Annotated in this window: 53 protein-coding genes and 3 pseudogenes (2 of these 56 cut by a window edge); 28 read left to right on the forward strand and 28 right to left on the reverse strand. The window is 63.9% G+C overall.

Annotated features, from left to right (window positions below):
- On the forward strand, positions 1–1,306 hold the 3' portion of the coding sequence (locus V5279_RS42895) for a VWA domain-containing protein (RefSeq protein WP_338693054.1). Its footprint begins 71 nt before the window's first position; 1,306 of the gene's 1,377 nt are visible here — the last part of the coding sequence; its start codon lies beyond the left edge, outside the window; its stop codon occupies positions 1,304–1,306.
- 174 nt (positions 1,307–1,480) lie between these two features.
- Here V5279_RS42895 and V5279_RS42900 read toward each other — a convergent pair whose 3' ends face one another.
- Positions 1,481–2,008 carry a hypothetical protein gene (locus tag V5279_RS42900; protein ID WP_175619403.1) on the reverse strand — a complete coding sequence of 176 codons (528 nt, stop codon included), beginning with the start codon at positions 2,006–2,008 and terminating at the stop codon, positions 1,481–1,483.
- On the opposite strand from V5279_RS42900, the gene V5279_RS42905 reads away from it, so the two are divergent.
- The 3 genes from V5279_RS42905 to recQ all read left to right on the forward strand — a co-directional run bounded on the left by V5279_RS42905 (position 2,000) and on the right by recQ (position 5,624).
- Positions 2,000–2,284 carry a hypothetical protein gene (locus V5279_RS42905; protein WP_338693057.1) on the forward strand — a complete coding sequence of 95 codons (285 nt, stop codon included), beginning with the start codon at positions 2,000–2,002 and terminating at the stop codon, positions 2,282–2,284. The genes V5279_RS42900 and V5279_RS42905 overlap by 9 nt on opposite strands.
- 64 nt (positions 2,285–2,348) lie before the next feature.
- Positions 2,349–3,569, forward strand: coding sequence for a DUF2235 domain-containing protein (locus V5279_RS42910; protein WP_338693059.1), 1,221 nt, complete (start codon positions 2,349–2,351; stop codon positions 3,567–3,569).
- A gap of 186 nt (positions 3,570–3,755) precedes the next feature.
- Complete coding sequence (gene recQ / locus V5279_RS42915; protein WP_166299763.1) at positions 3,756–5,624, forward strand: DNA helicase RecQ; 1,869 nt, start codon at positions 3,756–3,758, stop codon at positions 5,622–5,624.
- Between the two features lie 7 nt (positions 5,625–5,631).
- Here the strand turns inward: recQ and V5279_RS42920 are convergent, their stop codons facing one another.
- The gene (locus tag V5279_RS42920) at positions 5,632–7,386 is read right to left on the reverse strand and encodes an SWIM zinc finger family protein (RefSeq protein WP_338693063.1); all 1,755 of its coding nucleotides are present in this window, start codon (positions 7,384–7,386) and stop codon (positions 5,632–5,634) included.
- Positions 7,387–7,508: 122 nt separating this feature from the next.
- Here V5279_RS42920 and V5279_RS42925 point away from each other — a divergent pair, with 122 nt between their 5' ends.
- The 3 genes from V5279_RS42925 (at position 7,509) to V5279_RS42935 (ending at position 11,680) form a co-directional block, all read left to right on the forward strand.
- A complete protein-coding gene (locus V5279_RS42925) occupies positions 7,509–8,732 on the forward strand; it encodes an MFS transporter (RefSeq protein ID WP_338693065.1) in 1,224 nt (407 codons plus the stop codon).
- Positions 8,733–8,904: 172 nt separating this feature from the next.
- Positions 8,905–10,653 (forward strand): NAD(P)/FAD-dependent oxidoreductase, encoded by a 1,749-nt coding sequence (locus V5279_RS42930; protein WP_338693067.1) that lies wholly within the window; start codon positions 8,905–8,907, stop codon positions 10,651–10,653.
- 82 nt (positions 10,654–10,735) lie between these two features.
- On the forward strand, positions 10,736–11,680 hold the full coding sequence (locus tag V5279_RS42935) for a metallophosphoesterase (RefSeq protein ID WP_338693069.1): 945 nt from the start codon (positions 10,736–10,738) through the stop codon (positions 11,678–11,680).
- Between the two features lie 23 nt (positions 11,681–11,703).
- Here V5279_RS42935 and V5279_RS42940 read toward each other — a convergent pair whose 3' ends face one another.
- The 3 genes from V5279_RS42940 to V5279_RS42950 form a co-directional block, all read right to left on the reverse strand.
- On the reverse strand, positions 11,704–12,969 hold the full coding sequence (locus tag V5279_RS42940; protein ID WP_338693071.1) for a S1C family serine protease: 1,266 nt from the start codon (positions 12,967–12,969) through the stop codon (positions 11,704–11,706).
- 205 nt (positions 12,970–13,174) lie between these two features.
- Complete coding sequence (locus V5279_RS42945; protein ID WP_338701709.1) at positions 13,175–13,420, reverse strand: hypothetical protein; 246 nt, start codon at positions 13,418–13,420, stop codon at positions 13,175–13,177.
- A gap of 329 nt (positions 13,421–13,749) precedes the next feature.
- On the reverse strand, positions 13,750–14,763 hold the full coding sequence (locus V5279_RS42950) for a 1-aminocyclopropane-1-carboxylate deaminase (protein WP_338693073.1): 1,014 nt from the start codon (positions 14,761–14,763) through the stop codon (positions 13,750–13,752).
- 161 nt (positions 14,764–14,924) lie between these two features.
- Between V5279_RS42950 and V5279_RS42955 the strand changes: the two genes are divergently transcribed.
- Complete coding sequence (locus V5279_RS42955) at positions 14,925–15,389, forward strand: Lrp/AsnC family transcriptional regulator (RefSeq protein ID WP_166213409.1); 465 nt, start codon at positions 14,925–14,927, stop codon at positions 15,387–15,389.
- A 150-nt stretch (positions 15,390–15,539) separates the two neighbouring features.
- On the opposite strand, the gene V5279_RS42960 is transcribed toward V5279_RS42955, so the two are convergent.
- On the reverse strand, positions 15,540–15,782 hold the full coding sequence (locus tag V5279_RS42960; protein WP_166213408.1) for a hypothetical protein: 243 nt from the start codon (positions 15,780–15,782) through the stop codon (positions 15,540–15,542).
- Between the two features lie 404 nt (positions 15,783–16,186).
- On the opposite strand from V5279_RS42960, the gene V5279_RS42965 reads away from it, so the two are divergent.
- The 3 genes and pseudogenes from V5279_RS42965 to V5279_RS42975 all read left to right on the forward strand — a co-directional run bounded on the left by V5279_RS42965 (position 16,187) and on the right by V5279_RS42975 (position 17,866).
- Positions 16,187–16,393, forward strand: a complete 207-nt coding sequence (locus V5279_RS42965; RefSeq protein ID WP_029080494.1) for a hypothetical protein — start codon at positions 16,187–16,189, stop codon at positions 16,391–16,393.
- Between the two features lie 39 nt (positions 16,394–16,432).
- Positions 16,433–16,540, forward strand: a pseudogene (locus V5279_RS42970) (AsnC family transcriptional regulator); the annotation flags it as partial.
- 165 nt (positions 16,541–16,705) lie between these two features.
- Positions 16,706–17,866, forward strand: coding sequence for a LysM peptidoglycan-binding domain-containing protein (locus V5279_RS42975; protein WP_166299800.1), 1,161 nt, complete (start codon positions 16,706–16,708; stop codon positions 17,864–17,866).
- 20 nt (positions 17,867–17,886) lie between these two features.
- Here the strand turns inward: V5279_RS42975 and V5279_RS42980 are convergent, their stop codons facing one another.
- Entirely contained in the window at positions 17,887–18,270 is a 384-nt protein-coding gene (locus V5279_RS42980; protein ID WP_166299802.1) for a c-type cytochrome, read from the reverse strand.
- 143 nt (positions 18,271–18,413) lie between these two features.
- On the opposite strand from V5279_RS42980, the gene V5279_RS42985 reads away from it, so the two are divergent.
- Positions 18,414–19,217: an NAD-dependent protein deacetylase gene (locus tag V5279_RS42985; protein ID WP_248114507.1), complete on the forward strand. Its 804-nt coding sequence runs from the start codon at positions 18,414–18,416 to the stop codon at positions 19,215–19,217.
- A gap of 23 nt (positions 19,218–19,240) precedes the next feature.
- Here V5279_RS42985 and V5279_RS42990 read toward each other — a convergent pair whose 3' ends face one another.
- The 8 genes and pseudogenes from V5279_RS42990 to dctA form a co-directional block, all read right to left on the reverse strand.
- Entirely contained in the window at positions 19,241–19,537 is a 297-nt protein-coding gene (locus V5279_RS42990) for a hypothetical protein (protein WP_166213405.1), read from the reverse strand.
- A complete protein-coding gene (gene minE, locus V5279_RS42995; RefSeq protein ID WP_029080499.1) occupies positions 19,534–19,812 on the reverse strand; it encodes a cell division topological specificity factor MinE in 279 nt (92 codons plus the stop codon). The genes V5279_RS42990 and minE overlap by 4 nt, the downstream gene beginning before the upstream one ends.
- The gene (gene minD, locus V5279_RS43000; protein WP_029080500.1) at positions 19,812–20,627 is read right to left on the reverse strand and encodes a septum site-determining protein MinD; all 816 of its coding nucleotides are present in this window, start codon (positions 20,625–20,627) and stop codon (positions 19,812–19,814) included. The genes minE and minD overlap by 1 nt, the downstream gene beginning before the upstream one ends.
- A gap of 22 nt (positions 20,628–20,649) precedes the next feature.
- On the reverse strand, positions 20,650–21,366 hold the full coding sequence (gene minC / locus V5279_RS43005) for a septum site-determining protein MinC (protein ID WP_166299806.1): 717 nt from the start codon (positions 21,364–21,366) through the stop codon (positions 20,650–20,652).
- Between the two features lie 213 nt (positions 21,367–21,579).
- The gene (locus V5279_RS43010; protein ID WP_338693086.1) at positions 21,580–22,305 is read right to left on the reverse strand and encodes a hypothetical protein; all 726 of its coding nucleotides are present in this window, start codon (positions 22,303–22,305) and stop codon (positions 21,580–21,582) included.
- 148 nt (positions 22,306–22,453) lie between these two features.
- Positions 22,454–23,440, reverse strand: coding sequence for a tripartite tricarboxylate transporter substrate-binding protein (locus V5279_RS43015; RefSeq protein WP_338693088.1), 987 nt, complete (start codon positions 23,438–23,440; stop codon positions 22,454–22,456).
- A gap of 63 nt (positions 23,441–23,503) precedes the next feature.
- On the reverse strand, positions 23,504–24,433 hold the full coding sequence (locus V5279_RS43020) for a LysR substrate-binding domain-containing protein (protein ID WP_338693090.1): 930 nt from the start codon (positions 24,431–24,433) through the stop codon (positions 23,504–23,506).
- 24 nt (positions 24,434–24,457) lie between these two features.
- A pseudogene (gene dctA / locus V5279_RS43025) lies at positions 24,458–25,773 on the reverse strand (C4-dicarboxylate transporter DctA).
- Between the two features lie 304 nt (positions 25,774–26,077).
- On the opposite strand from dctA, the gene V5279_RS43030 reads away from it, so the two are divergent.
- From V5279_RS43030 to V5279_RS43060, 7 genes and pseudogenes are all read left to right on the forward strand, one after another.
- Complete coding sequence (locus V5279_RS43030) at positions 26,078–27,220, forward strand: FAD-dependent monooxygenase (RefSeq protein ID WP_338693092.1); 1,143 nt, start codon at positions 26,078–26,080, stop codon at positions 27,218–27,220.
- A gap of 23 nt (positions 27,221–27,243) precedes the next feature.
- A pseudogene (locus tag V5279_RS43035) lies at positions 27,244–27,638 on the forward strand (carboxymuconolactone decarboxylase family protein).
- Between the two features lie 109 nt (positions 27,639–27,747).
- On the forward strand, positions 27,748–28,479 hold the full coding sequence (locus V5279_RS43040; protein ID WP_414645980.1) for an alpha/beta fold hydrolase: 732 nt from the start codon (positions 27,748–27,750) through the stop codon (positions 28,477–28,479).
- A 282-nt stretch (positions 28,480–28,761) separates the two neighbouring features.
- Positions 28,762–30,570, forward strand: a complete 1,809-nt coding sequence (locus V5279_RS43045; protein ID WP_338693096.1) for an adenylate/guanylate cyclase domain-containing protein — start codon at positions 28,762–28,764, stop codon at positions 30,568–30,570.
- A 50-nt stretch (positions 30,571–30,620) separates the two neighbouring features.
- On the forward strand, positions 30,621–31,532 hold the full coding sequence (locus V5279_RS43050) for a phosphatase PAP2 family protein (protein ID WP_338693098.1): 912 nt from the start codon (positions 30,621–30,623) through the stop codon (positions 31,530–31,532).
- A complete protein-coding gene (locus V5279_RS43055; protein ID WP_338693100.1) occupies positions 31,529–32,143 on the forward strand; it encodes a papain-like cysteine protease family protein in 615 nt (204 codons plus the stop codon). The genes V5279_RS43050 and V5279_RS43055 overlap by 4 nt, the downstream gene beginning before the upstream one ends.
- Entirely contained in the window at positions 32,124–32,786 is a 663-nt protein-coding gene (locus V5279_RS43060) for a hypothetical protein (RefSeq protein ID WP_338693102.1), read from the forward strand. Before V5279_RS43055 ends, V5279_RS43060 begins: the two co-directional genes overlap by 20 nt.
- Before the next feature lie 231 nt (positions 32,787–33,017).
- On the opposite strand, the gene V5279_RS43065 is transcribed toward V5279_RS43060, so the two are convergent.
- The 3 genes from V5279_RS43065 to V5279_RS43075 form a co-directional block, all read right to left on the reverse strand.
- Positions 33,018–33,458, reverse strand: a complete 441-nt coding sequence (locus tag V5279_RS43065) for an SRPBCC family protein (RefSeq protein WP_029080510.1) — start codon at positions 33,456–33,458, stop codon at positions 33,018–33,020.
- A 37-nt stretch (positions 33,459–33,495) separates the two neighbouring features.
- Positions 33,496–35,049 carry a 4-hydroxyphenylacetate 3-hydroxylase family protein gene (locus tag V5279_RS43070; protein WP_338693105.1) on the reverse strand — a complete coding sequence of 518 codons (1,554 nt, stop codon included), beginning with the start codon at positions 35,047–35,049 and terminating at the stop codon, positions 33,496–33,498.
- 65 nt (positions 35,050–35,114) lie between these two features.
- Positions 35,115–36,344 (reverse strand): ABC transporter substrate-binding protein, encoded by a 1,230-nt coding sequence (locus V5279_RS43075; RefSeq protein ID WP_338693107.1) that lies wholly within the window; start codon positions 36,342–36,344, stop codon positions 35,115–35,117.
- A gap of 182 nt (positions 36,345–36,526) precedes the next feature.
- Here V5279_RS43075 and V5279_RS43080 point away from each other — a divergent pair, with 182 nt between their 5' ends.
- Positions 36,527–37,567, forward strand: coding sequence for a helix-turn-helix domain-containing protein (locus V5279_RS43080; RefSeq protein WP_338693109.1), 1,041 nt, complete (start codon positions 36,527–36,529; stop codon positions 37,565–37,567).
- 15 nt (positions 37,568–37,582) lie between these two features.
- Here V5279_RS43080 and V5279_RS43085 read toward each other — a convergent pair whose 3' ends face one another.
- The 8 genes from V5279_RS43085 to V5279_RS43120 form a co-directional block, all read right to left on the reverse strand.
- Positions 37,583–39,124 carry a class I adenylate-forming enzyme family protein gene (locus V5279_RS43085; RefSeq protein WP_338693111.1) on the reverse strand — a complete coding sequence of 514 codons (1,542 nt, stop codon included), beginning with the start codon at positions 39,122–39,124 and terminating at the stop codon, positions 37,583–37,585.
- A 10-nt stretch (positions 39,125–39,134) separates the two neighbouring features.
- The gene (locus tag V5279_RS43090; protein ID WP_166299838.1) at positions 39,135–39,884 is read right to left on the reverse strand and encodes an SDR family NAD(P)-dependent oxidoreductase; all 750 of its coding nucleotides are present in this window, start codon (positions 39,882–39,884) and stop codon (positions 39,135–39,137) included.
- On the reverse strand, positions 39,877–42,279 hold the full coding sequence (locus tag V5279_RS43095; protein ID WP_338693113.1) for a xanthine dehydrogenase family protein molybdopterin-binding subunit: 2,403 nt from the start codon (positions 42,277–42,279) through the stop codon (positions 39,877–39,879). Before V5279_RS43095 ends, V5279_RS43090 begins: the two co-directional genes overlap by 8 nt.
- Positions 42,272–43,033: an N-acyl homoserine lactonase family protein gene (locus V5279_RS43100; protein ID WP_338693115.1), complete on the reverse strand. Its 762-nt coding sequence runs from the start codon at positions 43,031–43,033 to the stop codon at positions 42,272–42,274. The genes V5279_RS43095 and V5279_RS43100 overlap by 8 nt, the downstream gene beginning before the upstream one ends.
- Positions 43,030–43,512 (reverse strand): (2Fe-2S)-binding protein, encoded by a 483-nt coding sequence (locus V5279_RS43105; protein WP_338693117.1) that lies wholly within the window; start codon positions 43,510–43,512, stop codon positions 43,030–43,032. Before V5279_RS43105 ends, V5279_RS43100 begins: the two co-directional genes overlap by 4 nt.
- Positions 43,513–43,516: 4 nt before the next feature.
- Positions 43,517–44,377: an FAD binding domain-containing protein gene (locus tag V5279_RS43110; protein WP_338693119.1), complete on the reverse strand. Its 861-nt coding sequence runs from the start codon at positions 44,375–44,377 to the stop codon at positions 43,517–43,519.
- Positions 44,378–44,410: 33 nt separating this feature from the next.
- Positions 44,411–45,187, reverse strand: a complete 777-nt coding sequence (locus V5279_RS43115; RefSeq protein WP_338693121.1) for an enoyl-CoA hydratase-related protein — start codon at positions 45,185–45,187, stop codon at positions 44,411–44,413.
- Between the two features lie 197 nt (positions 45,188–45,384).
- Positions 45,385–46,014 carry a TetR/AcrR family transcriptional regulator gene (locus tag V5279_RS43120; protein WP_051346175.1) on the reverse strand — a complete coding sequence of 210 codons (630 nt, stop codon included), beginning with the start codon at positions 46,012–46,014 and terminating at the stop codon, positions 45,385–45,387.
- Positions 46,015–46,495: 481 nt separating this feature from the next.
- Between V5279_RS43120 and V5279_RS43125 the strand changes: the two genes are divergently transcribed.
- The 7 genes from V5279_RS43125 to V5279_RS43155 all read left to right on the forward strand — a co-directional run bounded on the left by V5279_RS43125 (position 46,496) and on the right by V5279_RS43155 (position 52,827).
- Positions 46,496–46,690, forward strand: coding sequence for a hypothetical protein (locus V5279_RS43125; protein WP_338693125.1), 195 nt, complete (start codon positions 46,496–46,498; stop codon positions 46,688–46,690).
- Positions 46,691–46,735: 45 nt separating this feature from the next.
- A complete protein-coding gene (locus V5279_RS43130; protein ID WP_338693127.1) occupies positions 46,736–48,382 on the forward strand; it encodes a fatty acid--CoA ligase in 1,647 nt (548 codons plus the stop codon).
- Between the two features lie 56 nt (positions 48,383–48,438).
- Entirely contained in the window at positions 48,439–48,861 is a 423-nt protein-coding gene (locus tag V5279_RS43135) for a TIGR01841 family phasin (protein ID WP_338693129.1), read from the forward strand.
- Positions 48,862–49,016: 155 nt separating this feature from the next.
- On the forward strand, positions 49,017–49,778 hold the full coding sequence (locus V5279_RS43140) for an acetoacetate decarboxylase (protein ID WP_338693133.1): 762 nt from the start codon (positions 49,017–49,019) through the stop codon (positions 49,776–49,778).
- A 5-nt stretch (positions 49,779–49,783) separates the two neighbouring features.
- The gene (locus tag V5279_RS43145; RefSeq protein ID WP_338693135.1) at positions 49,784–50,746 is read left to right on the forward strand and encodes a 3-hydroxyacyl-CoA dehydrogenase NAD-binding domain-containing protein; all 963 of its coding nucleotides are present in this window, start codon (positions 49,784–49,786) and stop codon (positions 50,744–50,746) included.
- A gap of 58 nt (positions 50,747–50,804) precedes the next feature.
- Complete coding sequence (locus V5279_RS43150) at positions 50,805–52,007, forward strand: CoA transferase (protein ID WP_338693138.1); 1,203 nt, start codon at positions 50,805–50,807, stop codon at positions 52,005–52,007.
- Between the two features lie 43 nt (positions 52,008–52,050).
- The gene (locus tag V5279_RS43155) at positions 52,051–52,827 is read left to right on the forward strand and encodes an SDR family oxidoreductase (protein WP_338693140.1); all 777 of its coding nucleotides are present in this window, start codon (positions 52,051–52,053) and stop codon (positions 52,825–52,827) included.
- Between the two features lie 57 nt (positions 52,828–52,884).
- Here the strand turns inward: V5279_RS43155 and V5279_RS43160 are convergent, their stop codons facing one another.
- Positions 52,885–54,222 carry an MFS transporter gene (locus tag V5279_RS43160; protein ID WP_338693142.1) on the reverse strand — a complete coding sequence of 446 codons (1,338 nt, stop codon included), beginning with the start codon at positions 54,220–54,222 and terminating at the stop codon, positions 52,885–52,887.
- A gap of 420 nt (positions 54,223–54,642) precedes the next feature.
- On the opposite strand from V5279_RS43160, the gene V5279_RS43165 reads away from it, so the two are divergent.
- On the forward strand, positions 54,643–55,734 hold the full coding sequence (locus tag V5279_RS43165) for a GNAT family protein (protein ID WP_338693144.1): 1,092 nt from the start codon (positions 54,643–54,645) through the stop codon (positions 55,732–55,734).
- 111 nt (positions 55,735–55,845) lie between these two features.
- On the opposite strand, the gene V5279_RS43170 is transcribed toward V5279_RS43165, so the two are convergent.
- Positions 55,846–56,889, reverse strand: partial view of a cytochrome c gene (locus tag V5279_RS43170; RefSeq protein WP_338693146.1) — the 3' portion only. 597 nt of this gene lie beyond the right edge of the window; only the last 1,044 of its 1,641 coding nucleotides appear in the window; the start codon falls outside the window, past its right edge — the gene reads right to left on this strand; the stop codon is at positions 55,846–55,848.

The following is a 56,889-nucleotide window of genomic DNA, read 5'->3' on the forward strand; positions in this document are numbered from 1 at the left end:
CATCGATGCGATGCGCGCGGTTGCCCAGGTCGGCTTTGCCGACCGCGACATCCTGCGCGACACGTTCCTGCTGACGCTTGCCAAGACGCAGGACGAGAAGCGCGCGCTCGGCGACTGCTTTGACCTGTTCTTCAGCCAGCCCGAGCCGCAGCAGGAGAGCACTGAGCAGAGCAAGACGGACGACAACAGCGAGCAGGGCAGCAATCCGTCCGCCGATGAGCATGGCGACACGGCCGGCGGTGCCGCCAACGAGAATGTCGGGCCGCTGGCGCAGATGCTGCTGTCGCAGGACCGCTCCGCGATATCGACGGCGATCGCCAATGCCTCCGGCGCGGCCTCGCTGCCCGACATCCGCTACTTCACCCAGCGCGGTATCTTCCAGACCCGCATCCTGGATGCGATGGGCATCCAGCGCCTGCGCGACGATATCGACGACCTGACCACGCGCAATCCGGGGCTCGCTGAGCGGCTGCAGGAGGCGCTCAACGGCCTGCGCGGCACCGTGCGCGACACCGTCTCGCAAGCCCTGCTGCTCTACGGCCGTGAAGAGGCGGAGAACCTGCGCAACGAGATCCTGCGCAACGCGCCGCTGGCACGGATCGAGCCGCGTCAGGTCGAGCAGATGCGCGCGCTGATCCGCCGGATCGCGCGCCGGCTGCGCGAGCGTTACTCCAAGCCGCGCAAACGTCAGCGCCGCGGCCATCTCGACGTCCGCCGCACGCTGCGGCGGAACGCGGCCTGGGGCGGCGTGCCGTTCCTCACCGCATGGAAGCGCAAGCATCGCGACCGGCCGAAGATCGTGGCGCTGTGCGACGTCTCGGGCTCGGTCGCGCGGGTCTCGGACTTCTTCCTGCTCCTGATCCACAGCCTGCACGAGGTCGTCGACGACGTCCGTTCATTTGCCTTCTCGGGCCATCTGATGGAGCTCAGCGACATCCTGGAATCGAAATCGCCGGAAGAGGCGATGAAGGAGATCATGGCCAAGGTCGGCTTTGGCTCGTCCGACTACGGCAATTCCTTTGCCGATTTCGAGGACAATTGGATGAGCGCGATCACGCCGCAGACCACGGTAATCGTGCTCGGCGACGCCCGCAGCAACAATCTCGATCCGCGCGCCGACATCCTGCGCCGCATCGGTGAGCGCTCCAAGCGGCTGGTGTGGCTCAACCCCGAGGGCCGCATGGTCTGGGGCTTTGGCGATTCCGAGATGCCGCGCTACGCGACGTTCTGCACCGTGGTGCGCCAATGCGCGACTGCGCAGCAGCTCGAGCGCGCCGTCTCCGACATCGTGGCGACGTATCAATAGGCCGCTGGCGGCCTAAAGCATGACCCGGAAAAGTGCGAAGCGGTTTTCCGGGAAGATCATGCTTGTCGCGCTTTAGAGCGTTTTCGAGCGAAGTGGACACCGGTTCGCGTGAAGAAAACGCGTCAAAACAAAAGGCTAGAGCTTCGGTTCTGATTCAATCAGAACCGAAATGCTCTAGAGACGAAGCGCGTCGCCGTGGAACAGCCACCCGGCGAATGCAATCAGCGTCAGCGCGACCGACGCCGAGATACTGACAAGCTTGATCGTCGTGATCGCCTTCAGGATCGAGGCCGATCGCGCTGCTCCATGCGGATCGCCGCGCAGCAACAGCCAGCCCAGCAGGAAATCCTCGATCAGGTCGCTCAGCAGATAGACCGCCGGGACCACGAGGCCGAGCCACGCCGCCGGCGGGTAGGACAGGTTGAGCCAGTACGATGACGCCGCCCCCATCGCGCCGGCCAGCGCCAGCATGACGGCGAGATCGAGCGGGAACAGGATCGGGAAGACATACTTCATCCGGAGATCGGACTGGACCAGCTCGCCGAGCTGGTCGCCGCTGTAGCTCAACGTCTTCTCGGGAAAGCGGCTGCGGAATCTGTTGGCAAAGACGCGATCGGAATAGCTGCCGACCCACCAGAACAGTCCGAACGCAATCACCACCAGACCCGCGAGAATGACCGTCACGAGAGCTTGATGGCTCATGCCGATCCGCTTCTGTCCATGGTGAGGACGCTGCGCAAAGCCGCAGGCAAGACGATCGCGCGCACCGGTGAAATCCCCGAAAGGGAGAAAATATCGACGCAATACTGTAATGATCAGCAGGCAGATTCCCACCTTTTCCAAAGTGTTGCAATTGAATTCTGCGGATCGTCCTCAAGCGCCAGTATGCAGCTGATGCCAATGGCGGCCAGAGGATTCGGGTTGCGCGGCGGCCGCGTTCACGCCGGGTACACAGAACCGTATTCTATTGGAGATTGAATCTTGCCCGCGTTCTGCCGTACATTGAGGCCGCGGATTTTCACGGCGACCGCGGGGGCAACGGATGCCGAAGGATATTGTGATTTGTTGCGACGGCACCGGCAACGAGATCGGCGCCAATATTTCCAATGCGCTGAAGCTGTTTCGCGTCACCGACAAGAACGAGCGCGAGCGGGTCTATTACCATCCCGGCCTCGGCACGATCGGCCTGCAAAACACCTGGGGCCGCTTCAAGCAGCAGGTGCGCGGCCTGTTCGGGCTGGCCTTCGGCGCCGGTCTCGACAAGGACACGCTCGGCGCCTACCAGTTCCTGTGCCGGACGTGGGAGCCAGGCGACCGGGTCTGGATGTTCGGCTTCAGCCGCGGCGCCTACACCGTGCGCGTGCTGGCTGCCTTCGTCCATGTGATGGGCCTCCTGCCGGTCGACCAGCTCGACATTGCCGACTACGCGTTCAACACCTACAAGAAAGCCAGCTCCGACGCCCAGAAGCCGGACGGAACGTTCGACGAAGCCCCGCTGAAGGAGGCCTGGCACTTCAGCCAGATCGCCGGCGGCCGCAACATCGATATCGAGTTCGTCGGGGTCTGGGACACCGTGGCCTCGATCATCGTGCCGCGGCAGGACAACTTCCTGTTCGATCTGCAGACGCTGCTGTTCACCCGCACCAATTCGAGCGTCAAGCGCTTCCGCCAGGCGATCTCGATCGACGAGCGCAGGCGCATGTTCCGCCTCAACCGCTGGATCGAGCCGCAGAAATTCCGCTCCGATCCGTTCGACCCGTCGACCGCGATTGAGCAGGACATCCGACAGGTCTGGTTCGCCGGCGTGCATTCCGACGTCGGCGGCGGCTATCCGGAGGACCAGAGCGGGCCGTCGAAATTTCCGCTGATCTGGATGCTCGAACAGGTCAAGGCCGCCGGGCTGACTATGGACCAGGCGCTGATCGATCATCTCGCCTGGGGGATGCCGCTGCCGCCGCGCACGCATGTCTACGTGCCGCCAAGCGCGACGGCCCCATTGCACAATTCACTGACGGGCGCCTGGGAAATCCTGGAATGGATTCCGAAGAGCGACAAATGGAAGGAATGGCCCGCGCGCAAATCCTTCCTCGGCTTCTATCTGCCGATGGGCGAGCCGCGGCTGATTCCGGACAACTCCACCATCCATGCTTCGGTGCTGGAGCGGATGGAGAAGGATCCGACCTACCGGCCGATCAACCTGCCGACCACCTACAAGGTCGAGCCGATGACGCCGCCACCGGCCCCACCTGCTCCGACGGTGTGACGTCGCTGCACGTCGATCGACTGCGCCCGATCCGCTTGCGGCTGTGGCTCGGCCGCTTGCAGGTGACACAGACGTACAGGCGACAGGCAGCCAACGCCTGAATTGAGTTTATCGCGGGAGGGTGTATTAACACGTTCTGTTCCGGAATCGTTCGACCACGGAACTCGAATCACCCTATCTCGGATCATGACTGCCCAGCCCGCCCTCGACCACGCATCCACGCCGCCTCGCGACGCGCGCGCCGTGCTCAGTTCCGTGTTCGGCCTGCCGGGCTTCCGCGGCGCGCAGGAAGAGATCATCGGCCACGTCACCGATGGCGGCAATTGCCTGGTGCTGATGCCGACCGGCGGCGGCAAGTCGCTGTGCTACCAGCTGCCGTCGCTGCTGCGCGACGGCTGCGGCATCGTGGTGTCGCCCCTGATCGCGCTGATGCGCGACCAGGTCGCCGGCCTCACCGAAGCCGGGGTCAACGCCGCGGTGCTGAATTCGACGCTGTCCTATCAGGAAGCCTCTGAGGTCGAGCGACGGCTGCTCGCCGGCGATCTCGATTTGCTCTATGTCGCGCCGGAACGGCTGCTGACGCCGCGCTGCCTCAATCTGCTCGGCCAGGCGCAGATCGCGCTGTTTGCGATCGACGAGGCGCATTGCGTGTCGCAATGGGGCCATGACTTCCGGCCGGAATATATCGGGCTGTCGGCGCTGGCCGAGCGCTTCCCCAAGGTGCCGCGCATCGCACTCACCGCGACCGCGGATGCGTCGACGCGGAAGGAGATCGCCGAGCGGCTGCAGCTCACCGACGCGCCGCAATTCGTCGCGAGCTTCGACCGGCCCAACATCCGCTACGAGATCGTCGACAAGCAGAACGCGACCACGCAGCTGAAGAGCTTCATCAAGGAGCGGCATGCCGGCGACGCCGGCGTGGTCTATTGCCTGTCCCGCGCCAAGGTCGAGGACGTCGCGGCGTCGCTCAGCGAGGCCGGCATTACGGCGCTGCCCTATCATGCCGGGCTCGACGCGTCGGTGCGCGCCCGGCATCAGGACCGCTTCCTCAACGAGGACGGCATCGTGATCGTCGCGACCATCGCCTTCGGCATGGGTATCGACAAGCCGGACGTGCGCTTCGTCGCGCATCTCGATTTGCCCAAGAGCATCGAGGCCTATTACCAGGAGACCGGCCGCGCCGGCCGTGACGGCAAGCCCTCGGCCGCGTGGATGGCGTACGGCCTCTCCGACATCGTGCAGCAGCGCCGCATGATCGACGAATCGACCGGCTCCGACGCCTTCAAGCGCGTCTCGATCGGCAAGCTCGATGCGCTGGTTGCGCTGGCTGAAACCGTGCATTGCCGGCGGCAGCGCCTGCTCGGCTATTTTGGCGAGACCCGCGCGGAGGAAAGCTGCAGCAATTGCGACAACTGCCTGACGCCGCCGCGGGTCCGCGACGGCAAGGTGCTCGCACAGAAACTGCTCTCTTGCGCCTATCGCACCGGGCAGCGTTTTGGCGCCATGCACCTGATCGACGTGCTGGTCGGGCGGCTTACCGAGCGCGTCAAGCAGTTCGGCCACGACCAGTTGTCGGTATTCGGCATCGGCCGCGAGCTCAACGAGAAGCAATGGCGCGCGGTGCTGCGCCAGTTGGTGGCGATGGGCCATCTGCGCGCCGACAGCGACGCCTTTGGCGCGCTGAAGCTGACGGACAGCGCGCGCGGCGTGCTGAAGGGCGAGACCGCGGTGATGTTGCGCGAGCAGCCGGAAGGCGCACGCAACCGCGCGATCCGCGGCAAGTCGCGCCGCGGTGAGCTGGCGCCGGCTACCGACGGCAAGGGCGCGGCGGCCAACCCCGCGCTCCATGCAGCGCTGCGCGCCTGGCGCTCCGAGGTGGCTCGGCAGCGTGGCGTGCCGGCCTATGTCGTGCTGCACGATTCCACCATCGACGGCATCGCCGCGATGCGGCCGGACACGCTGAATGAGCTGCGCAACATTGCCGGGATTGGCGACAAGAAGCTCGAGCATTATGGCGACGAGCTGATCAGGCTGGTGAAGGCGAACGACGGCTGAACCTTCCTCACGAGGTCTTCTTCGACGTCAGCAGCTTGATAAAATTCCGCTTCGCCTTGTGGCGCGTCATGAGATCGGCGAGGTAGGCCGAATGCTGGGCGGCTCCGTCAAGCCGCCGCATCCGCTTGATCATGGCGTGTGCGTCGCCGTAGTTGCCCTGGCCACCTAGCCGAACCTTGCGCTCTACCAATTGAGCATAGGCCTTCAACGCCTCGGCAGGGAGATCCGCTTCGCTCGCCTTGGCAAGTTCTTCCATCAGAATTTCGCGGCATCCGTGCTTGCCGGCCGCCGCCCATGCGTCCGCCAGCAGTCCCTCCGCCATGAGCACTCGAACTAGAACGTCGGCTGCTCCGAATACGCTCCATTCCGATTGCGGGCCCGAGTTCCCAGCCCGGACGCTCAGCGCAGCGATGGCCTTGTCGCGGACGAGGATCTGGGCCTTGTCATCGCCGGCGGCAGATTTCAATCGCAAGTACAGTTCGACGCTGGGTTCCCGACTGAACAGCTTCCAGAGCCGTTCGTTGGCGTCTTCATTTCGTCCGCTGCGCTGAAGCAGATCACAAGCAAAGAGAACCAGATGTTTGTCGGGCTCATCCTCGAATTTCCACAGCCCCTCTTCGGCCCATTTCAGCGCCTCCTGTTCCCGCCCCTTGTCGAGACAGAGCTGAGCAACACCGAGATAGTGATACGCGGTCGACAGATCATTCGCCCGAATGGCGATGATCCCGTCGACATCATCGTCTCGTTCAGCAAAACGCTCCATCATGGTTCGAAGCGCATATTCTCCGCCGGGCTGGACCTCTGCTCGCCTCCCTCGCCTGGATTTCACCTTTTGCCACGCTTCGGTTGCCAGCCTGCGATATTCGGCGAGCCCCACCGCACCGAGGACGTCAGCATAGGTCTCGCTCGCGCCAAAGAAGAACTCCCAGTCGGAATTGACTTCGCGGGCAAACAACACGCGCGCCAATCCGATGGGATCAGGCTTTGCCTGCTCGCAGGCAGCATGATGAATTTCGCAAGCCCGTGCGTAGCAGGCTCCTCCGCCGCCATCGGAATCATCGACCTTGGCCAAGGCCTCGTCCATTCGCGCGAAGAAGTGATCCAGCAGCGCAAGGACAAGCAACGCTCTCCCGCCTTCGAGCAGAACCGAAATGCGATCAAGGGCGCCATCAATCTGACGAGCCCAGTCGCGCATATCGCGATATTCGATGTAGCCTCGGACTCGGGTCGCGTCAGTGATGGCTTTCTTGAGTTGCGCGCTCAGCGTGGCATCGTCTGCCGTGTCGAGCGCGGCCAACAGTTGCAGTTCTTCAAGCAACTTGGGATCGCGCTCAGCGAGCCCAATAACCATCTCGACAAGGCGATCGATACCCTTCGCGCGTAGATGGTCACGTATCTTGCCAAGCCGGTTCGAGGCCTGCCCCAGTTCGCCCGGCCCCAGATTATTGACGGTCAAGGCTACCGCTGTCAGATGCTTGCAGAAGCCCCGATCAGCGAAGGCCTGACAAGTACAATCGCCGGAAAAGCTCTTGCCTCGCCCGGTCAGTTCACAGCGATAGATTTCGGTACCAGCCACCCGCGCAACCACGCGGGCCTCGCCGATCGTCATGATCTCCACCCGGCCATCCGCCTGATAAGCGCTGCCGCGAGCGAAGATTTTGTCACCAGCGATCTCCCGCAACGCCGCAAGATCGAATCGGTCGGTCCGAACCACGGCTTCAATGTCGGAGGCGGATCGCTTTCGGGCTTGCGCCATGTGCATGCCTATTGCTCTCAGGAGGTTCGGTAGCCCGAATATATCCGACCGCGCCGGCCCCAACGAGATTCGAGGGTCTCCAGATCACAGAGATTGACGACCGTCTCCTGTTCCGCCATCCGTGGCGCATGTCCGCGCAATCCGAGACCGCGTCCGCCGAGCTGCTCCGGCACCCGCCACTGCTGCTGTTCGTGGCCTCGCGCAGCTTCTCCGAATTCGCCTACCAGATCGCCACCGTTGCGATCGGCTGGCAGGTCTACGCGCTGACCGGCAGCGCCGTCTATCTCGGCCTCGTCGGGCTGGTGCAGTTCATCCCGAACGCGTTGTTGGTCTTCATCGCAGGCCACGCCGCCGACCGCTACGATCGCCGCCGCGTCGTTCAGGCCTGCCAGATCATCCAGGGGCTGGCGGCCGCCTATCTCGGCTGGCGCAGCTTTGCCGGCGATCTGACGGTGCCGGAAATCTTCTCGGTGCTGATGGCGTTCGGTGTCGCCGGGGCATTCGGGGACCCGGCCGCCTCGGCGCTGCTGCCAGCCGTGGCGCCGGAGGGCCAACTGCAGCGCACCACCGCGCTGTCGACCGGCGCTTGGCAGGTCGCGATCGTCACGGGTCCGGCGATCGGCGGCCTCACCTACGCGATCTCGCCGGCCGTCCCCTACGCCGTGATGGCGACGTTCTGGCTGCTCGCGGCCATCTGCTGTGGCGCGATCCGGCTGGAACGGCCGGCGGCCGAGCCGGATCCGCCGTCGCTCGGGCAATTGTTCGCCGGCGTCAAATTCGTTCGCGGCAATCCGGCGATCCTCGGCACCATCTCGCTCGATCTGTTCGCGGTGCTGCTGGGCGGCGCCAGTGCTCTGCTGCCGATTTATGCGCGCGACATTTTGCAAGCCGGCCCCTGGGCGCTCGGCGTGATGCGCGCCGCGCCCGCGGTCGGCGCGCTCGTGATGACGGCCGTGCTGACGCGGCATCCGATCGCGCAGCGGGTGGGATTGCGCATGTTCCAGGCGGTGATCGCCTTCGGGCTGGCAATCTGCGTATTCGCGCTGTCGCGGCAGATCTGGCTGTCGACACTGGCACTCGCCGCGATGGGCGCCGCCGACACGATCAGCGTCGTGATCCGCGTCTCGCTGGTGCAGCTTGCAACCCCGGACGAGATGCGCGGCCGCGTCGGCGCCGTGAACTATCTGTTCGTCAACGCCTCCAACCAGCTCGGCGAGTTCGAGAGCGGCATCACCGCCGCGCTGTTCGGTGCGGTGCCCGCCGCCCTGATCGGCGGCCTCGGCACGGTCGCGGTGGCGCTGCTCTGGATGAAATTGTTCCCCTCGCTGCGCAAGGTCGAGCGGCTGGAGTGAACCGGCGCCCGGATACCGCTGCTGTCAACGCAGCGGCATAGGAGCCATACCCGGCGCGGCAACGCATGCGCTTGCGGGCCGCACCGCGCTCGCCCTAATCTTTGCCTCGCCCGTCCAACGAGGCGCGGCCGAGTTAACGATACAACGACAAGAGATAGGGAAGAGACGGGCCATGGCTCAGGAGAGCACCGCGCGCAAGACTGCGCGCCCTGCCGAAACCGGTTCATTTGATGCCGTGGTAATCGGCGCGGGGTTTGCCGGCATGTACATGCTGCATCGGTTGCGCGGGCTCGGCTTCACGGCCCGGGTGTTCGAGGCCGGCGGCGGCGTCGGCGGCACCTGGTACTGGAATCGCTATCCCGGCGCGCGCTGCGACGTCGAGAGCCTGCAATACTCCTTCTCATTCTCCGAGGAGCTCGACCAGGACTGGAGCTGGTCGGAGAAGTATTCTCCGCAGCCCGAAATTCTCGCCTACGCCAACCACGTCGCCGACCGCTTCGACCTGCGCAGCCAGATCGTGTTCGACACCCGCGTCACCGCGGCGACCTTCGACGAGAAGGCCGGCAGCTGGCTGATCGAGACCGACCGCGGCGACAGCGTCAACGCGAAATTCTGCATCATGGCGGTCGGCTGCCTCTCGGCGCCGAACCGTCCGGCCTTCGCCGGTATGGAGGATTTCCGCGGGCCGATCTATCACACCGGCGAATGGCCGCATGAGGGCGTCGACTTCACCGGCTTGCGCGTCGGCGTCATCGGCACCGGCTCGTCCGCAATCCAGTCGATCCCGATCATCGCGCAGCAGGCGTCCGAGCTCACGGTGTTCCAGCGCACCGCGACCTGGTCGGTGCCGGCGTGGAACGAGCGGCTGTCGGCGGAGTATCTGAAGGAGGCCAAGGCGCATTATCCGGAGCTGCGTGCCAAAGCCCGCGCGCGCCCGACCGGCTTCTATTTTCAGTTCAATGCCCAGCCGGCTTTGCAGGCGAGCGAGCAGGAACGCGAGCGGCTCTATGAAGAAGCCTGGCAGCGCGGCGGCCTGCCCTTCCTCGGCGCGTTCGGCGACCTCCTGTTCGAGCAGGCTGCCAACGACACCATCGCCGATTTCACGCGGGAGAAGATCCGCGGCATCGTCAAGGATCCCGCAACAGCCGAGCTGCTGTGTCCGCAAAACGTGTTCGGCTGCAAGCGGCTCTGCGTCGATACCAATTATTTCGAGACCTACAATCTGCCGCATGTGAAGCTGGTCGACGTGTCGAAGACACCGATCCAACGCATCACGGGCGATGCCATCGTGGTCGACGGCACCGAGTACAGGTGTGATGCGATCGTCTCCGCGACCGGCTTTGCCGCGATGACCGGCTCGTTCGACAAGATCGCGATCACCGGCCGCGGCGGGCAGACGCTCGCCGAGAAATGGCGCGCCGGCCCGCGCGCCTATCTCGGCCTCGCCTCGGAAGGCTTTCCGAACCTGTTCATGATCACCGGACCCGGCAGCCCGTCGGTGCTCGCGAGCATGATCCAGGCGATCGAGCAGCATGTCGACTGGCTGGCGGATTGCATCAGCCATATGCGCGACATCGGCGCCGGCACGATCGAGGCGGTGCGCGACGACGAGGACGCCTGGGTCGCCCATGTCAACGACGTCTCCACGGTTTCGCTGCGCTCGACCTGCAGCTCCTGGTATGTCGGCGCCAACATCCCGGGCCGTCCCCGCGTGTTCATGCCCTATATCGGCGGCTTCCCGATCTATGTGCAGAAATGCAATGAGGTGATGAATTCGGGCTATGACGGCTTCGTGCTGCAGGGCGGCCACAACGGCAACGCGCCGCCGCAGGTGCGCTTCACCGAGCGCTGGCAGGTGCCGCTCGACATCGAGGTGATCTCGCCGGCCGCGGTCGCCGCCAGGCGCGTTCCCATGGTCTGAGCCGCAGTGGTATCCCCACCGGGATCGCGCATGATAGTGTCGTCCCGGCCCGCGCTTCGCATCGCGGGCCGCACGGGGGACGATGGCCGACACGGCACTGCAGGGATTGGTCGAGCGGATCGGCGCACATCACGTGGTACGCCGGCTTGCGATCGAGGCCGCGCACGAGAAGCAGCTGTTCGGCCAAGGCACATTGGTGTTCAATGTCGAGAACTGGAATCTGGCGCCGCGGATCGTCACGACCGCGCTTAAGGCGGCTGGACTCTACGGCCGCGCGCGGCGCAACGCCGACCGGGTCGAGGTACGACGCAATCTGGTGACGTCGGCACGCCTGCCTGCAGCCTTTGACGGCTTCACCATCCTTCAGCTCAGCGATCTCCACGCCGACATCAGCGCCGGCGCGATGCAGCATCTCACGGACATCGTGCACACCATCGCCTGCGACATCTGCGTCCTGACCGGCGACTATCGCGGCAAGACGTTTGGCTCGTTCGAGAAAAGCCTCGCGCTGATGAGAGACCTCTGCGCGCGGATCAAGCTGCCGCGCTATGGCATCCTCGGCAATCATGACAGCATCCGCATGACGCCGGCGCTGGAGGCGATGGGCATCAGGATGTTGTTCAACGAGCAGGAGCCGATCACGCGCGACGGCGCGACGATCCATCTCGCCGGGATCGATGACGCGCATTTCTATCGCACCGACGACATTCCGAAGGCCGCAGCGGCGATCCCGCGCGCTGCGTTCTCGATCCTGCTGGCGCACACGCCGGAATCCTATCGCGCGGCGGCGGCGGCCGGCTTCGACCTGATGCTGAGCGGCCATACCCATGGCGGCCAGCTCTGCCTGCCCGGCGGCATCGCGATCAAGCTGGAGGCGCGGCTGCCGCGCCGCATGGGCAGAGGCGCCTGGCGCTTCCATCAGCTTGCCGGATACACATCGGCCGGTGCCGGCACCAGCCTGGCGCCGGTGCGGCTGAACTGCCCGGCCGAGATCACGGTGCACACGCTGCGCCGCCTCGGCGATTGACGCCGCAGAGCGCAGCGCCACCATCAAGGCTTCTTCGCGCCCGCGCTTTGTTCGTTCACCTTGCAAACGATCAGGAGCGTATAGCCGCGCGCGTCCTTTGCGATCTCGGAGGTCTCCCGCTTTGACGCATCATGCCATTCGGCGATCTGGTACTGCACCGCGCTGTTGTCGAGGAAATCGCGCAACGCGCCGGTCTTGATCGCGAAATTGATGTTCTCCGGGATGCTTCCCGTGGCCCGCGCGACCCTGACCGCGTCGAGCTTCGCGGCCACGACGCCGACCACACCGCCGCCGAGATCGAACAGCGGCCCGCCGCTGTTGCCGGGCTGCACCGCGGCGCTGATCTGCAGGAAACGGGTGTCGTTGAGGATGCCGCTCAGCGAAGAGACGATGCCCGTGGTCACGGTGAAATCGGACGTCAGCAGCCCGTGATAGGGGTAACCGATCGCCACGACGCCGTTGCCGACCGGAATGGCATTCTGCCTGATCTTGGCAACGTCCTTGAACGGCGATGGCGCCTGCAGCAGCGCGAGATCGTTGGTTTCATCGCTCGACACCAGCCGCAGCTTGACCGGCGCCTCGCCGCTCAGATTACCCGTAATCTCGCTGCAGCCGTCGATGACATGATGGTTGGTGACGACATGGCCGGTGCTGCTGACCACGAAACCGGTGCCGGTTCCGCCCCTGGCCTGCTTCTGTGGCGGGTTCGGTGCAGACTGCGCCTGTGCAGCCTGCGGGGCCGCCACGGGCTTCGCCGCGACCGCGAATTCCCCGGCACTGGCGACGCCGTTCTTCTTCACCGACATGACGCAGTTGAGCAGCGCCGGCAGCAGTTGTCCGGTCTGATTCAGGTTGAACTGAAACAATTGTCCCTGCGCGAATGCCGTCATCTGGCGCGCCTTGCGGAACTGATTGATCAGGTTGGAGTTCACCGGCATCTCGACATTCACGAGCGTGGTGCCGAGCGGCATGCCGTAGACATTGAACGCCGGCTGGCCGTCAAAGGTCAGCGCAAGCGGAAAGGCCTCGCCCGGCGTCAGACGCCAGCTCTCATGGGCAAAGCCCAGCCGCCAGCTGCCATTTTCGGCGATCGCCACCATGAAGAAGATGCCGCTCTGGTAGGTCGACCCCGCCGAGCAATGCGTGAACGCGCCGCTCTTGTCGTCCGTGAAGGCGCCGCCCTTCCAGTTGCCGACCGTGATCGAGCCGTAGGGGCCGCGGGCGCTCGACGGAGCTGCAGACACAAGCAGGCAAGCGGCCGCAACGACCGCCCAGATCACAACTCTCATGATGCGCACTCCCCAGCCACAACCCCATCATAGGAGGCGGAGAAATTCATCCGCAAGTGGTGCGCGGCTTGGTCTTTGGTCCTGCGGCCACGCAATACCGCCGCGGATGAGGCGTTCGCCACACCCTCAGGTTACAGGGCGACATGTTCCTATTTTGTTCCTAAGATGTCAACCCGGACATGATCCAGCGCTGCCAGGGCGGATGCTATTGCGGCTCCCGAACCGAGGACTGCGCCGGCGGATCCGGATCGCTGAACCAGTACCAGGATGCGAGGGCATGCACGCCGACGCCGATCAGGAAGATGCCGGCATAGAGCTCGACCTCGCTGTTCAGCGCCAGCAGGCGGGTGCGCGGCATATAGCCATGGTTCTGGTAGACCCAGAACCAATGTCCCACGGCGACGATGCCAATGCCGAGCGCGGCGATGGCTCGGCCGGCCGCATTCATCATCCTCACGCGAAGGTCTCCCGACTCGCCCGGCACGATGAAACTACCAGGCGAAGCTGACGCGGACCTGACGCGGCAACGCAGGGGGCTTGTAACCCGGATGGAGCCAACGGGTCGCGCGAACGCGCGCCCGATGACAGGATCCGCGAAATCCGGGACGGTATTTCCGCAGAGGGTGCTGTCTTCTCCTTCCCCCTGAAAGGGGGAAGGTCGTGATGGGGGTCAGCCGCGGGCGACGCTACAAGCGGAGAAAGCAGATCCCCACCCACTTTGCTCTGGCGAGCAAAGCGACCTCCCCTTTTCAAGGGGAGGTTTGGAGCAGCGTAGCCGCCTCAGCCGTTCCTGAACGCGTAGGCATAGCCGTTGAGCGCCGGTGCGCCGCCGAGATGGGCGTAGAGCACCTTCGATCCGGCCGGGAAGAAGCCCTTCTGCACCAGATCGATCATGCCCTGCATCGATTTCCCCTCATAGACGGGGTCGGTGATCATGCCTTCGAGCCGCGCGCTGAGGCGAATCGCCGCCTTCGTCTCTTCCGACGGCACGCCGTAGGCGGGATAGGCGTAGTCCTCGATCAGCACGACATCGTCCTCGACGATATCGCGGCCGAGCTCGATAAGCTTCGCGGTGTTCTGCGCGATCGACAGCACCTGCGCCTTGGTCTGCGCGGGCGTGAACGAACCGTCAATGCCGATCACGTTGCGCGCGCGCCCGTCGGCGGCGAAGCCGACCAGCATGCCGGCATGGGTCGAGCCGGTCACCGTGCAGACCACGATGTAGTCGAACTTGACGCCGAGCTGGCGCTCCTGCGCGCGCACCTCTTCGGCGAAGCCGACATAGCCGAGCCCGCCATATTTGTGCACGGAGGCGCCGGCCGGAATGGCGTAGGGCTTGCCGCCCGCGGCCTTCACCTCCTCGATCGCCTGCTCCCAGCTCTTGCGGATGCCGATGTCGAAACCTTCGTCGACCAGACGCACATCGGCGCCCATCACGCGCGAGAGCAGGATGTTGCCGACACGGTCGTAAACCGCGTCCTCGTGCGGCACCCAGCTTTCCTGCACCAGCCGGCACTTCATGCCGATCTTGGCCGCGACGGCGGCAACCATGCGGGTGTGGTTGGACTGCACGCCGCCGATCGAGACAAGCGTGTCGGCGTTGGAGGCGATCGCGTCGGGGATGATGTATTCGAGCTTGCGCAGCTTGTTGCCGCCGAAGGCGAGCCCGGAATTGCAATCCTCGCGCTTGGCATAGAGCTCGACCTTGCCGCCGAGATGCTTTGACAGCCGATCGAGCTTCTCGATGGCGGTCGGTCCGAAGGTGAGCGGATAGCGCGCGAACTTCTCCAGCATACTGGTATCCTCTTTGGTGGTCTGGAACGGCGGCCACACCTATCACCCCAGGCGCGAAAGGTGTTCTCTAACTCAGCCCTCGCAGCTACTGATGATTACTGATTTTCGCGCAGATGCTATGTTTTCTTTCATAAACCAGCCCAATAGTGAGAGATTCTTCCATGTCGGCCCGGCTCGATCGCATTGACCTCAAGATGTTGAGATTGCTGCAGAAGAACGGCCGGCTCAGCAATGCCGAGCTGGCCGATCAGGTCGGCGTCAGCCCCGCCACCTGCCATCGCCGGACGCAAGCGCTGTTCGACGAGGGCTATGTCAGCGGCGTCCGCGCCATGGTGGCGCCGCGCAAGCTCGGTAAGGGCACGCTGGTGATGGTCGGCGTCGTGCTCGACCGCTCGACGCCGGAGAGCTTTGCGAGCTTCGAGCAGGCGGTGGCGAAGCTCAAATGCGTGCTCGACTGCCACCTCGTCGCCGGCGATTTCGACTACTTCCTCAAGATCCGCGCCGGCGACGTCGACGACTTCAAGCGCATCCATGGCGACCAGCTGATCGCACTGCCCGGCGTGCGGCAGACCCGCACCTTCTTCGTGATGAAGGAGGTGGTGGACAATGCGGCGCTGGAGTTTTGAGCCGCTAAAGCGCGATGAGATTGGGTTGAATCGTCATCGCGCTTTAGCTCGCTGTTTGAGCATGATCTCCGCGCAAATGCGTTCCGCGTTTGTCGCGAGGGAAAACCACTTCGCACTTTTCCGGATCATGCTTTAGCTCCGCTCGGCAACTTACTTCGATGCCTTGGCGATCTTGTGCCCGAGATGGCCGGTCTGATGATCTCTGCGGAGTTGGCTCAGCGACGTCTCATTCAGTGCGGCCAGGACATCGCTCAGCTTCTCGGTTTCGGGATAACCCGCCGCGAAACCCGGCCCGTAAACCTTGCGCAGGGTGCGCAGCAGCGTGTCGCCGTGCTTGCCGCTGATTTCGCCGTCCTTGTTGGGATGCCGATTGTCGAGACCTGGCTTGCTCATGCTGCTCTCCCTTGCGCTTTTTGCTGGCAGCATCTGCCTGCGGAGACCAAATGGCAATTGAGGCCGCAAAAACGACCGGGGAACCCCTTCCAACGCCCTCATACAGCCTTCGTCGAAGGCGAGTATTCGGTGGCTATTTGCGGCGTATTCGGTCAATGTGACTTACGTGCTCCTGCGGACTCCGGAGAGGCCTGACGCGGCAATCGTAGCAGCAAGTTGCGTCGATACGGGAAGCCACAGCTCCATTGCGTCACAGCCCAGTCCTGCGTTAGAGCGTTTTCGACCGAAGTGGACACCGGTTCGCGTGAAGAAAACGCGTCAAAACAAAAAGCTGGAGCTTCGGTTCTGATTTGATCAGAGCCGAAAATGCTCTAGAGCACCCCCTACACTGCAGAGGTGGACAGATGTCATATGCCTACAAGCTGAATGAAGACGTTCACCACCGGGCCCAGGGGCCGCAAGGTCGTGCCGAGGCCGATCAGCCGGCGGTCTACACCATCGTTCAACGCATGCCGATTGAAGCAGACGGGCGGCTTCGATACCGCATCAGGAGCAAAGCAGGCAACATCGAGCGCGTGGTGACGGAAGAGCAGCTGTCGTACTCTCAATAGGCAATGCGCAGCCGTCGAAAATCGGCGCAGGTCGACGGCTTCAAGCGCCTCCATGGCAACCGGTTGAGCGCGCCGTCCGGCGTGCGGCAGACCCGCTCCTTCTTCGTTATGAAGGAGGTGGTGGACCATGCGGCACCGGAGTTTTGAGCCTGACTGATCAATGCCGCAGAGTGGCGGTGAGCTCGGTCGGCCGGGCGGCCCGGGGGGAGTAATCCTCTCATTCGACTTGATGGGCAGCGCAAATCGGCGCAGTCTCACCCGGAATCCCCTCAGGCTGCAGGGGCGCGCGCGGACGCGCGGGGACATCCGCGGATGACGATCATGAACGTCACGGCGATCAGACTGGTGATACCGTTGCTGGCACTTGCCGCCGGCGGCACGGCGGCGCTCGTCTACGGCATCCACCAAACCCAGCAAATCCTCGGCGTGAGCACGCCTTTGATGGCGACGGCGCCATCCGCGCCGGCGGTTCCCGCGCAAGACGAGGACAAGACGCCGCTGGCAAAGGCGCAAACCGAGACCGCGGCGCTCGCCAACGCGCTGGCAGGGCCGCCGCCAGCACCGGGCGGCGATGCGGTGCCGGAGTTCGACGTTGTCAGCATCGAGCCGACCGGCGAGACCGTTGTCGCCGGCAGGGCAGCGCCGGGCGCGACGGTGGAATTGCTGCGCAATGGCGAGGTGCACGATCGCATCGTGGCTGATGCATCCGGCCAGTTCGTCATGGTGCCGCGCCCGCTTCCGCCGGGAAACTATGACCTGACCCTGCGCATCACGCGTGACGGCAAGCAGGTGACTTCCAAGCAGAGCGTGGCCGTGGCGCTCGAGGCTGCGGCAAGGGAGCGGCCGATGGTGGCGCTGATGGCGCCGGACAAACCGATCCGGGTGCTGTCGCAACCTGCGGCCGCGGCGCCTGCGGCCGGAAAGGTGGCTGTCGAGGCCGTCGAGACCGAGCCGGGCGGCAAGCTCCATGTCAGCGGTCGGGCAGCTCCCGGCGCGACCGTCAGGCTCTATCTCAACGACAGCTTGATCACATCCGCCACGGCCGACGAGGCGGGGCACCTCTCGGTCACCATCAACAAGGGCGTAGCGGCCGGCGATTATCGGGTCCGGCTTGACGACGTCGATCCCGGCTCCGGCAAGGTCCGCGCGCGCGCCGAGGTGCCGTTCAACGTTCCCGATGCGACGTCGACCGCGTCGATCCCGGCGCCTGCAGCGTCGTCCGGCCGCGCGGATGTGGCCACACCGCAGCTCGCGGCGGCGACAACCACCGCGGCAGTGAGCTCGCCCTCCGCCGTGATCGTGCCGAAGATCACGACAACGACCGTGGCCCGCGGTGACAGTCTGTGGCGGATCAGCCAGCGCGCACTCGGCGCCGGACAGCGCTACGCGGTGATCTATCGGGCCAACCAGCAGCAGATCCGCAATCCGAACTTGATCTATCCCGGCCAGGTTTTCGTCCTGCCGGCGCGGTGAGATCGGCATTCCGCCGGCGGTCATTTGCCCGGAGATTTCAGGAAGGCCACGATCCCGGCGCGATCCTCCGCCGAACGCACGCCGGTATACGGCTTCATGCCGTTGCCCGACACCACGGCTTCCGAATCCTCGATGAAGCGCAACAGCGTGCGCTCATCCCAGACGATGTCGGATGATTTCATCGCCTCCGAGTAGGGAAAATTCGCCACCGATCCGGCCTTGCGGCCGATGATGTTGTGCAGGTTCGGGCCGGCGCGGTTATCGCCGTCCTTCACCGTGTGGCAGGTGCGGCAGGAATTGTTGAACGCCTGCTCGCCGGACACGCCCGCATCCTGGCCATGGGACCGCCGCAGCGGCAGGAACGCCAGTGCGCAAAGCAGGACGATGAAAAATCTGGGCCGCATCGATCACTCCGTCGGCAATTGCGCAAGCTCGCAACACCGCGTCGCTTGTGCCATGCCGTCAACGCAGAGGCCGCATGAAAGGTCCTCGCGCGCCAAGCCCCTGCATCTGGCGCACGCCCAGCCGCCACACTAGATGTGCTGCCATGCAGCACCCCGCTCTCCAGAATTTCATTGCCAGCCATCAACGCCTGTTTGTCCTGACCGGAGCCGGCTGCAGCACCAATTCCGGGATTCCCGACTATCGCGACAGCGACGGCAACTGGAAGCGGACGCGGCCGGTCACCATCCAGGCATTTTTGGGCGAGGCGGCGACGCGGCAGCGCTATTGGGCGCGCAGCATGGTCGGCTGGCGGCGGTTCGGCCGCGCGATACCGAATGGTGCGCATCGCGCGCTGGCCAAGCTCGAGCAACAGGGCCGCTGCGAGCAGCTCGTGACCCAGAATGTCGATCGTTTGCACCAGGCCGCGGGCAGCCAGCGCGTGATCGACCTGCACGGCCGGCTCGATGTGGTCCGCTGCCTCGGCTGCTCTGCGACGATGCCGCGCGAACAATTTCAGGGCGAACTGGCGCGGCTGAACCCGGCCTGGCTCGCGCTCGATGCCACCGATGCACCCGACGGTGACGCCGACCTAGAACAGGATTTTTCATCGTTCGTGGTGCCGGCCTGCGAGGCCTGCGGCGGCGTGCTGAAGCCTGACGTGGTGTTCTTTGGCGAGAACGTGCCGGGCGACACGGTCGCTTCGGCGCAGACGCATCTCGAACAGGCCGACGCGCTGCTGATCGTTGGCTCCTCGCTGATGGTCTATTCCGGCTTCCGCTTCGTGCGGATGGCCGAGCAACGCGGGTTGCCGATTGCCGCCGTCAATCTCGGGCGCACCCGCGCCGACGACCTGCTCACGCTCAAGGTCGAGGACCAGTGCGAGACCGCGCTGTCGTTCCTGCTGTAGATCAGCGCTCGCTCGCCGGCGCTCTACGCCCGATGGCGCTGCGATTTGGCCATCGGCATGTTGGCGTTCCAATGCGTCCAGCTCACGCTGGCGAGGCTGCGCTGGTCCGTCGCCAGCGGGCGACGGGTGCGGCGCTCATACTCGGCGATGCAGCGGCCTGACTCGCCGATCTTGCGCTGCAATTCGTCGATCGTCATCTGCGTGGCGCGGCCGCAATTGGCCTTGCCGAGCTGATCGGCCTCGATCGCCTTCAACGCCGCGCGGAGCTTTTTGAGCTGCGCGCGCTGCCAGGCAATATGGCTGTCGCTGTCTGCCGTCATGAGGCCGCCACCATCTTTGATCGTTGCACGCCGTTGGGAACCTCGATGTCGACCTCGAGCATCGAGACGAACTTGCCGCGATCCATCCGGATCACGATCTTGTCGGGATCGAGATCGACATGTTTGGACACCACGCTCAGGATTTCCGAGCGGAGGGTCTCCAGAAGATCGGGCGCACCGCTCCGGCCACGCTCATGCGCGAGCAGGATTTGCAGCCGCTCCCGTGCCACGGGGGCGGACCCTGCACGGCCGCCAAAGAGCCGCATCAGGTTCATCACGCAGCCCTCCGTCGCAGCAGCCGGTCCATGAGCCCCTTTCGCTCGACCGGCACCTTCATTTCGATCTGCTCGCCCATCAGGCGCCGCACCGCGTCGCTATATGCGCGCGCCGGCGCGCTGCCGGCATTGTTCAGCGTCACCGGACAGCCGACATTGGAGGCGCGCAGCACGTCCTGGCTTTCCGGGACAATGCCGAGCAAGGGGGTCGCAAGGATTTCCAGGATATCGTCGATCGACAGCATCTCGCCGCGCGCGGCACGGCCGGCATCGTAGCGGGTGACCAGCAGATGCTTCTCGACCCGCTCGCCGCGTTCGGCGCGGGCCGTCTTGGAATCCAGCATGCCGATGATGCGGTCGGAGTCGCGCACCGACGACACTTCGGGATTGGTGACGATGATGGCCTCGTCGGCGTAGCGCATCGCGAGCGTCGCGCCACGTTCGATGCCGGCCGGGCTGTCGCACAGGATCCAGTCGAACTTGGTCTTGAGGTCGGCGATGACGCGCTTGACGCCCTCTTCCGTCAGGGCGTCCTTGTCGCGGGTCTGCGACGCCGGCAACAGCCAGAGGTTCTCCAGCCGCTTGTCGCGGATCAGGGCCTGCGGCAGTTTCGCAACCCCTTGCACCACGTTGATGAGGTCGAATACGACCCGGCGCTCCGCGCCCATCACCAAATCGAGGTTACGCAGGCCGACGTCGAAGTCGATGACGACGACGTTCTGGCCCATTTGCGCGAGCGCCGCGCCAAGCGCGGCGGTGGAGGTCGTCTTGCCGACTCCTCCCTTCCCAGACGTCACGACCAAAACCTTGGCCATTTCTCTCTCTCCTTGTGGTCGGTCAGTTCAAAGCGGTGATGCGCAGCATTTCGCCCTCGAGCCACGCCTGGGCGGGCCGGTTGCGCAAGCTGTCAGAGATTTCTTCCGCGGTCTGGTAATAGCCGTCGATGGCGAGCAGCTCGGCCTCTATCCTCTGGCAGAAGATTCGAGCCGCCGAATTTCCGTTGATTCCCGCCATCGCGCGGCCGCGCAGCGTGCCGTAGACATGGATCGAGCCGCCGGCGACAACCTCGGCGCCGGAACCGACCGAACCGAGCACGGTGACGTCGCCCTCGGCAAACACGATCGACTGGCCGGAGCGGACCGGGCTCTCCAGCAGCAGCGACGGCAATTTGCTCTTGTCCTTGTCCTTGTTTTTTTCCTGCACCTGCGGCGTCTTCGGTTCGACATGGGTGATCGCGCAGGCCCGGCCGCCGGTCAGAAGCGGCGGCATGTTGGCGGCGAGCTTTGATTCGTCGACACCCTCGATGCCGAGGATGCGGATGTTGCGTTCCCCCAGGCTGCCGACCAGATGCGCGATCGCGGCCTGGCTGAGATCGACGGCCGACAGATCGAGCACGATGGGCTTGCCGGTGAAGAAGCCCGGCGATTTCGCCAGTGTCGCATCAATCTCGGCAAGCCAGGACACGACCGGCACGACGGGCGAGAAAACGAACGCAACATAGGAACGGCCGCGCATGCGGACCTGCTGACGTGCGACCTGTTGAGTTGCGTCCATCGACCCTGACTCGGCTGTCTTTTCGAATGGTTAACAATCGGCCCGCATGGTTAATCAATGGTTAACGAAGCTGGGTGTTTTCACGGATTTGGTTGGGAGGGGCTGACGGGAGGAACCCCCGCGAACGGACCATGACCGGCAACGCCGCGAACGGCCAGCTCTAGCCACTCTCCTCGCAACAGCCGACGGAGGCGGCAGCTCAGTTGCGTGGCGCTATTGGTTTGCCCCGCGCGGCTGCTGCGACATTTGCCGCAGGAAGTCGGCGGTGTCCTTGGTCAGGCCATAGCCTTGCACCTGATTCGGCCTGACGGCAGTTGATGGCGCGGACACTGAAGCCGGAGGGGCCGGCGGGGATGACAGGGCCTGGCTTGCGTGCTGCTGCGGAAACAGCACCAAGACGACGACCAGCCCAACCACCGCGAGAGCGAATATGGCGATGGCCCCGATCACCATTGGATCCGCCTTACGCGGCTCGGCGGCAGCGACGGGGGCCGTTAGCGACGGATCAGGCTGGACCGCGGCTTGCACCGATTCGACGGCGGGAGCGGTAGCAGCCGCAGCGGGCTCCTTGCCCGGCATCGTGCCGGCAACGACCAGCAACACAAAATTTGCAACCCCGACCACCAGTCCGACCGGATTCATCAACGCCATGAACTGATCCGGCGGAAGCTTGTTCGTGATCGCGTAGGCCGCGACCAGGATCGGGATCACCAGCATCGTGCCGAGCATGAATGTTGGACCGATCCAGCCCGGCCACCCGATATCCTTGAACCGCCCTCCAACCACTGCCGCGAGCGCGATGATCACGACGGTATCGATCCCGCCCAACCCACCATTGCTGCCCTTGGTGAGGATAAAGCCCAACGCGAGATGCGCGAGGACCAATGGGACGGCATACAACCAGAAGGTTGGCTGGTCAGTTCGCTCGGGTAGTTTCATCGCCCGCCCCAGATGTCGAGCCGGTTCGGCCACTCACGTTTGCAACCTGTAGGAGACGGGACGAAGCGGGTCAACGCGTCGCTGGATGCGAAGGGCGTTGCTGGAAATATCAAGAAACGCACACGCGACCTTCACGAGGATCGCATGGCTATTCCGCCTTGATATTGGCGGACTTGACGATCGGCCACCATTTCTCGACCTCGGCAGACTGATGGCTGCGCAGCGCCGCGGGGGTCTGCCTGTCCGGCGGCGGGATCTCCTGCCCGAGTTCGGCGAAGCGTTGCCGGACGGCAGGTTCGGCCAGCGCTGACATCACCGCCTTCGACAGCGTCGACACGATCTCGGCGGGCGTGCCGTTCGGCGCCCAGATGCCGTGCCAATAGGCGATATAGAGACCCGGCAATCCGGCTTCATCGACCGTCGGAATCTCCGGCGCCGATGCGAGGCGCGACGACTGGGTCACCGCAAACGCCTTCACGGTCCCGCTCTTCACCTGCGGCAGCGAGTTGGAGGCCTGATCGAACATGATGTCGATATGTCCGGCCATCAAATCGTTCAGCGCCGGACCGGCGCCGCGATACGGCACGAAGGAGAAATTCGTCTCCGTGAGCTGCTGGAAGAACACGCCTGCAACATGCGCGCCCGATCCCGGACCTGCGGTGCCCGATGTCGCCTTGCCGCCATTGGCCTTGAGCCAGCCGATCAACTCCTTCAGATTTTGCGCCGGCAGATCGGGCCGGCCGATCACGAGCTGCGGCCCGCTTGCGATCAGCGCAATCGGCGCGAACTCGCGCACGTCATATTGCAGCTGATAGATCGCGCCGTTGAGGCAATGCGTGCCCCAATGCCCGATCGTGATCGTGGTGCCATCAGGCGCCGCGCGCGACGCGCGCAGCCCCGCCACCGTGCCGGAGGCGCCCGTGACATTCTCGATGATGACGGGATGGCCGAGCGTGTTGCGCATATATTCGGCGAGGATCCGCGCCAGCACATCGGTCGGCCCGCCGGCGGCGAACGGCACGATCATCGTGACCGGGCGCGCAAGCGTTTCCGCGCCTGCGCCGGGCGAAGCAAGCGGCAGCGTCGCCGCGCCGAGTGCGAGTTGCAGCAATGGGCGGCGAGAGATGTTGGGCATGTGCGTTCCCCCTCGTGCTGTCATAGAGCCGGCATCGCCGCACGGTCCAGCCCGAAGACGTCCCTAGAAGCTCCAGCCCTTCGACGTGCCCCAGTCCATCATGAATTGCTCGGTCTCGCGACCGGCATCGGCGAGCCATGCGGTGAAGTCGGCGATCGCGCCGGCGCTTTCATTGTCGGCTAGATAGAACGAGCGGTATTCGCGCTTGCGCAAGCCGAGGTCGCCGAACGGCAGGCAGAGCTGGCCGGCGATCAATTCGTCGATCACGAGGAACAGCGGAAACAGCCCGATGCCGATGCGCTCCAGCGTCGCCTGCAGCGCGAAGAACATCTGCTCGAACCGCAAGGTCTCCTGATCCGCGCTCATCTCGGCGCCGGCCTGGGCCAGCCAGCGCGGCCAGTCGTAGGGCTCGGTCAAATAGGTGATCAGGGTATGGTGCCGCAGGTCGTCGGGAGTGGCGAGCCGCCCGCGCGTCAGCAGATCGACATGGCAGACCGGCGCGATCAGCTCGGTCATGAAGTGCTGCGACATCCAGCCGACCGGCTCGCCGACATTGCCGCGGATCGCGACGTCGAACGAGCGGTCGTTGACGTTGAGCGGCCCGATCGAGGTCAATAACCGTAGCTCGACATCGGCGCGCATGCGCTGGAACGAGGAGATGCGGCGGATCAGCCAGCGCATCGCAAACGTCGGCGGCGCGCTGACGCGCAGCACCGACGGCGAGCCGTACTGCTTCATATCCATCGAGGCGAGCGCAAGCCGATCGAGGATCGCCGTGACCTCGCGATAGTAGATCTGCCCGGCTGCGGTCAGCGTCAGTTGCGAGGGCGCGCGGCGGAACAGCTTGACGCCGAACCACTCCTCGAGAAGCGCGACCTGGCGGCTGACGGCGCCGTGGGTGACGAGCAGCTCTTCGGCGGCCTTGGTGAAGCTCACATGCCGCGCCGCCGCCTCGAATGTTCGCACCGCATTGAGCGGTGGCAACTTTCTCATGATCGTGTCGCGTCTCCGGAAGGCTCAGGAGGATAGCGTGGTGGCGTCCGGATTGTCGAGGGCGCGGACGAACTGAGCGCGGTCGAGGTCGCCTTCCCAGCGCGACACCACCACGGTCGCGACCGCCGTGCCGATGAAGTTGGTCAGCGCCCGCGCTTCGGACATGAAGCGGTCGATGCCGAGCAACAGCGCGATGCTCGCCACCGGAACATGGCCGACGAGCCCAACGTCGCGGCCAGCACGATGAAGCCGCTGCCCGGCACGGCGGCTGCGCCCTTCGACGTCAAAAGGCAGACCACGACGAGACCGATCTGCTGGACCAGCGACATCGGCGTATCGGTGGCCTGGGCGAGAAACACGCTGGCCATGGTCAAATAGATGCAGGTGCCGTCGAGATTGAAGGTGTAGCCCGTCGGGATCACCAGGCCGACGATGGATTCCGCGCAGCCGGCGGCTTTCATCTTGTCGATGAAACGCGGCATCACCGATTCCGAGCCTGATAGTCCGAGCACCAGCAGCAGCTCTTCCCGGAGATAGCGGATCAGCTTGAAGATGCTGAAGCCCGCAAGGCGCGACACGATGCCGAGCCCGACGATCACGAACAGCAGGCAGGTGAGATAGAACACCAGCATGAAGTGCGACAATGCAACGATCGAGCCGACGCCGTATTTGCCGATGGTGAAGGCCATGGCGCCGAACGCGCCGATCGGCGCAATCCGCATGATCATGCCGATCAGGATGAAGAGGATCTTCGACAGCCGCTCGATCGCCTGCAGCACCGGCTTGCCGCCTTCGCCATAGCGTTGCAGGGCAATGCCGAACAGCACGGCGAAGAACAGCACCTGGAGCGTGTCGCCGCTGGTGAACGCGCCGCCGACGGTCGAGGGAATGATGTTCATCAGGAAGCCGACGACCGTCTGGTCGTGCGACTGGGTGACGTAGGAGGCAACGAGGCGGGAATCCAGCGTATCCGCCGAGACATGCATGCCGACGCCGGGGCGCGCCAGATTGATCACGATCAGGCCGAGGATCAGCGCCGCGGTGGTTGCGATCTCGAAATAGATCAGGGCTTTCACGCCGATCCGTCCGGCCTTGCGCATATCGCCGAGGCTCGCAATGCCGTGCACGACGGTGAGGAAGACGATCGGCGCGATCGCCATCTTGATCATCTTGATCAGCGCGTCGCCGAGCGGCTTCAGCGCTGCGCCGACATCCGGCCAGAGATAGCCGACCAGCGCGCCCAGCGCGATGCCGATCAGCACCTGGACGTAAAGACGCGCATGCCAGGGCGTTGCGACGGCGTCGAGACGGGTGGCGCCGTCATTGGTGATGGTGGACATGGGCGTCGATCCTCGGGACATCTTGATGTTGGCCGCGCGAGTGACTTCATCGGCAAACGCACCGATGCGGCAGCGGCGGGACGTTGGCGGGCGATTGCGTAAAGCGCAAACGAGTTAAGCTCAGGCAGCGTGACCTCAGCTCACAGGCCGGAGTCGGCCTGATTCGAAGGGCGCGCGGCCGACGGCAGGCCGCGTGAGCCTACCTCACGCTCCGTCAGCATTACTCGTTTGCGGGCGCCTCCCCGTTTGACCGACAAGGATGGGGAAGCCGGCCGTCAACCGGCGCAAGGGACGAGGAGCAACAATGAGCAGACTTTCGGTGGCGGTGATCGGCGCCGGCATGGGCGGGCTTGCCTCCGCCGCGGCGCTGACCCGCGCAGGGATCGATGTGACGGTGTACGAACAGGCCCAACGCTTCACGCGGCTCGGCGCCGGCATCCAGATCGGCTGCAACGCCATGAAGGTGATGCGGGCGTGGGACCTGGAGCCGGTACTGCGCCGCGAGGCGTTCTATCCGCGCTCCTGGAACAACAAGGAATACGACACCGGCGCGGTGCGCTTCGACATGGTGTTCGGTCCCGTCGCCGAGGAGCGCTATGACGCACCCTATCTGCTCGGGCATCGCGGCGACCTGCATGCGGCGCTCGCCAGCGCCGTGCCTGACCACCTGATCCGTCTCGACCACAAGCTGACCGCGATCGAACAGCGCGCCGACCGCTCGGTGGCGCTGACCTTCGCCAACGGTCACACCACGACGGTCGACGCCGTGGTGGCCGCAGACGGCGTGCATTCCTTCGTCAAGGAGCGCCTGTTCGGCCGCGACGAGCCAAACTTCACCGGCCGCATCGCCTATCGCACCGTGTTCCCGGCGGCGCTGCTCAACGGCTATCCGATCGACGATTGCACCAAATGGTGGGGGCCGGATCGCCACATCGTCATCTATTACGTCAAGCCTGATCGTAGCGAGGTCTACTTCGTGACCAGCCAACCGGAACCCGGCTTCACCGTGGAATCCTGGTCGGCCACCGGCGACGTCAACGAATTGCGCAAGGCGTTCGACGGCTTCCATCCCCAGGTCCGTCACGTGCTCGAGGCCTGCCCGTCGGTGCACAAATGGGCGCTGGTCGACCGCGACCCGCTGCCGCGCTGGAGCGACGGCAACATCACGCTGCTCGGCGACGCCTGCCATCCGATGACGCCCTACATGGCGCAGGGCGCGGCGATGGCGATCGAGGATGCGGCGGTGCTGTCGCGCTGCCTGAAGGGCGTCGATCGCGACGGCGTCACCGAGGCCTTCCGCCGCTTCGAGGCGACGCGCAAGCCCAGGACCTCGCGCGTGCAGTCGAGCTCGCGGACCAACACCTGGCTCAAGAACCCGACCGATCCGGACTGGGTCTACGGCTACGACGCCTGGACCGCGCCGCTCGCCGAGCCGGCGCTGGCCTGACCACAGCTCAACAGGAGAAGACGATGACCGACGCAAATCCCCGCGGCGAGAAATTCGAGCGCGGCCTCAAGACCCGCCGCACCGTGCTCGGCGACGCCTATGTCGAGCGATCGCTGAAGGCTGCCGACGATTTCAACTGGCCGATCCAGAAGCTCGCGACCGAATATTGCTGGGACGAGATCTGGAATCGCCCGGATCTCGACAAGCGCGGCCGCAGCCTGCTCAACCTCGGCATGATCGCGGCGCTCAATCGGCCGCACGAGCTCAAGGTACATATCCGCGGCGCGCTCAACAACGGGCTGAGCAAGACCGAGCTGCGCGAGGTGTTCCTGCAGATCGCGGTCTATTGCGGCATGCCGGGCTCGACAGCTTCCGCATCGCCAAGGACGTCTTTGCGGAGATGGGCCTTGTCGACTGAACCGGCCCCGATCGTATCAGCCGCATGGCAGGGCTTTGTCCGGCACGATGTGCAGGGACAGGCCGGGCGGCTAAGCGTCCGTGCCGGCGGCCCCGAGCGCGGGGCGCCGGTGCTGCTCTGCCATTCGATCCTGACCAGCAGCGCGATCTGGCATCGGCAGGCGATCGCCCTTGCCGGGCGCGGCTATCGCGTGCTCGCACTGGACAGCCGCGGTCACGGACACTCGGAAGCGCCGCGCGGCCCCTACACCATGGATGATCTGGTGGCGGACGCGATCGCTGCGCTCAATCACTTCGGCATCCGGCAAGCTCATGTGATCGGCGTCTCGCAGGGCGGCATGACGGCATTCGGTCTCGGCGTGCGTCATCCCGACCGCCTGCTCAGCCTGTGCGCAATCGCCGCACGCGCCGATGCGCCGCCGCCGTTTGCCACGGCATGGGACGACCGGATCGCGCTGGTGCGCGACCGCGGCATAGCGCCGCTGGCCGCGCCGACCGCCGAGCGCTGGTTCGGCTCCGCCTTTCTCGCGGCGCATCCGACGATCACAGCTGCGCTGCTGAACTGCATCAACGAGACCGATCCCGAAGGCTTCATCGGCTGCGCCCGCGCGATTCAAGACCTCGCCTATCTCGACGGTGTGAAGACGATGCGGCTGCCGCTTACGATGATCGTGGGCGCGCGCGACCAGTTGCTGGTGCAGCCGATGACCGAGCTAGCGGCGATGCTGAGTTGCCGGCTGACGATCATCCCCGGCGCCGGGCATCTGCCCCAGGTGGATCACCCGGACGAGGTCGACGCTGTGATCGACGGGCACTTGCGCGAGCTGGCTCGATTTGCATAGCGCAAAGTAGGAATTCTCAACCCGGTGATAGCTCTTATCGAAATGCGACCGGGCTGGCTGCGCCGCCACCCTGTCGGGCTATCGCTTGGTCCTTTCCATCCGTGGAGGAGATATGTCGGCACCGACTGCTGGCCGTCATCTGCACCTGATTCCCGCATAGCAGGCCTCTGCCAGCCCCTTTGTGGCGGTTCTCGCCCACCGATGACTCCCAACCCGGTGGCGACAGCGTCGTTTCCTCATGCTAGAGTACAGAGAAGGTCACAACGCGCCGGTGTATCGAGCATGGCAGTGCAGACTGACCCTGTCTTGTCCCCTCAAGTGACGCCTCCCTTTGAGCGGGCTTATCGGGCTGTCCTTGCGGCTGATGTGGTTGGTTATACCCGGCTGATGGAAGCGGCCGAGTTCGAAACCCATCAACACCTTCGGACTCTACGTGTCGAAATCACCGATCCGACCATCGTCTCCCATCGCGGTGAAATCGTAAAGAATACCGGTGACGGGTTTCTCGCGGTATTCGAGAGCCCGTTGGATGCGCTGGAGTGCGCGACCGAGTTGCAGCAGGAAATCCCGGTTCGGGAAAGCCAGCATTCTCCCGAGCGTCGCATCGCATTTCGAATTGGTCTTCATTGGGAGCCCGTCATATTCGATCTCGATGACGTCTACGGAAGCGCCGTCAATATCGCCGCGCGCCTTCAGACGGCTGCGCCGGCGGGCGGAATCGTGGTGTCGTCGGCCATGCTCGATAATCTTGATGGCGTCGGAGAACTGAAATTCGACAGTCTTGGCGACCTTCGGCTGAAGAATTTGACGCGGGCCGTCACCGCGTTCTCGTTACGATTGCCGGGGGTGGATCGCGGTGCGGCAGTCGGGTTCGCGGGCTCGCCTTCGAAACGCGCAAGACTGCCCTCGATCGCGGTCCTGCCATTCGTCAGTCTTTCAGACGACGCCGACGACAATTATTTCGCTGAGGGATTCGTCGACGATATCATCGCAACGCTCAGCAATATTCGTCATCTTCTGGTTGTTGCTCGCGGATCGACCATGATGATCGATCGCCGCGCCGTCGATCACGGAACGGTGGCCGGCGAACGGCTTGGCGTGCGATATTTTCTCAGTGGCAAGATCCGGCGCGCCGGCGGTCGAATTCGGCTCTCTGTTGAGCTCGGGGACTTATCGACGGCATCGGTCATATGGGCGGAAAAATACGAGACGGATATCGAGCAGATCTTCGGGGTGCAGGACGAAATCGCCCTCATGATCGTGGGTCGCATCTCGGCGCATGTGCAACAGGCCGAAGTCAAACGCGCGATGCGGAAGCGTCCTCACAATCTGAACTCGTACGATTATTTTCTGCGCGCCCTTGACCTCCTCTACAAGCTGGACTTCGCGAGCTTTTCGCGGGCTCGGACCCTGTTGGAGCGGGCGCGCGAGGAGGACGACGGCTATGCGGCACCATATGCATTTTCTGCGCGTTGGCATATGCTGAACATTGCCGAGGGCCGATCGACCGATCCCGACGCCGAAGTCGCCGAGATCATTCGGCTCTCGAACTGCGCCATCGAACGCGATCCATCCGACGCACTTGCTCTTTCACTGCAAGGGCACGCGCGGAGTGCATTCCATTTTGACTATGACACGGCTTTGGACTGCTTTGATCGTGCGCTTGCGGCGTCGCCAAACAATCCCTGGGCATGGATGTTCAGCAGCGCAACATACGGCTTCATCGGCCAGGCAGCGTCGGGAATTGAGCGGGCCGAACGGGCCATTCGGCTGTCCCCGCTGGATCAACAAGCCTTCGTCAATTATTCACGACTCTGCCAAAATCATTATTTGAACGGCACCTATGAGGAAGCCATTCGCTGGTCGCGAAAGGCACTCAGCCTCAATCCACGGTATGGAAACGCGATCAGGATCGCGGCGGCAAGCCTGGTGGCCGTCGGCCGGCATGAGGACGCCTCGCTGATGGCGAAGCACCATCGGTTGGTTTTGCCGCAGTTCACTGTGTCTCACTATGCGCCGCGTTGCCCTTTCAAGGCGGAGCAGGCCTCACTTTACGTGCAAAGACTGGAAGCCGCAGGACTTCCTGTGTGAATTGGAGTGACCCGATTTGACAAAATGATCATTGGAGCTGGGAGGTTGCGATGCAATTTCATTTGCGTGATGGCGGCGGGGACGGTGGCGGCGACGGCGGCGGAGATGGCGGTGGCGGTGGTGCTGGCGGTCAGAGCTATGGCGCAGGCGGAGCCTATGTTGGTTCGCCACCGCCACAGGGCGCACCTTTCCTGATCTTCGATCCGCTGGGCGGTGAAATCCGCGCGGAGGAACTCAATTTCACGGCCGTTTTCCCTTGGTCGGGGTGGCAACCCGACCTTTTTGGTGTGATCGCGCTGGCGGAGTTCGGCGAGACCAATTGGCGCCGCCATATTCAGCCCGCTGGTCCACCAACGGATCCTGCGGACATTTGCGTCGAAATCGATCAATTGGCCGCAATGGCGCGCGACGAACGCCCGCGCTTGATCGGCGAAATTCTCGACCAAAATGCGAGACTCCGCGGCTATTTTGCCGAGGTCTTGATGATGTCGGCGTGGTCACATCCCAACACGCTCAAGATCATTGAGATGGCGATCCGGGTCGCTCAAATGGTCGCGATTCACTTCAAGCTCAAATTCAATCGGGCTCGGCCGCAGCAGATTTGCCCTGCTCTCGTTCCGTTGATCAATTCGCCGGGGCACGCCTCATTTCCAAGCGCGCATTCGCTCGAAAGCCACCTGATCGCGCTGTCGCTTGCGGAGATCGATCCTCAGCATACCAAAAGGGCACTCGTTGCATTGGCCGATCGCATTGGCCGCAATCGCGAGGTGGCGGGCGTCCATTATCCGAGCGACACGGCTGCGGGGAGGGACATTGCACGCCAGGCGTTCGATATCCTTAAAACTTGTCCGACATTCAAGACGACATTGATCGAGGCCAAACGCGAGCCTGGCGGGGCCGGGACGCTGGCCCTGCCTTCCGGATATCCGACCTCCACAGCGAAACCGGAGGAACGATCGTGACCTCAACAGCAGACGAAACCGTTTCTCTCGTGAACGCAACCTGCGTCCCGATTGAATTGCCTCCGCTCACGCAATCGAGATGGCGGCTGCTCGACTTCAAGAACCTGCAGCAGGAAAAGTCAAACTGGTGCTGGGCCGCGGTCGCGGCCAGCGTCGCCCATTTTTATCGGCCCTCCAGCACAGTAACCCAATGCGACATCGCGAACGGGCAACTCGGCCGGGATGATTGCTGCGTGGGCGGCAAGGAGACATGTAATGTCTACGGCTACCTGATGTCGTCGCTGTTCCGCGTTGGCCATTTCAGCAAATGGACGGCGCGCCGACCCGCGTCCTTTCAAGAGACCCAGGAAGAGATCGGCGGCACCCGCCCGCTATGCATGCGCATCGTCTGGAATGGCGGCGGGGCCCACCTTGTCACGATCAAAGGCTACGCCGGTGAATCCGCGCCCGGTGCGCAGCAGCAAGATGACCGCGGCCTGGCGATCGCGGACCCCTGGTGGGGCCTCTCGGACATCGACGCCGAGGAATTCCCGCGCGGCTATATCAACTGCGGCACCTGGACGGACACATACTACACCAAGGGGGCAGCGCATGCCGATCTCAGCAGCTGATCTTTCAGATGGCGCCCGCAACGCCGTCCTTGCCGGCATGGTCAAGCGAGCATCCACGCGGGGCTTTGCGACGCCCAAGCTAAGCTTCGCACACAGCGACCATCGCGACGACCTCCGACTTTGCGCACCGCATCGCATTGCACTGCTGCGATTGAACACGTTGCGTCGTCTGATCCGGCCCAACAACGGCGCCAAGGCTCCCGCGTCAATTGAGTTGCCCGCGCTCGATTCCGTAGTGACTATCCTCGGTTGGCGGTTTCTCATCTATGACAGGAACGACGCTCTCGAGCCGATCGCTGCGGCTCATGCTGTGTTGACAGACCACGGAGATTACCGCCTGGCCGAACTGAACGAGGGGCCATACGTCACCAGTTCTCTCAATGCGCTTCAAGCGCCCTCGGTGCGCGAAGCGATCTCGTCCAGCATCGACGATGGCAACTCTTGCGAGCCGATGCTGCTGCTTGCGCCGGCAATTTACTTTGCCGGATTGTGGATCCGATATCAGGACAGCCAAAAAGACTTCATCCTGCCGATGGATTCGAACCTTCTGCCCGCCTTTCGTGACGTGAAGCCCGCACAGCTGCTCGCTGTCCTGTTTCAAGCATCGCTTGCGGTTCCAACCGACAGCGCTACGGCAGGGTGACACAAATCGGTGCTCCAAAATGCTGGGGCACCGTTCAAAGAAGCAACGGGAGCCCTCAGGCCGATCCTGTTAGCTCCCGCGAGCTTCCATGGTGGCATCAGGGCGCCAAGCCGCACGATGGATTCTACCACCAGAGCGTTTCGAGCGAAGTGGACACCGGTTCCCGTGAAGAAAACGCGTCAAAACAAGAGTCTAAAGCTTCGGTTCTGATTCAATCGGAACCGAAATGCTCTAGAGAGCCCGCGCGAAATTGGCGAAGAACTCGTCCGCCATCTTCTTGGCCGTGCCGTTGATGAGCCGCTGCCCCAGCTGCGCTAGCTTGCCGCCGATCTGGGCATCGACGTGATAGCTCAAAAGCGTGCCTCCCTCGCGTTCGACGAGATCGACCTTGGCGCCGCCCTTCGCGAAGCCCGCCACACCGCCCTCGCCTTCCCCTGAAATCTTGTAGCCGTTGGGAGGATCGAGATCGCTCAAGGTGACTTTCCCGCGAAATCGAGCCGACACGGGACCAACCTTCATCCGGGCGACGGCGCGAAAGCCCCCCTCGTCGGTTTTCTCCAATTCCTCGCACCCCGGGATGCAGGCCTTCAGGATGTCGGGGTCATTCAGCTTTTCCCAAACCGCCTCCCGAGGCGCCGAAAGTTGAATCTCTCCAGTCATCGTCATCGCCATGGAACGTCTCCGGGCTTTCGGGAATGCATAGCGAGCATCAATTGCGAACCGGCGCGAACACCCGCGCCATGTAGGTGGACAGGTCGTTCGATATCTGCGCGCGCGAGGCGTCGGCGACGCCGGCCAGGGTCTTCGCCAACGTCTTCTTGAACTCGATCTGCATCGAACGGGCGATCTGGATCCGCTGCGCCTGAGGTGATCCCGCGCCGTGCATGGACTCGGTGAGATATCCCACGGCGTTCCTGCCGAGCGTCATATTTTCCACCAGGCGCAGGACCCGGATCCTGTCCTCGGTCGAAACCTCCGGACGTCCCTTGAGATATTTTTCGATCAGGGGGCCGACCGTTTGGTGCCTTAGCTCGCGCTCCGAAGGAAGGGTGACCATCAATCCGCCGGCAAGATCCTGCGCCAGGCGGCCGATCTCGTAGGGAAAACGCGTGACGTGGTGCTTGCACACATTCGCCAGCATCTCGTCCGGAAGATACGCCCCGGACTTCATCGCGATCCCCTGATGGCTCGCGGCGACACCGGTCCCATAGATCGTCTCGTTGAGATGGGTCATCTCGACGAGCTTGTCGCGTACATGCGAGACGTGCTCGACACCGTTGTAATCCGCGACCGCGGCGGCCGCGCCGATCAGCACGTCGCCCACGCCCGTTTTGCACACGTAGCTGCGGCGATGGTAGCAGGTGAAGCGTTCGACCAGCGTGGAGGCAAACTTGAACTCCCCGTCGAGGAAGACGAGTTCATTCGGAATGAACACCTCCTCGAAGACGATCATCGCTTCCTGGCCGGAGAACCGCGCGTTGCCGGCGTCGATGTCGCCCTCCTCGGCGCTGCGCGTATCACAGGATTGCCGGCCATAGATGTAGGTGATGCCGTCGGCGTCCACCGGGATGGCGCCGGCGATCGCGTAGTCCTTGTCGGCAGCCTCCAGCCGCATCGTCGGCATCACGATCAGCCAATGCGAATTCAGGCAGCCCGTCTGATGCGCCTTCGCGCCGCTGACATAGACGCCTTCCGACGTGCGGCGCACGACGTGAAGGAAGAGATCCGGATCAGCCTGCTGCGAGGGCGATCGCCCGCGATCGCCCTTCACATCCGTCATCGCGCCGCCGATGACCAGGTTCGCGCGCTGCACGCGCGCGAGGAACTGCTTGAACCGCGCGTGATAGCCGGTGCTGTGCTTCCCATCCAGATCGTATGTCACCGAATGCAGCGAATTGAGCGCATCCATGCCGACGCAGCGCTGGAAGCACGTACCCGTCAGTTGCCCGAGACGACGCTGCATCTTGTTCTGCATGACGAGATCGCCGGGGCTCGCAGAGATGTGGAGGAAGCGGTTCACGCGGTCCCCGGTCAGAGGCGAGATAGCGGACGCCAGTTCGGGATCCTCGTTGGCGAGGTCGTAGGTCCTCGCGACCGCGTTGATCGACGGCCTGATGATCGGATGGTCGACCGGCTCCTCGACCGCCTCACCCATCAGATAGACCTTCAGCTTCCGCCCTCTCAGGCTCTCGATATATTCGGAGCCGGACCGGATCGGATTGCAGAACTGAGCCGAGCCGCCGGCGACGACGTCCTGATCCATCACGATGCCTCCATCGGTGCGGGGCCGCAACGCAACGGCATCGCGGCCCCTGTTATCGATCTGTGTCAACCTTTCTTCACCAGCGGGCATGCGCTGTCCTTGAGCGGACGAAACGCCTGATCGCCGGGAATAACTTCGCGAAGCTTGTAGAAATCCCAATCGCCCTTCGACTCCGACGGCTTCTTGACCTCGTAGACGTACATGTCGTGGACCATGCGGCCGTCCTCCCGGATCCTGCCGTTCCTGGCGAAGAAATCGTTGATCCGCAGCTCGCGCATCTTGCTCATGACGGCCTGCGCATCGTCGGTGCCCGCGGCCTGGACGGCCCGCAGATAGTGCATGGTGGACGAATAGTCGCCGGCGTCGCCCATATGCGGCGGCCGCTTCATGCGCTCGAAGAACCGCTTCGACCACGCCCGCGTCTCGTCGTCGCGGTCCCAGTAGAAGGCGTTTGTCAGCACCAGCCCCTGCGCCGCGCTGAGGCCCAGACTCTTGACGTCGGTGATCCAGACGAGCAGCCCCGCGAGCGTCTGTCCGCCGTGCTGGATCCCGAACTCCTGGGCCGACTTGATCGAGTTCACCAGCACGTTGCCGGAGCCGGCCAGCGCAACGACCTGCGCTTTCGACGACTGCGCCTGGAGCAGGAAAGAGGACTGGTCGAACGTCTCGGGCGGATAGCGGGTCGCCCCGACGACTTCGCCGCCCATCGCCTTCACGACCGCCGAGGTATCGGCTTCGAGCGCGTGCCCGAATGCGTAGTCGGCGGTCAGGAAGTACCACGACTTCTTGCCCTCTTTGGCGAGCGCGGTGCCGGTGCCGCGCGCGAGAGCGTAGGTATCGTACGCATAGTGGACGCTATTCGGCGTGCACGCATCCCCGGTCAGCCGGGATGATCCGGACCCGTTGATGATGGCGATCCGGTTCTTCTCCTTTGCCAGCCCGGAGACCGTGAGCGCGATCGAGGAATTGATGAGGTTGCCGATCATGTCGACGTGATCGACGTCGAACCATTTGCGCGCCAGCGCGGATGCGGTGTCGGGCTTGTTCTGGTGGTCGGCGACGACGACCTCGATCGGCTTGCCGAGAACCTTGCCGCCGAAATCCTCGACGGCCATCTTGATCGCCGTAACGGCTCCTTCGCCGGATTCGTGCGAGAACTGACCGGACATATCCGTCAGCACGCCGATTTTCACGACGCCGTCCGAAATCGCCGCGGTCTGGCCGGCGGCGCCGCCATTGATGACCACCAGCGTCGCAACGGATGCGACCAGGACGCTCGCTACTTTCAGGTTCATGACGTTCCTCCCCGGGGTCACATGCCGCCGATTTCTATATTTCTTTAACTAGCATAACTAGACTTATATTACATGCATAACTAGACTGATTTTTCGGGCGAGTCAATCGCGCCGATGTGCTAGAGGTGCGCTACTTTCGGGGCCGCCGCACTCGCGGTGGCTGCATGGATGGACTTTCCGGAATGCCCGCCGCCGCCAAGATTCAGAGCACCAAAGCCTCGGCCAAACCGAGGTCACCGGCGACTGCGGACCGGACGGCCGCCGGTCGAACCGAACGCAATTGTTCGGTCGCGCGCACGCTGGACATCGTCTCCGATGCCTGGGCATTCCTGATCATCCGCGAAGCGTTCTTCGGAACGCAGACGTTTGAAGCGTTCCGTTCGGCGCTCGGCATCCCGCGGGCCACGCTCACCGACCGGCTGAGGAAGCTCACCCAGCTCGCCATCTTCCGCCAGGTCGCGCCCGGCTCCTCGCAACGCAAGGAATACCGGCTGACCAAGATGGGGTTCGATCTCTATCCGAGCTTCATCGCCCTCATGCAGTTCGGCGATCGTTGGCTATCCAAGGGCAAGCCCCCTCCGCTGACGCTGATCCACACCAATTGCGGTTGCGACAGCCACCCCATCGTCACGTGCTCCCATTGCGGCGAAAGCGTCGGCGCGCGCGATGCGACGTACCGGGACGGCCCCGGCGCCGGACGACGTCCTGCCAAGCCGGGCCGCAACACCAGGCGGGCTTCCGACGGGAGCCGGTTCATGCTCGGGCGCCCAAGTTCGGTTTCGCGCGCCCTGGAGATCATCGGCGACAAGTGGAGCTTCATGGTCGTTCGCGAGGGATTCTTCGGCAACCGCCGCTACGACAAGATCCTGACCGAGCTCGCGATCGCGCCGAACATCCTGACCGATCGGCTCAACCGCCTGGTTGCCAACGGCGTCTTCTACCGCCGGCAGTACCAGAGCTCCCCCGACCGCTACGAATATCTTCTGACCAAGATGGGACTGGATCTCTATGGCCCCTTCATCGCGATGCTGCGATGGGGCGACCGCTGGCTCTCCAAAGGCAAGCCCCCACTGCTGCTCACCCATCTCAAATGCGGACACGACTTCAACGCTTCGGTGGATTGCGACCGCTGCAAACAGCCGATCGTCGCCGCGGATATGCGCTACCGGCTGACCTACGATCCCAAATCGTTCGGCGCCCTGGGGCCGCGATCAGTCGACTGAACGGCGTCCTTGCGCTCACGCCTGGCTCAACGCTTCGACTAGCTTGAAGCGCATGATCTTCCCGGAGCCGGTCCTTGGAATTTCGCCAACGAGATGGGGCGCCTCGGGAATCTTGTAGGCCGACAGATGCGCCCTGCAATGATCCAGCAGCGCAGCCACATCGAGTTCGTTGTCCTTCGCAACGACGAAGAGGCAGGGCACCTCGCCCAGCGTCGCATGCTTCACGCCGACCACGGCGCAGTCCTTGACATGGGGATGCCGGACGACGACCTCCTCGATCTCGGCGGGCGCGATGTTCTGACCGCCGCGGATGATCAGCTCCTTGATCCGGCCTGTGATCGTCAGATAGCCCGCCGGGTCCGACTTCGCGAGATCACCGGTGTGATACCAGCCCTTGCGCAGCGCCGACGCGGTCTCCGCCGGCTTGTTGAGATAGCCCGGCATCAGGTTCGGTCCGCGGACGATCAACTCGCCCTCCTCGCCGAACGGAACGTCCTCGGCGGACGACGGATCGACGATCCGTACGGCAAGCCCGGGCACCGGCAACCCGCACGATCCCATCGGTCGTGCGCCGTGCAGCCAGTTCATCGTCACCATGGTGGCGGTCTCGGTGATGCCGTATCCGTCGAGCAGCCCCGTCTTGAAGCGATCCTCGAATCCGCGGTTGAGGGTTGCCGGCATGATGGCGCCGGCCGAGATGCAGAGCCGGACCGCGCCGAGGCGCTCGACACCGCTCTCCTGGGCACGCAACAAGAGATAGTGGAACATGGTCGGCACGCCTGGCAGCACCGAATACTTTCCCGTCTGCAGCAGGTCGAGCGCCTGCTGGGGCGAAAACTTCTCCATGATGTGCTCGCTCGCGCCCACGGCGAGCACGCCGAGCACGGACAGATTGAGGCCGTAGGAGTGGAACAGCGGCAACGGCGACAGCACGACGTCCTTCTCGTTCAACTCCGCGATCGGCGCCCAGCAGGACGCAGCGATCCAAAGCATGCTGCGTAGCGACAGCAGCACGCCCTTTGCCCGTCCGGTCGTCCCCGACGTGTAGATGATGAACGACGAACGATCGATATCATTGGGATCGGAGGGCGCTGCGGCATCGTCAGCCGCAAGGCGAGCCAGCGAAACGCTCTCCGTTTCGGCATCCGCTCCCGCAAAGATCACACCCGGCGCGATGGAGGAATCGCGGCAGACCTTGTGAATCGTATCCTTTCTGGCAGGCGTCGTGACGATGAATCCGCATCCGGCGTCGATCAGCCGATAGCTGATCTCCCCCTCCGCCGCATCGTAACTGATGGGGACAACGACCGCGCCGGCGCGCAAGGCGGCGAAGCATGCTTCGATCCAATCGACGCCGTTCGGCAGGTAGATCGCGATCCTGTCGCCGTCGCGCAGACCGGCCTTCGTCAGGTTGGCCGCGATCGACGCGGTCCGCCTGGTGAGAGCCGCGTAGGTGACGGATCGCGACGAATCCCAATACGCTATTTGGCCCGGGCGTTGCTGCGCGTGACGCTCGAGAAGCGTCGCAATCGGCGCGATCAGATCGACGTGAAGCATGCCTCCCTCCCTAGACCATACTGTATCCGCCGTTGACGCTGATCACCTGCCCGGTGATCCAGCTTCCGGCATCGGAGGCGAGCAGAGTGACCAGCGGCGCGACGTCGGAGGGCAGTCCCAGACGGCGGATCGCGTAAGCCTTGACCAGCTTCTCGCGGTTCGCATCGACCCAGGTCTTGTCGTGCGCGGTTTCGATCAGGCCGAGCGAAATCGAGTTGGCGGTCACGCCCGAACGGCCCCATTCGCGCGCCAGCGACTTCATCAGCGCGATCGTGCCGGCGCGCGCCGCGGCACCAAGCGCCAAGCCGGATTCGCCGACCCTGGAAGAGTCGCCCATGATCGAGATGATCCGTCCGTGGCCCGACGCCTCGAGCAGGGGGCCTGCGCTGTGGGAACAATTCAGCGCGCCATAGAGGCAGGTGTCGATCTGCTTCTTCCAATCCTCCGGCGTGCTCTCGCTGAACCGCTTGCGGAACACCAGGCCGGCGTTGTTGACCAGGATGTCCAATCCGCCGAAATCGCTCTTGATGTCCGCGATCATCTTCTTGACGATGTCGGCGTCCGCGATGTCGGCCTGGTAGGCCTTCGCCTTGCCGCCGGCCTTCCCGATCTCGGCGACCACCGCTTCGGCATCCGCCTTCGAACTGTGATAGTTGACGGCGACGCTCGCGCCGCGTTCTGCCAGCATCAGGGAGATGGCTGCGCCGACATCCCGTCCGCCTCCAGTCACCAGGGCAACGCGTCCTTTCAAGTCACTCATCTGCTTTTCCTCTCGATTTGAGCTTGGCTTGTTGCATCAGTTTGAAAATGCGCTCCGGCGTCATCGGAAGGATCGAGACACCGATACCGAGCGGCGACAGCGCATCGGCGATCGCGTTGGCGATCGCTGCCGGCGCGCCGATCGTGCCGCCCTCGCCCATGCCCCGGAAACCGCCCGCCGCGGCGGATTCGCTCTCGACATGAACGACGTCCATGAACGGTATGTCCGGCGCGGAAGGGATCATGTAGTCGACGAGGCTCGCAGTCAGGAGCTGGCCGTCTTCGTCATAGATCAGCTCCTCGAACAACGCGGCGCCGATGCCCTGCGCGACGCCACCATGCACCTGACCATCGACGATCATCGGGTTGATCAGACGACCGCAGTCTTCGGCGACGACGAATTTGAGGATTCGCACGAAGCATGTCACCGGATCGACCTCGACCACGGCGATGTGCGTGGCGGCCGCGGTCGTCCCGTTGATCGGATCGTAGGTGTAGGTGGCGCTCAATTCCTCACGTGCATCGACCGGCAGCGTCTTCATGTCGGAATAGACCGCCTTGGCGATCTGCTTGAACGTCACGGTGCGGTCGGTACCAAGCACGACGGCCTTGCCTTCGCTCACCTCGATGTCGTCAGCGTTGGCTTCGAGGAGATGCGAGGCCACCCGCTTGACCTTCTCCTGAAGTATCCGGGAGGCGCGCTTCGCAGCACCGCCCCCGAGCACCGCGCTGCGGCTTGCGTAGGTCCCGGTCGACATCGGCACCTCGTCGCTGTCGCCCTGGATGACGCGGACGTCCTCGAACCGGGCTCCGAGATCGTCGGCGACGATCTGGGCCAACGTGGTCTCGAGACCCTGACCATGCGAGGCGACGCCGAATGCCGCGGTAATGGCTCCGGTCGAGTCGATGGTGATCTTTGCCGTTTCGGAGCCGGTGTTGATCGGCATGCCCGGCGCCACCGCGATCCTCGAGCCGATGCCCGTCAACTCGGCGTAGGAAGCGATACCGATGCCGAACAGGCGCCCTTGCTTGCGCGCATCAGCCTGTTCCTTGCGGAGTTGGTCATAGCCGGCCGCCTCTGCAGCGGCTTCGAGACATTCGATGAAACCGGTCTTGTCCCAGATAATTCCGGACGCGATCCGATACGGAAACTCCTCTGCCCGGACCAGATTCCGGCGCCTGATTTCGAGCGGATCAATGCCGAGCGCCGCCGCTCCGAGGTCCATCAGCCGCTCCGCCACGAAGGTCGAGATCGGGCGGCCGACGCCGCGGTAAGGGCCGGTCGGCGGTTTGCAGGTCGCAACGCCGCGCACAGTGCCCCTGTAGGATCCGATCTTGTAGGGCCCCGGAAGGAAACTCACGACCTGAACGGGTTCCAGGCCACAGGTCCATGGATAGATCGAGAACGCACCGACGTCCCCGATCACGTCCGCCTGCAGCGAGGTCGCGATGCCATCCGCGTCGAACCCCATCTGGGCATCGACGATTTCGGCGAACGCCTGGCTGCTGCTGCTGACGTCCTCGAGCCTGTCCGCCGTCCACTTGACCGACCGACGGAGCCTGCGCGCCGCAATGCAGATCAGGAGTTCCTCGGGATAGAGCGATCCCTTCGACCCGAAGCTCCCGCCAACGTCCGGTGCGACCACCCGCAGGCGATGCCCCGGCAGGTCCAGCGATTCCGAGACCGCGTCGCGAACGATGCCGGGAATGTTCGACGACGTGTAGAGCGTGATGGCATCTCGGCGCTTATCGTACTCAGCGGTATAGCTTCGCGGCTCCATCGCCAGCGGCGCCTTGCGGGTCATCTCGAAACGGCCGCCGACCTTGACCGCGGCAGCCTTCAGATCGGCTGCAACATCGCCCTTCTTGAATTCGCGGGTGATCAGTACATTGGTGCCGGCGGCTTCGTGCAGCAGCGGCGCACCATCAGCGATGGCCGTTTCCGCGCGCGAGATTGCATCGAGCGGTTCGTACTCGACGTCGATCAATTCGAGCGCGTCCTCGGCCAGGTACCGCGATGTCGCAACGACCGCGACGACGGCCTCCCCGACGTAGCGGACCTTCCCGGAAGCAAGCGGCACGATCGGCGTCGCGTAGTAGTTCGGCATCCGCGAGAACGGGATCACCGGCTTGAAATCGCCGGCAATGTCCTCCGCTGTGAGCACAGCGACCACGCCGGGCGCGGCCTGTGTCGCCGCGCTATCGATGCGGACGATAAGCGCGTGCGGCTGACCGCTGCGAAGGAACGCCAGATGAAGCGGCCGGTCCGGTTTCCGGTCGGCCGTGTATTCGCCGTTCCCGGTCAGAAGACGCGGGTCTTCGGTGCGCTTGATCGGCGCACCGACGTTCCGCGGCCTCAGGACGTCGGAGGGACTTGCGCGCCGATCGCTATTCATAGCCTTCGGATCCCTTGCGCAAGGTCCGCCACTGCGCGTCGTCATGGCCACAGATGATGGTGGCTCCGTTCCGCTCGATTCGCCGTATCTCCTGGAACGTCTTCAACTGCTGCTCGACGTTCCAGGTATTTCGCGGAGCCTCGTCTGCATCGAGATTCTGCCGCAGACTAACCGCGTCGGACGCCAGTAGAAACCGGCCGTCGCGGTCGAGGCTGACGAGCGCACCGAGCATCCCCGGCGTGTGGCCCGGCAACGGCACCAGCACGACGCTGGAGTCGCCGAACAAATCCTTCTCTCCGCTTACGGGCTCGATCGGCTGTCCGTAGTCCCAGTCGTCCCTGAGATAGCCGACCGCCTCGGCACGCGGCGCGTTAGCGGCTTCGATCTCTTTGGCGTGGGCCAGGATCGTCGCCTTCTTGAAGAACTGGTTGCAGCCGCAATGGTCGGGGTGAAAGTGCGAATTCACGACGATATCGATGTCGCCGGGTTCGAGGCCGCTGCACGCGAGACTCGGCAGCAAGGTCTCGCTTGCGTTCATCGTCGGCTTCATGACTTTGGCAAGCGGTCCCCACCGGCCCTCGGCGTCGTCGACCACAGACGGATGACAGCCGGTATCGAACAGCACGTTGCCCTGCTTGTGCCGGATCAACGCGCTGCTGACGGGAAGATCGATGGTTTCGCTGCGGTCGGCGTCCGGCACGTAGATGCTCTTCTTCATACGGAGGCGCCCCGCGGCGAGGAAGTTCAGCTTCATGACGCCTTCTCCGTGCGCTTGGCGGCGGCGCTTCGGATCGCCGCGACGATGTTCTGATATCCGGTGCAACGGCAGAGGTTGCCCGAGAGCCCCTCCCGGATATCCTCGTCGGTTACGAGCGGATACTTCCGGAGCAGGTCTTCGCCGGTCATCAGCATGCCCGGCGTACAGAAGCCGCATTGCAGCCCGTGGTGCTCGCGGAACTGAGCCTGCAGCTCATTGAGCTCTTCCGGCGATCCGAGCCCTTCGACCGTAACGATCTCCGCGCCGTTGGCCTGGACGGCCAACATGAGGCAGGATCGCGCGCTGTCGCCGTTCACCAGAACAGTGCAGGCACCGCACACGCCGTGCTCGCATCCGACATGCGTTCCGGTCAGGCCAAGCCGGTCACGCAAGAAATCGGAAAGCAGCATGCGCGGCTCGACATCCGACACGTCGTAGCTCTCGCCGTTCACGGTCACCGATACGCTGCTTGTCATCCGATCAGCCTCTCATCGCCAGCGCCGTCTGCAACGCCCGCTTCGCCAGTTGGGCGAGCAGATGCCTGCGGTAGTCGGCCGATGCATGGAGATCGTCATTCGGCGAGACCTGGGCGACGACGATCTCGGAGAAGCGATCGGGCATCCGGTCGTCGAGCTCCAACGCGATGAGTTCCTCCTCCGCCTCTTTCAGCCGCCGCGGCGTATCGGCCACGCCCATCACCGCGACGCGCGCCGCCGCCAATCCGGACGGGCCGCGGAGCACGGAGACGGCGATGCTGGCCAGCGCAAAATCGCCGAACCGGCGCGCGACCTCCTCGAACGCCCAACCGTCCTGCTTCAGGATCGGAAACGCGACCTCCACCACGATCTCTTCCGGCTCAAGACAGTTCGTCAGGGCGTCGACGAAGAATTCCTTTGGGGTGATCCTTCGGCGGCCCGAAGGCCCCTGGACCAGGATCTCGGCGTCGTAGAATGTCGCGAGCATCGGGAGTTCGGCAGCGGGATCCGCATGGGACAGACTGCCACCGATTGTGCCGCGGTTGCGGATCGCAAGATGCGCGACGTGACGCATCGCCGCCGCAATCACCGGCAGCTTCGCGGCGATCAACGGCGAATGTTCCAGCTCGCGATGGCGCGTCAGCGCGCCGATGGCGATGCGGTCGCCGCGGTCCTCAATGTAGGACAATCCCTCGATGCGATTCAGGTCGACGAGCACGGTCGGACGCGCCATCCGGAAGTTCAACAGCGGCATCAGGCTTTGACCGCCGGCCAGCACCTTGCCTTCGCCGTTCGCGGCAACGAGCGCTTCGACGGCGGCTTCCACCGTCGACGGCACGACGTAGTCGAATTGGGCAGGCTTCATTGGGTGCCCTCCAAAGCTGTTTCCCTTCCGGACCTACGCGCCGCGGAACCGCGGCGACCGCTTCTCCGCGAACGCACGGCGGCCTTCCTTGAAGTCCTCGCTGTCGGCGGCTTCGTCGATGAGCCGCTGCGCCGCGGCCGGATCGAGCGCGCCGGCGCCCATCGAAAGCCGGTTCAGCATGTACTTCGCGCCGGCGATCGACAGCGGCGCATTGGCCGCCAACCGCTGCAGAAAGCCCTCCGCCGCGAGGCCTGCGTCTTCGTGCAGTTCGTCGATCAATCCCATCGACAGCGCCTGCTCCGCTGGGTAGCGGTCCGCTGAGTAGAGGATCCGCTTTGCGTTCGAAATTCCCGTCAGGGCCAGCAGGCGTTGCACGCTATGCAGGCCGTAGACGATCGAAAGCCTGGCTGCGGGGATGCCGAACGTCGCGGTTCGATCGCCGAAGCGGAAATCGCACGCCAACGCGAGATGGCAGCCGCCGCCGAGACAATAGCCGGAGATCGCGGCCACCACCGGCTTTCCGAGCACCGCAATCGCACCCGAGCAGGCGTCGACAGCAACCTCGTAGGCGGCGCTTTGATGCCTGTCGTCCCTGATCTCTTCGAATTCGGAAATGTCGGCACCGACCGAGAAATCCTTGCCCGCTCCCCGAAGGACGATGCCGCGAACCTCCCGGTCTCCGGCAAAGCCCGCGAAGATCTCGGCCATTTCGCGCCACATCGCCAACGTCACGGCATTCTTCACGGCAGGCCGATTCAGAATGACGTGAACGATGCCGTCGCGGCGCTCGATGTGGATGTCCTCCGACACGTAACCTCCCCGGCGCCCAGCCGATGAATCCCGGCAACTTTCCGGCGGACAGCCGGTGCTCCCTGTCACTTGCATAAGTAGACTAATTTATTCGGCCGCGTCAAGCCGCAAGAGCTTTTCGACGTTCTTTCCTCGTAAGTGGATGATCGGGAGGCCGGAATCGCCAAGCGAAGCGCGGCCGCGGCGTGCAGCGCCGGCTATCGCTTTCGGGAGCGATCGATCGCAGCGCCGCGGACCATGAGGGCGATCTGGCGGCCGACTTGGTCGACGCTGAGCGGGCCGCCTGCCTTGAACCAGAACACGGTCCAGTTCATGGCGCCGAGCATCGACAGGCGGAAGGCATGCCGGTCGCAGTCGGGATTGAGCGGAAGTTCATCGATCAGGCCCGCGAAGATCTGCTCATACTCGTCGCGCTGACGAACCAGCTTCCGGACGCCTCGAAGATTGTAGTAGCGCGGCGGGGTGAGAATGGCGCGGGTGACGCTGCCGCCGAGCAGGATACGGCAATGCGCGACGATCGCTTCCTCGAGCCGCGCCCACGGATCGGTAACCCCGGCGATCGCAGTTTCGACCTCGCGGCGCATCGCCGTCAGGCTCTCCTGATGCACCGTGAACAGCAGGTCTTCCTTGGAAGGAAAGTGATAATACAGCGAGCCTGACAGCACGCCGGATGCCGCGGCGATCTCCCGGATCGACGTGCCCTCGAATCCCTTGTGGGCGAACAGCCCGGATGCGGCAGCGATGATCTGCCGGCGACGGTCGGGCCCTCTCCGCAGCGATTTCGGCTTCTTCTCGCCGCCCTTCGCGCGCCCTTTGGGCTTCGTCATTCTCTTGTCAGCCGTCAACGGAAACAACCAGCCTCGCCGCTTTCGATTGCCGCCCATCTACACTTTTGAGCACATGTTGTCGAGAATTGTAGCCGGGCGCGACTGGTCCGTTGTGCGGCCTTCCGGACTTCGTAGCCGTCGTCGGCCCGCGGCGTCTTCCCTTGAACCGCAAGCCGGGCTCGCCGAAGGCGATGGCGGAGCAAAGCATCTGGCCCTTCGGCAGATGGTGCTCCTCCGGCGCGTCTTGCCTCCCGGCTCCGGGCGGCCGGGCATCGCGGTCTTCCCGGACAAGTCGTCCCCGATTCGGGTTTCTGACGGAGCATCATCCGCCGACAAATCGCGACGACTTGCTATTCAATCAAGCGAGCGATAGAATAAGAAAATGCGTCGCCAAGCGGCATTCCCCGGAGACTTTCGGCCTCGGGTGAGCTTACGGCGAAAGCGATCGGCAGGACAACGATCCGCCACCAGGAGGAGCGCCGTGAGCCACGGGACCAATCCGGATTTCGGATACGTTTGGCGCGACCTGCTGCGCCAACGGGAGGATGCGGGCCATTCGCCCGGCGCCGATGCCATCAAGGCCGCCGGGTTCGGCCAGGCGACGAACCGGATAACCAATCTCTCGCGGCGCAGAACCTGCTCGCGCAGACCTTCTCCAAATATCTCGCTGCGATGAACCTGCCGGCGCAGGCCAACGCCTTCCAGATCCCCGGAGCGCATCATGTCCGATTTCCTGATCGAGCATACGCCATCAGCCTACAAGTATCCGCTGCTGATCAAGCACCTGTTGCACGCTCCGATGACGCAAGCGGCAGACCAGGAGATCGTCTATCGCGACATCAGTCGCTACACCTATCGCGACCTTCACGAACGGATCGGCCGGCTGGCGGGCGCCCTGACGGCGCAGGGCGTCGTGCGCGGCGACGTTGTCGGCGTGTTGGACTGGGACAGCCCGCGTTATCTGGAGTGCTATTTCGCGATCCCGATGCTGGGCGCGACCTTGCAGACGGTCAACATCCGCCTGTCGCCGGAGCAGGTGCTGTTCACGCTCAACCATGCGCGTCCCAAACTGCTGCTCGTCAATGTCGAGTTTCTGCCGCTTGTCGAGCAGCTGCGCGACAAGCTGGAATCCGTCGAGAGCATCATTCTGATCTCCGATGACGGCAGCTTCCCCGCGGCGGCCGGCAAGGTCGCCGGTCGCTACGAGGAATTGCTGGCGAAGGCGTCGCCGGATTTCGCGTTCCAGGATTTCGACGAGAACACGCGCGCCACGATGTTCTATACGACCGGCACGACCGGCGTTCCGAAAGGCGTCTATTTCAGCCATCGTCAGCTCGTCCTGCACACGCTGATCGACCTGGTCGGCTTCGGCTCGCCGGCCCGGCAAGGCCGCTTCCACCGCGAAGACGTCTACATGCCGATCACGCCGATGTTCCACGTCCATGGCTGGGGGCTGCCCTATGCCGCGACCGCCGCCGGCGTGAAGCAGGTGTATCCGGGCCGCTATCAGCCCGACCTGCTGCTCGATCTCATCAAGACCGAGGGCGTGACCTTCAGCCATTGCGTGCCGACCATCCTCCAGATGCTGCTCTCGGCGCCGAACAGCAACGACGTCGACCTGTCGAAGCTCAAGATGGTGATCGGCGGCTCGGCGCTGTCGAAAGCGCTGGCCAAGGCTGCGATGCAGCGCGGCATCGACATTTTCGCCGGTTACGGCATGTCGGAATCCGGCCCGATCCTGACCATCGCGCAACTGCGCGAGCATGAATTGACCGGCAATCCCGACGCGGAGGCCGAACTGCGGACCAAGACCGGCACGCCCGTCCCGCTGGTCGATCTCCGCGTTGTCGACGACGCGATGAAGGACGTCCCGCACGACGGCAAGACCTCCGGCGAAATCGTGGTCCGCGCGCCCTGGCTGACCATGGGTTACCTCGGCAATCCCTCCGCATCCGAGAAGCTCTGGGAAGGCGGCTATCTTCACACCGGCGACATCGGCACCATGTCGGCCCATGGCGTGGTCCAGATCACCGATCGCATGAAGGACGTCATCAAGACCGGCGGCGAATGGATTTCGTCGATCGAGCTGGAGGATATCCTGATGCATATGCCGGGCCTCAAGGAGGCGGCGATCATCGGCGTCGCCGACCCGAAATGGGGCGAGCGTCCGCTGGCGATCCTGGTGACGGGTTCCGCCGACAGCATCGACAAGAGCGCGGTGCAGGCGCACGTCAAGGGCTACGCCGACAAGGGCGTGATCTCCCGCTTCGCCATTCCGGACCGCATCCTGTTCGTCGACGCGCTCGACAAGACCAGCGTCGGCAAGATCGACAAGAAGGCGCTGCGGGCAAAATACGGCGACGGCTGAGGTCGCAGATCGGCCTGACGCAACGCAGCAAAAACACCGATCGCAAGGAGGGAACAATGGCCGAGAAGACGATCATGGATATGTTTGCCGAGATCGGCAAGCAGTTCAACCTGCCGAAGATCGATTACGACGCCCTGCTGGAGACCCATCGCAAGAACGTCGAGGCGATGCAGGCATCGACGCTCGCGCTCTCGCAGGACGGTCGCGCGCTGCTCGCACTGCAGCAGGACATTCTCACCGACGTGACGCGCCAGAGCCGCGAGCTGATCGCCGAATTCAAGCCTCAAGGGTCTCCACAAGAGGTTGCGGCCAAGCAAGCCGAGCTCGCGCGGCGCGCCTTCGACGCGGTGGTCAAGAACACCAAGGACATTGCCGAGCTGGTGCAGAAGTCGGGCGCCGGGGCGTCGACCATCATCATGAACCGGATCCGTGAAAGCATCACCGAGGCGCGCGCGGCGATCGACGGCAAGACCACCTGATCTCTGATCTCAGCGTTCGCGCCAGCCGACAGCCGCCGCTGACCGGATGGACTCAGCGGCAAATCTGGCCGATCTTCGTGCCGGGAAAACAAGACAGGAACGCGAGACACGGCCGACACCGACTGACGCACCGGAACTCAGGAACGGACACCACCATGAAAAAGGAAGACGTTCTCAGGCAGTACACCACCCCAACCGGCGCGCCGGCCTTCGTTCCCGGCCCCCATCGCTTCACCTCGCGCGAATATCTCAACATCACCTACCGCACGGACCGCGAAGCACTGGTGAGGCAGGTCCCGGAGCCGCTCGAGGTCGACGAGCCGCTGGTCCGCTTCGAGGTGATGAACATGCCTGACACCACCGGCTACGGCTCCTATGTCGAATGCGGCCAGGCCGCCGTGGTGCGTCACGGTGAGGAGAAGGGCGAGTACATCATCGGCATGTATCTCGACAATCTGCCGGCGATCGCCGCCGGCCGCGAGCTCAGCGCCTTTCCGAAGAAGCTTGGCTCGGCGAAACTGTTCGTCGATTCCGACACGCTGGTCGGCACACTGGATTACGGCGTGCTGAGCGTGGCGCGTGCCACCATGGGCTACAAGCACAAGCCCTACGATTTGGAGAAGGCGCGGCAGGAAATCTGCGTTCCGACCTACATGCTCAAGATCCTGCCGAGCTACACCAAGCGTCCGCGCATTTGCGAACTGGTGCGCACGCAGATCACCAATATCGAGGTCAAGGGCGCGTGGCGGGGCCCGGCGCGCCTGCAGCTGTTCGAGCACGTGCTCGCCCCGCTGGCCGATTTGCCGGTGCGCGAGATCATATCCGCCACCCACATTCTCACTGATCTCACTCTGTCGCCGGCCGCGGTCATCTACGACTATCTGACCGACACTGCGCCAGCCGTGGACAGGGGGTAAGGCCCATGCCCAACTCCCAGCAAGACATCCTCAACCGCTATCGCAAGACGGCGATCATCGGCGCCGGCGTGATCGGCGCGTCCTGGACGGCGGTGTTCCTGGCGCACGGATTGGAGGTCGTCGTCAACGATCCGCGCCCCGACGTCGATGGGTTCGTCCGCGACTATATCCGTAACAATCTGTCGACGCTGGAGGCGCTCGGACTTCCGACCGCGAACCTCGAGGCAAAGCTGCGGTTCGAAGCCGATCTCGACACCGCCGTCGCCGGCGCCGACCTGGTGCAGGAGAACGGCCCGGAGCGGATCGAGTTCAAGCAGGATCTGTGGGCACGCATCAGCAAGGTCGTCGGCGACAAGGCCCTGCTGCTGTCGTCGAGCTCGGCCAAGACCGCGACGGAACAGGCGCTGAAGTGCTCACGGCCGGAGCGGCTATTGGTCGGCCATCCCTTCAATCCGCCGCACCTGATCCCGTTGGTCGAGGTCGTGCCCGGCGAGAAGACCAGCGAAGACGCGGTCGCCGACGCCGTCGCCTTCTACGCCGCGGTTGGCAAGGTGCCGCGCGTCGTGCGCAAGGAGATGCCGGGCTTCGTCGCCAACCGCCTGCAGCGCGCGATCTTCCGCGAGTGTTGCTATCTCGTGATCCAGGGCGTCGTGAAGGTGGACGAGCTCGACGACATCGTCACCAGTTCGATCGGCCTGCGCTGGGCCGCTGACGGCCCGTTCCGCTCGTTCCACCTCGGTGGCGGCGCCGGCGGCTTCAGGTCGTTCTTCAAGCAGTTCGGCCCCGGCCTCAACGAGGCCTGGAAGAACATTGCGCCGGTCGATCTGAACGAGGCGGCGCAGGACAAGATCATCGCCCAGGCGGAAGCGTCGTTTGCGGCACGCCCGGCGGAGCAGCTGGAGCGCGAGCGCGACGCCAAGCAGCTCGCGATCATCCGGGCGCTGCGATCGGTCGCAACCGACCGATAGCGCGCGATGCACTCGCGTCATCCGGGCAAAGCGGGACGCGAACCAGGGGAGGAGCGAGATGGGACTTTTGTTCGAAGGCCTCAAGGTGATCGATTGCGGCAGCTTCATTGCGGCGCCGGCGGCGGCCACGGTCCTGTCCGACTTCGGCGCCGACGTCATCAAGATCGAACCGCCTGGTTCGGGCGATCCCTACCGCCACCTCACCAAATTGCCGGGCCATCCGAGGAGCGACCAGAACTACGCGTGGATGCTGGGCTCGCGCAACAAGCGCAGCCTCGCCGTCGACATGGCCAAGCCCGAGGGCCGCGCCGTGATCCAGCGCCTCGCCTCGCAGGCCGACGTCTTCATCACCAACTATCCTGCTTCCGCGCGCAAGAAGCTCGGCATCGGCTACGAGGCCTTGGCGGGGCTGAACGACCGGCTGGTCTACGCCTCGTTTTCCGGCTACGGCGACAAGGGCGCCGAGGCGACCAAGCCCGGCTTCGACGTCACCGCATGGTGGGCGCGTTCCGGCCTGATGGATACGGTGCGCGCCTCGTCGCAATCCGTGCCGGTGCGTCCGGCGAACGGCATGGGCGATCACTCCGCGGGCTTCACGCTGTTCTCCGGCATCGTGATGGCGCTGTACCAGCGCCAGCTCACCGGCAAGGGGACCGAGGTCAGTTCTTCCCTTGTCGCCAACGGCCTGTGGGCCAATGGCTACAACGCGCAAGCCGCGCTGTGCGGCGCGACCTTCACCGACCGCCCCGCGCGCGAAGTCGCCTTCAATGCGCTGACGAATTATTACAGGTGCCGCGACGGCCGCTGGCTGATCCTCACCATCCTCAACGAGGAGAAGCAGTGGCCGGACTTCATGAAGTGCCTCGACCGCGAGGACCTGATCGAAGATCCGCGCTTTGCCAAGAAGGTGGACCGCCTGACCCGCTCGAAGGAGCTGATCGCGCTGCTCGACAAGGAGTTCGAGAAGCACGACCGTGCGGAATTCCGCAAGCGCCTGACCGCAGCCGGCATCGTGTTCGACGTGGTGGCGACGCCCGAGGACATTCCGACCGACCAGCAATTGCTCGACAACGACATCCTGGTGCCGTTCTCCGGAAGCGAGACCCGCACCATCGACAGCCCGATCTCGCTGCGCGGCGTGGACAAGGTGCAGCCCCGGATGCCGCCCTCGGTCGGGCAACACACCGACGACGTGCTGAAGGAAGCCGGATTCGACGCAGCGGCCATCGCGCAGATGCGCGCGGCGGGTGCCGTCGGCTGACGGCCATCGACGCCAGGGACGTTTCAGTTTTCAGGAGCGACGCATGAAGATCGAAGAGCTGTTTTCCGTGAAGGGCAAGATCGCGGTGGTGACCGGCGGCAGCCGCGGCCTGGGGGAGATGATCGCCCGCGCCTATGTCGAGAACGGCGCCAAGGTCTACATCACCGCGCGCAAGGCCGACGCCTGCATGGCGCTGGCCGAGGAACTGTCCAAACATGGCGAATGCATCGCCATTCCGGCCGACCTGTCGCGAATGGACGAGATCGAACGGTTCGCCGCTGAACTGCGCAAGCGTGAAACGAAGCTGGACATCCTCGTCAACAACGCCGGCGCGAGCTGGGGCGCGCAATTCCACGAATTTCCGGAGAACGGCTGGGACAAGGTCATGGACCTCAACGTCAAGTCGGTCTTCTTCCTGACGCAGAAGCTGCTCGATCTGTTGGAGGCGGCAGGATCCGAGAAGGCCTATTCGCGGGTCATCAACATCGGCTCGATCGAGGGCATCCGCACCACGCATCTCGAAGCCTACTCGTATGCCGCGTCGAAGGCCGGGGTCAATCACCTCACCCGCATCATGGCCAAATTCCTCGCGCCGAAGCACATCGCGGTCAATGCGATCGCGCCCGGCTATTTCCCATCCAAGATGACGGATGCGATCGACGAACACGGCTCCCGCCAGGTCGTTGACGACGCTCCGATGAAACGCATGGGGGCGCCGGAGGATATGGCGGGGATCGCGCTGTACCTGGCGTCGCGCGCCAGCAGCTTTGTGTGTGGCGCGGTCATTCCGGTCGACGGTGGGCTCGCCACGACTGCGTAGGGTTTGCCTGACGCAACGCGAAGGGCGGCACACCAGCGGCGTCCGCCCTTGCCGGCGTCAGGACTTATCGTCGGTCGGATCCGCCACCTTGACGATCGCCAGCAGCAGCAGGCCTGAGAGGATATACGCCGCCACGATCAGGTAGGTGCTATAGAGCGAAGAGCCGGTTTCCGCCGTGATGTAGCCGGTCACCGACGGGGCAACTGCCGGACCGAGATTGCCGAGGCTGCTGATCAGCGCGATGCCTCCCGCGGCGCTGGCCTTGGACAGGTACTCGGTGGTCGTGGTGAAAAACAGCGGCGTCGCGGAGACGAAGCCCAGTCCCGCCAAGGTCAGACCGATCACCGAAGCCAGCAGATTGCCGTGGGAGAAGGTGATGGTCATCAGTCCCAGCGCCGCGACCACGACGCAGGCGACGTAATGCCAGCGCCGCTCGCGCGTCTTGTCCGAATGGCGCCCCATCAGCACGGTGCCGATGATGCCCGCGATCTGCGGCAGGGTGGCCAGCAGCCCGACCTGGAACAGGTCGGCGACGCCCCAGCTCTTGATGAGCGAGGGGATCCAGAACACCATCGTGTAGGTCGCGCCCAGCAGCAGGAAATAAGTGAACGCCAGGCCGTAGACCTTCGGATCCCTGATCATCTGCCAGAAGTTGGCATGAGACGAGGACTCGACGTCCTTGTGATCATGGTCGAGTTGGTAGCGGACTTTGGCCTTGTCGTCGGCGGTCAGCCACTTCGCATCCTCGGGTCTGTCAGGAAGATAGAAATAGGCGACGAGGCCGAGGATCGAAGCAGGCAATCCTTGCGAGATGAACAGCCACTGCCAGCCATGCCAGCCATCGATATCGTTGAGATACTTCATGGTCGCGCCGGACAGCGGACCGGCGATCACCGAAGCGATCGCCGTCGCGGTCATGAACATCGCGATGATCTGACCGCGGCGGGCCGAGGGATACCAGTGGGTCAGGTACAGGATGATACCCGGGAAGAAGCCGGCTTCGAGCACGCCGAGCAGGAAGCGCGCGACATAGAACTGCGTGGGTGTCTGCACGAAGGCCATGGCGACCGCGACGATGCCCCATGTGAACATGATGCGAAGCAGGGTCTTGCGGACGCCGATGCGCTCCAGCAGCAGGTTGCTCGGCACCTCGAACAGGAAGTAGCCGACGAAGAAGATTCCCGCGCCGAAGCCGTAAGTCGCATCGCTGAAGGTCAGCGTCTGCTTCATCTGGAGCTGGGCGTAGCCGATGTTGATGCGGTCGAGAAACGCGACGACGTAGCACAACATCAGGAATGGCAGGATGCGCCAGCCGATCTTCGAATACAGCTGCGCGAGAGCACCGCTCTGCCCCTGGCTGTGAATGCTGTCGACGCTCGTCGTGCCTATGGACATTCGTCACTCCCCTGGTTGGCATTCGCCTGGAGTCTGCGCCCCAGTTGAGAATGGATTTGCCTGGACGTGCGGGTCGACGCCGCTTCCATCGTGTTGCGACGCGGCGGAATTCACATTCTTGTTATTCTAACAGTTGCTTGATTGATTAGCAATCAACGGCTTCAGGCCGGCCGCGCGGCCAGCTCGGCTTGAGCGCGCTGCGCTGCGATGGGCAAAGGCTCGATCAATTCGACCCTTCTGGGCCCCAACCCACCGTTTGAACGACGGCCGGAAAGGTGTGGCTTCGCCTCCGGCGTTTGCGCCTCAATGCCGTGAGGAGTTTTGGGGCTCAAGTTAACCTGGGAATGAAGATCGTTTGCTACACGGTGGGCTCGATCCGGAACCCGACATCGAGTCGCGGCTGATCGTGGCGAGTGCAAAATGATCGAACTTCGCGTTGGAGACAGCCGGGCGTTCTTCGAAGCGCCGTTTCACGCCTATCGCCCCGGCGATGGTTACGTATCTCCGTTACGCGGCGATATCCTGCGCATGCTCGATGCCAAGGCGAACCCGCTCTGGCTTTCGGGCAATCCGTTTCGCTTCTGGACCGCACACCGACAGGGTCGCCCGGTCGGGCGCATCATCGCGCACGTTCATGGCCAATCGAATACGCGACACGGGACCAATCGAGCCCAGTTCGGATTCTTCGACTGCGCCGACGACGCGGAGGCTGCGGCTGCCTTGCTCGACGCGGCCGCCTCGTTTGCCCGCCAGTCAGGCAAGACGGAACTGGTTGGGAATTTCAACCTGACGGCCATGCAACAAGCCGGTGTCGTGACCGACGGGTTCAGTGCGCGCGCCTATACGGACATGGTCGTCAATCCGCCGCACATTCCGGCCTTGCTTGCCGCCAACGGCTTCGAACCGTTCTTTCCGATGACGACCTTCGAACTCGATATGCGGACTGTGGCGCCACAGACGCGCGCGCTCGACCCTTCCGCGGGATTCAGCTTCGCGCCGATCGAACGGCGCAGCTTTCCGGAACGGATGGAGCAGGCGCGTCTGGTGCTCAACGGCGGCTTCGATAAAAATCCCATGTTCGTGCCGCTGACACCGGACGAATTCCAGTTTCAGGCTGGTGAGATGATGTCGATCCTCGATCCCCGTCTGTCTTCGGTGCTCTTGAAGAACGGCCGTCCCGTCGGAACGATCGTGTGCATTCCGGACCTCAACGGCTTGCTTGCCGCCACGCGATCGCGGATCGGCCTGCTGACGCCTTTTCATTATCTGCGCTATCGGCTGCGACGCCGCCGCGCGGTCATCATCTTCTATTCGGTGATCCCCGATCTTCATGGGCAGGGCGTGATGGGCGCGATGCTGGCCCGCACGGTGACGGCCCTGAAGGATGCCGGCTACGAATCGCTTGGCGTCACCTGGATCAGCGACGTCAACGCTGCGAGTCTTCGCCAAATGGAGCGTTTGGGTGCGCGCCCGTTGCAGCGCCTGCACCTGTTTCGCAAGGGATTGTCATGACCCGCGACGATGTGACGGTCTGAACCAGAGCGTTTTCGAGCGAAAGCCTGTCCCGGACTTGATCCGGGATGGCCCCCGGTTCGCGTGAAGAAAACGCGTCAAAACAAAAAGCTAGAGCAGTTTCAGATACTCGATAAGATCGCGCTTGTCGCCTGCATCGAGCTTCTCTCCGAAGCGATGCCCACTATTGTTCCTGCCTGGCGTCGCCGTGTCTATCAAGGCCGGCATCGAAAAAGGTTTGTAACCGCCGGGATAGTTGCCGGTCTTGTCGAGCTTGAGCCCGACTTGCTCGAAATCAAGCGCATGACCGCCGACATTGAATCGCCGGGGTCGCGTATCCGGAGACAGCAGCGAAGTGAGCGTCGGCACCGAACCGTTATGCAGATAGGGCGCTGAGGCCCAGATGCCGGTCAGCGGAGGGGCCGCATAGTTGCCTCCGCGGGCCACCGCGATCTTCGATCCATAGCCGGTCCGGGTGATCGCCGCTGCGAGCGGCTCATCGAATAGTTTGGCGCGCAATCCGTCGGTGCCGACATCGCCGATCCAGTTGGGAAATTCGACAAGGCGCGGGGTCAAGTTCGCATCGTACCGTCCATGGCAAGCAGCGCACTGCGTGGCATAGAGCTGGCGACCGTGTTCGGCCCGATCCCTGTCGATGGCGCCGGGGAATGGCTGCGGCCTGTAACTCTTGAGGAAGGCCATCACGTCGACGGCCTCTCCAATATTGCCGAGAGCGGCATCGGGATGGACGCCCATGCTCGGCACGGTAAAGAAAGTCATGATCGTCGCAAGCGACTTCAGATGCGTATCGTCGAGCCCGCTTGCCGTCATCGGCATCTGACGCGCCGGGCCGGGCACGGCATAGGCTCCGTCCGCGAGCAGGCTTGTCCGCCATACCCGACTGCCGAGGTCGGGAATCGAAACGACCCCTGCATCGTCGGCGCCATTGCCGGCGAGGGGAACGCCGAGCGCAAATTTGAGCGCGGCGACGCCATTGGTGCTGCCCGGCGTGCCGTTCGGAAACGGCAGCGGCTTTTCGATGTTGCCGAGATCGGCAATACGCCGCTCGACCAGTGGCAGCACAAACCAGCGCAGGCTTTGTTTTTCGCCCCAGCCCATATCCGGAAACAAGATGTCGACCGCGGCAATCAACTG

The organism is Bradyrhizobium sp. 26S5 (assembly GCF_036923295.1).
GTDB lineage: Bacteria > Pseudomonadota > Alphaproteobacteria > Rhizobiales > Xanthobacteraceae > Bradyrhizobium > Bradyrhizobium septentrionale.

Coding starts and splice junctions, on each gene's coding strand:
- V5279_RS42905 (WP_338693057.1), top strand. CDS start 2,000: ATGGCTCATGCCGATCCGCTTCTGTCCATGGTGAGGACGCTGCGCAAA.
- V5279_RS42900 (WP_175619403.1), bottom strand. CDS start 2,008: ATGAGCCATCAAGCTCTCGTGACGGTCATTCTCGCGGGTCTGGTGGTG.
- V5279_RS42910 (WP_338693059.1), top strand. CDS start 2,349: ATGCCGAAGGATATTGTGATTTGTTGCGACGGCACCGGCAACGAGATC.
- recQ (WP_166299763.1), top strand. CDS start 3,756: ATGACTGCCCAGCCCGCCCTCGACCACGCATCCACGCCGCCTCGCGAC.
- V5279_RS42920 (WP_338693063.1), bottom strand. CDS start 7,386: ATGCACATGGCGCAAGCCCGAAAGCGATCCGCCTCCGACATTGAAGCC.
- V5279_RS42925 (WP_338693065.1), top strand. CDS start 7,509: ATGTCCGCGCAATCCGAGACCGCGTCCGCCGAGCTGCTCCGGCACCCG.
- V5279_RS42930 (WP_338693067.1), top strand. CDS start 8,905: ATGGCTCAGGAGAGCACCGCGCGCAAGACTGCGCGCCCTGCCGAAACC.
- V5279_RS42935 (WP_338693069.1), top strand. CDS start 10,736: ATGGCCGACACGGCACTGCAGGGATTGGTCGAGCGGATCGGCGCACAT.
- V5279_RS42940 (WP_338693071.1), bottom strand. CDS start 12,969: ATGAGAGTTGTGATCTGGGCGGTCGTTGCGGCCGCTTGCCTGCTTGTG.
- V5279_RS42945 (WP_338701709.1), bottom strand. CDS start 13,420: ATGATGAATGCGGCCGGCCGAGCCATCGCCGCGCTCGGCATTGGCATC.
- V5279_RS42950 (WP_338693073.1), bottom strand. CDS start 14,763: ATGCTGGAGAAGTTCGCGCGCTATCCGCTCACCTTCGGACCGACCGCC.
- V5279_RS42955 (WP_166213409.1), top strand. CDS start 14,925: ATGTCGGCCCGGCTCGATCGCATTGACCTCAAGATGTTGAGATTGCTG.
- V5279_RS42960 (WP_166213408.1), bottom strand. CDS start 15,782: ATGAGCAAGCCAGGTCTCGACAATCGGCATCCCAACAAGGACGGCGAA.
- V5279_RS42965 (WP_029080494.1), top strand. CDS start 16,187: ATGTCATATGCCTACAAGCTGAATGAAGACGTTCACCACCGGGCCCAG.
- V5279_RS42975 (WP_166299800.1), top strand. CDS start 16,706: ATGACGATCATGAACGTCACGGCGATCAGACTGGTGATACCGTTGCTG.
- V5279_RS42980 (WP_166299802.1), bottom strand. CDS start 18,270: ATGCGGCCCAGATTTTTCATCGTCCTGCTTTGCGCACTGGCGTTCCTG.
- V5279_RS42985 (WP_248114507.1), top strand. CDS start 18,414: ATGCAGCACCCCGCTCTCCAGAATTTCATTGCCAGCCATCAACGCCTG.
- V5279_RS42990 (WP_166213405.1), bottom strand. CDS start 19,537: ATGACGGCAGACAGCGACAGCCATATTGCCTGGCAGCGCGCGCAGCTC.
- minE (WP_029080499.1), bottom strand. CDS start 19,812: ATGAACCTGATGCGGCTCTTTGGCGGCCGTGCAGGGTCCGCCCCCGTG.
- minD (WP_029080500.1), bottom strand. CDS start 20,627: ATGGCCAAGGTTTTGGTCGTGACGTCTGGGAAGGGAGGAGTCGGCAAG.
- minC (WP_166299806.1), bottom strand. CDS start 21,366: ATGGACGCAACTCAACAGGTCGCACGTCAGCAGGTCCGCATGCGCGGC.
- V5279_RS43010 (WP_338693086.1), bottom strand. CDS start 22,305: ATGAAACTACCCGAGCGAACTGACCAGCCAACCTTCTGGTTGTATGCC.
- V5279_RS43015 (WP_338693088.1), bottom strand. CDS start 23,440: ATGCCCAACATCTCTCGCCGCCCATTGCTGCAACTCGCACTCGGCGCG.
- V5279_RS43020 (WP_338693090.1), bottom strand. CDS start 24,433: ATGAGAAAGTTGCCACCGCTCAATGCGGTGCGAACATTCGAGGCGGCG.
- V5279_RS43030 (WP_338693092.1), top strand. CDS start 26,078: ATGAGCAGACTTTCGGTGGCGGTGATCGGCGCCGGCATGGGCGGGCTT.
- V5279_RS43045 (WP_338693096.1), top strand. CDS start 28,762: ATGGCAGTGCAGACTGACCCTGTCTTGTCCCCTCAAGTGACGCCTCCC.
- V5279_RS43050 (WP_338693098.1), top strand. CDS start 30,621: ATGCAATTTCATTTGCGTGATGGCGGCGGGGACGGTGGCGGCGACGGC.
- V5279_RS43060 (WP_338693102.1), top strand. CDS start 32,124: ATGCCGATCTCAGCAGCTGATCTTTCAGATGGCGCCCGCAACGCCGTC.
- V5279_RS43065 (WP_029080510.1), bottom strand. CDS start 33,458: ATGGCGATGACGATGACTGGAGAGATTCAACTTTCGGCGCCTCGGGAG.
- V5279_RS43070 (WP_338693105.1), bottom strand. CDS start 35,049: ATGGATCAGGACGTCGTCGCCGGCGGCTCGGCTCAGTTCTGCAATCCG.
- V5279_RS43075 (WP_338693107.1), bottom strand. CDS start 36,344: ATGAACCTGAAAGTAGCGAGCGTCCTGGTCGCATCCGTTGCGACGCTG.
- V5279_RS43080 (WP_338693109.1), top strand. CDS start 36,527: ATGCCCGCCGCCGCCAAGATTCAGAGCACCAAAGCCTCGGCCAAACCG.
- V5279_RS43085 (WP_338693111.1), bottom strand. CDS start 39,124: ATGCTTCACGTCGATCTGATCGCGCCGATTGCGACGCTTCTCGAGCGT.
- V5279_RS43090 (WP_166299838.1), bottom strand. CDS start 39,884: ATGAGTGACTTGAAAGGACGCGTTGCCCTGGTGACTGGAGGCGGACGG.
- V5279_RS43095 (WP_338693113.1), bottom strand. CDS start 42,279: ATGAATAGCGATCGGCGCGCAAGTCCCTCCGACGTCCTGAGGCCGCGG.
- V5279_RS43100 (WP_338693115.1), bottom strand. CDS start 43,033: ATGAAGCTGAACTTCCTCGCCGCGGGGCGCCTCCGTATGAAGAAGAGC.
- V5279_RS43105 (WP_338693117.1), bottom strand. CDS start 43,512: ATGACAAGCAGCGTATCGGTGACCGTGAACGGCGAGAGCTACGACGTG.
- V5279_RS43110 (WP_338693119.1), bottom strand. CDS start 44,377: ATGAAGCCTGCCCAATTCGACTACGTCGTGCCGTCGACGGTGGAAGCC.
- V5279_RS43120 (WP_051346175.1), bottom strand. CDS start 46,014: ATGACGAAGCCCAAAGGGCGCGCGAAGGGCGGCGAGAAGAAGCCGAAA.
- V5279_RS43130 (WP_338693127.1), top strand. CDS start 46,736: ATGTCCGATTTCCTGATCGAGCATACGCCATCAGCCTACAAGTATCCG.
- V5279_RS43135 (WP_338693129.1), top strand. CDS start 48,439: ATGGCCGAGAAGACGATCATGGATATGTTTGCCGAGATCGGCAAGCAG.
- V5279_RS43140 (WP_338693133.1), top strand. CDS start 49,017: ATGAAAAAGGAAGACGTTCTCAGGCAGTACACCACCCCAACCGGCGCG.
- V5279_RS43145 (WP_338693135.1), top strand. CDS start 49,784: ATGCCCAACTCCCAGCAAGACATCCTCAACCGCTATCGCAAGACGGCG.
- V5279_RS43150 (WP_338693138.1), top strand. CDS start 50,805: ATGGGACTTTTGTTCGAAGGCCTCAAGGTGATCGATTGCGGCAGCTTC.
- V5279_RS43155 (WP_338693140.1), top strand. CDS start 52,051: ATGAAGATCGAAGAGCTGTTTTCCGTGAAGGGCAAGATCGCGGTGGTG.
- V5279_RS43160 (WP_338693142.1), bottom strand. CDS start 54,222: ATGTCCATAGGCACGACGAGCGTCGACAGCATTCACAGCCAGGGGCAG.
- V5279_RS43165 (WP_338693144.1), top strand. CDS start 54,643: ATGATCGAACTTCGCGTTGGAGACAGCCGGGCGTTCTTCGAAGCGCCG.